The organism is Methyloversatilis sp. (assembly GCF_051861465.1).
GTDB lineage: Bacteria > Pseudomonadota > Gammaproteobacteria > Burkholderiales > Rhodocyclaceae > Methyloversatilis.
The window spans coordinates 10,647-65,991 of sequence record NZ_JBHYCQ010000003.1 but is presented as its reverse complement, the minus strand read 5'-3'; the positions used below and the strand labels follow the sequence as shown (position 1 = coordinate 65,991).

The 55,345-nt window shown below is 65.8% G+C and carries 57 protein-coding genes (1 of these 57 running past the window's edge); 33 read left to right on the top strand and 24 right to left on the bottom strand.

Annotation, left to right across the window (positions count from 1 at the left end):
* Window positions 1-787 carry the 3' portion of a tRNA uridine-5-carboxymethylaminomethyl(34) synthesis GTPase MnmE gene (gene mnmE / locus ACTIFF_RS04965; RefSeq protein ID WP_439535836.1) on the top strand. It extends 578 nt beyond the left edge of the window, so the window shows 787 of its 1,365 coding nt (coding positions 579-1,365); its start codon lies off the left edge, out of view; the stop codon is at window positions 785-787.
* Window positions 788-817: 30 nt separating this feature from the next.
* On the top strand, window positions 818-1,579 hold the full coding sequence (locus ACTIFF_RS04960) for a sulfite exporter TauE/SafE family protein (protein ID WP_439535835.1): 762 nt from the start codon (window positions 818-820) through the stop codon (window positions 1,577-1,579).
* Between the two features lie 46 nt (window positions 1,580-1,625).
* Here the strand turns inward: ACTIFF_RS04960 and ACTIFF_RS04955 are convergent, their stop codons facing one another.
* Window positions 1,626-1,952, bottom strand: a complete 327-nt coding sequence (locus ACTIFF_RS04955; RefSeq protein ID WP_439535834.1) for a hypothetical protein — start codon at window positions 1,950-1,952, stop codon at window positions 1,626-1,628.
* A gap of 164 nt (window positions 1,953-2,116) precedes the next feature.
* On the opposite strand from ACTIFF_RS04955, the gene mnmG reads away from it, so the two are divergent.
* From mnmG to ACTIFF_RS04890, 13 genes are all read left to right on the top strand, one after another.
* Complete coding sequence (mnmG, locus tag ACTIFF_RS04950; RefSeq protein ID WP_439535833.1) at window positions 2,117-4,006, top strand: tRNA uridine-5-carboxymethylaminomethyl(34) synthesis enzyme MnmG; 1,890 nt, start codon at window positions 2,117-2,119, stop codon at window positions 4,004-4,006.
* A 47-nt stretch (window positions 4,007-4,053) separates the two neighbouring features.
* A complete protein-coding gene (rsmG, locus tag ACTIFF_RS04945; protein ID WP_439535832.1) occupies window positions 4,054-4,692 on the top strand; it encodes a 16S rRNA (guanine(527)-N(7))-methyltransferase RsmG in 639 nt (212 codons plus the stop codon).
* A 7-nt stretch (window positions 4,693-4,699) separates the two neighbouring features.
* A complete protein-coding gene (locus tag ACTIFF_RS04940) occupies window positions 4,700-5,470 on the top strand; it encodes a ParA family protein (RefSeq protein WP_069038906.1) in 771 nt (256 codons plus the stop codon).
* A gap of 35 nt (window positions 5,471-5,505) precedes the next feature.
* Window positions 5,506-6,363 carry a ParB/RepB/Spo0J family partition protein gene (locus ACTIFF_RS04935; RefSeq protein WP_439535831.1) on the top strand — a complete coding sequence of 286 codons (858 nt, stop codon included), beginning with the start codon at window positions 5,506-5,508 and terminating at the stop codon, window positions 6,361-6,363.
* A 38-nt stretch (window positions 6,364-6,401) separates the two neighbouring features.
* The gene (locus tag ACTIFF_RS04930) at window positions 6,402-7,274 is read left to right on the top strand and encodes a DMT family transporter (RefSeq protein WP_439535830.1); all 873 of its coding nucleotides are present in this window, start codon (window positions 6,402-6,404) and stop codon (window positions 7,272-7,274) included.
* A 173-nt stretch (window positions 7,275-7,447) separates the two neighbouring features.
* A complete protein-coding gene (locus ACTIFF_RS04925; RefSeq protein ID WP_257079234.1) occupies window positions 7,448-7,777 on the top strand; it encodes a c-type cytochrome in 330 nt (109 codons plus the stop codon).
* Between the two features lie 163 nt (window positions 7,778-7,940).
* Window positions 7,941-8,873: an acyl-CoA desaturase gene (locus ACTIFF_RS04920; RefSeq protein ID WP_439535829.1), complete on the top strand. Its 933-nt coding sequence runs from the start codon at window positions 7,941-7,943 to the stop codon at window positions 8,871-8,873.
* A gap of 149 nt (window positions 8,874-9,022) precedes the next feature.
* Window positions 9,023-10,213 carry a nidogen-like domain-containing protein gene (locus ACTIFF_RS04915; protein ID WP_439535828.1) on the top strand — a complete coding sequence of 397 codons (1,191 nt, stop codon included), beginning with the start codon at window positions 9,023-9,025 and terminating at the stop codon, window positions 10,211-10,213.
* 172 nt (window positions 10,214-10,385) lie between these two features.
* Window positions 10,386-11,597 carry a branched-chain amino acid ABC transporter substrate-binding protein gene (locus ACTIFF_RS04910; protein ID WP_439535827.1) on the top strand — a complete coding sequence of 404 codons (1,212 nt, stop codon included), beginning with the start codon at window positions 10,386-10,388 and terminating at the stop codon, window positions 11,595-11,597.
* Between the two features lie 7 nt (window positions 11,598-11,604).
* Entirely contained in the window at window positions 11,605-12,528 is a 924-nt protein-coding gene (locus ACTIFF_RS04905; RefSeq protein WP_439535826.1) for a branched-chain amino acid ABC transporter permease, read from the top strand.
* A gap of 2 nt (window positions 12,529-12,530) precedes the next feature.
* Window positions 12,531-13,631: an ABC transporter permease subunit gene (locus ACTIFF_RS04900; RefSeq protein ID WP_439536086.1), complete on the top strand. Its 1,101-nt coding sequence runs from the start codon at window positions 12,531-12,533 to the stop codon at window positions 13,629-13,631.
* Window positions 13,628-14,437, top strand: a complete 810-nt coding sequence (locus tag ACTIFF_RS04895; protein WP_439535825.1) for an ABC transporter ATP-binding protein — start codon at window positions 13,628-13,630, stop codon at window positions 14,435-14,437. The genes ACTIFF_RS04900 and ACTIFF_RS04895 overlap by 4 nt, the downstream gene beginning before the upstream one ends.
* Entirely contained in the window at window positions 14,437-15,138 is a 702-nt protein-coding gene (locus ACTIFF_RS04890; RefSeq protein WP_439535824.1) for an ABC transporter ATP-binding protein, read from the top strand. Before ACTIFF_RS04895 ends, ACTIFF_RS04890 begins: the two co-directional genes overlap by 1 nt.
* 125 nt (window positions 15,139-15,263) lie before the next feature.
* Here ACTIFF_RS04890 and ACTIFF_RS04885 read toward each other — a convergent pair whose 3' ends face one another.
* Window positions 15,264-16,091 (bottom strand): DNRLRE domain-containing protein, encoded by an 828-nt coding sequence (locus tag ACTIFF_RS04885; protein WP_439535823.1) that lies wholly within the window; start codon window positions 16,089-16,091, stop codon window positions 15,264-15,266.
* 202 nt (window positions 16,092-16,293) lie between these two features.
* Between ACTIFF_RS04885 and ACTIFF_RS04880 the strand changes: the two genes are divergently transcribed.
* Window positions 16,294-17,136, top strand: coding sequence for a DNA ligase (locus tag ACTIFF_RS04880; protein ID WP_439535822.1), 843 nt, complete (start codon window positions 16,294-16,296; stop codon window positions 17,134-17,136).
* Between the two features lie 390 nt (window positions 17,137-17,526).
* On the opposite strand, the gene ACTIFF_RS04875 is transcribed toward ACTIFF_RS04880, so the two are convergent.
* The 4 genes from ACTIFF_RS04875 to ACTIFF_RS04860 all read right to left on the bottom strand — a co-directional run bounded on the left by ACTIFF_RS04875 (window position 17,527) and on the right by ACTIFF_RS04860 (window position 21,141).
* Window positions 17,527-18,525 (bottom strand): cytochrome-c peroxidase, encoded by a 999-nt coding sequence (locus tag ACTIFF_RS04875; protein ID WP_439535821.1) that lies wholly within the window; start codon window positions 18,523-18,525, stop codon window positions 17,527-17,529.
* 95 nt (window positions 18,526-18,620) lie between these two features.
* Window positions 18,621-19,439 carry an alpha/beta hydrolase gene (locus tag ACTIFF_RS04870; RefSeq protein ID WP_439535820.1) on the bottom strand — a complete coding sequence of 273 codons (819 nt, stop codon included), beginning with the start codon at window positions 19,437-19,439 and terminating at the stop codon, window positions 18,621-18,623.
* Window positions 19,436-20,419: an SLAC1 anion channel family protein gene (locus tag ACTIFF_RS04865; protein WP_439535819.1), complete on the bottom strand. Its 984-nt coding sequence runs from the start codon at window positions 20,417-20,419 to the stop codon at window positions 19,436-19,438. The genes ACTIFF_RS04870 and ACTIFF_RS04865 overlap by 4 nt, the downstream gene beginning before the upstream one ends.
* A gap of 77 nt (window positions 20,420-20,496) precedes the next feature.
* Window positions 20,497-21,141, bottom strand: coding sequence for a peroxiredoxin (locus tag ACTIFF_RS04860; RefSeq protein ID WP_439535818.1), 645 nt, complete (start codon window positions 21,139-21,141; stop codon window positions 20,497-20,499).
* Window positions 21,142-21,651: 510 nt separating this feature from the next.
* Here ACTIFF_RS04860 and ACTIFF_RS04855 point away from each other — a divergent pair.
* Entirely contained in the window at window positions 21,652-22,332 is a 681-nt protein-coding gene (locus tag ACTIFF_RS04855) for an MBL fold metallo-hydrolase (RefSeq protein ID WP_439535817.1), read from the top strand.
* 38 nt (window positions 22,333-22,370) lie between these two features.
* Window positions 22,371-22,787 (top strand): hypothetical protein, encoded by a 417-nt coding sequence (locus tag ACTIFF_RS04850; protein WP_439535816.1) that lies wholly within the window; start codon window positions 22,371-22,373, stop codon window positions 22,785-22,787.
* Between the two features lie 43 nt (window positions 22,788-22,830).
* Here the strand turns inward: ACTIFF_RS04850 and ACTIFF_RS04845 are convergent, their stop codons facing one another.
* From ACTIFF_RS04845 to ACTIFF_RS04810, 8 genes are all read right to left on the bottom strand, one after another.
* The gene (locus ACTIFF_RS04845; protein WP_439535815.1) at window positions 22,831-23,568 is read right to left on the bottom strand and encodes a type IV toxin-antitoxin system AbiEi family antitoxin domain-containing protein; all 738 of its coding nucleotides are present in this window, start codon (window positions 23,566-23,568) and stop codon (window positions 22,831-22,833) included.
* A gap of 258 nt (window positions 23,569-23,826) precedes the next feature.
* Window positions 23,827-25,074 carry a type II restriction endonuclease gene (locus ACTIFF_RS04840; RefSeq protein ID WP_439535814.1) on the bottom strand — a complete coding sequence of 416 codons (1,248 nt, stop codon included), beginning with the start codon at window positions 25,072-25,074 and terminating at the stop codon, window positions 23,827-23,829.
* A complete protein-coding gene (locus ACTIFF_RS04835; RefSeq protein WP_439535813.1) occupies window positions 25,074-25,544 on the bottom strand; it encodes a very short patch repair endonuclease in 471 nt (156 codons plus the stop codon). Before ACTIFF_RS04835 ends, ACTIFF_RS04840 begins: the two co-directional genes overlap by 1 nt.
* A 158-nt stretch (window positions 25,545-25,702) precedes the next feature.
* On the bottom strand, window positions 25,703-26,986 hold the full coding sequence (dcm, locus tag ACTIFF_RS04830) for a DNA (cytosine-5-)-methyltransferase (RefSeq protein WP_439535812.1): 1,284 nt from the start codon (window positions 26,984-26,986) through the stop codon (window positions 25,703-25,705).
* 440 nt (window positions 26,987-27,426) lie between these two features.
* The gene (locus ACTIFF_RS04825) at window positions 27,427-27,732 is read right to left on the bottom strand and encodes a BrnA antitoxin family protein (protein WP_439535811.1); all 306 of its coding nucleotides are present in this window, start codon (window positions 27,730-27,732) and stop codon (window positions 27,427-27,429) included.
* On the bottom strand, window positions 27,710-27,931 hold the full coding sequence (locus ACTIFF_RS04820; RefSeq protein WP_439535810.1) for a BrnT family toxin: 222 nt from the start codon (window positions 27,929-27,931) through the stop codon (window positions 27,710-27,712). The genes ACTIFF_RS04825 and ACTIFF_RS04820 overlap by 23 nt, the downstream gene beginning before the upstream one ends.
* 141 nt (window positions 27,932-28,072) lie before the next feature.
* Complete coding sequence (gene petA, locus ACTIFF_RS04815) at window positions 28,073-28,696, bottom strand: ubiquinol-cytochrome c reductase iron-sulfur subunit (protein ID WP_439535809.1); 624 nt, start codon at window positions 28,694-28,696, stop codon at window positions 28,073-28,075.
* A 308-nt stretch (window positions 28,697-29,004) separates the two neighbouring features.
* On the bottom strand, window positions 29,005-30,348 hold the full coding sequence (locus ACTIFF_RS04810) for a sigma-54 interaction domain-containing protein (RefSeq protein WP_439535808.1): 1,344 nt from the start codon (window positions 30,346-30,348) through the stop codon (window positions 29,005-29,007).
* A gap of 172 nt (window positions 30,349-30,520) precedes the next feature.
* On the opposite strand from ACTIFF_RS04810, the gene cydP reads away from it, so the two are divergent.
* From cydP to ACTIFF_RS04765, 9 genes are all read left to right on the top strand, one after another.
* Window positions 30,521-30,718, top strand: coding sequence for a cytochrome oxidase putative small subunit CydP (gene cydP / locus ACTIFF_RS04805; protein WP_439535807.1), 198 nt, complete (start codon window positions 30,521-30,523; stop codon window positions 30,716-30,718).
* Complete coding sequence (locus ACTIFF_RS04800; protein WP_439535806.1) at window positions 30,708-32,288, top strand: cytochrome ubiquinol oxidase subunit I; 1,581 nt, start codon at window positions 30,708-30,710, stop codon at window positions 32,286-32,288. Before cydP ends, ACTIFF_RS04800 begins: the two co-directional genes overlap by 11 nt.
* Before the next feature lie 13 nt (window positions 32,289-32,301).
* The gene (gene cydB, locus ACTIFF_RS04795) at window positions 32,302-33,441 is read left to right on the top strand and encodes a cytochrome d ubiquinol oxidase subunit II (RefSeq protein WP_439535805.1); all 1,140 of its coding nucleotides are present in this window, start codon (window positions 32,302-32,304) and stop codon (window positions 33,439-33,441) included.
* 25 nt (window positions 33,442-33,466) lie between these two features.
* On the top strand, window positions 33,467-33,628 hold the full coding sequence (cydX, locus tag ACTIFF_RS04790; RefSeq protein ID WP_373566749.1) for a cytochrome bd-I oxidase subunit CydX: 162 nt from the start codon (window positions 33,467-33,469) through the stop codon (window positions 33,626-33,628).
* A complete protein-coding gene (locus ACTIFF_RS04785; protein ID WP_439535804.1) occupies window positions 33,603-33,899 on the top strand; it encodes a cyd operon YbgE family protein in 297 nt (98 codons plus the stop codon). Before cydX ends, ACTIFF_RS04785 begins: the two co-directional genes overlap by 26 nt.
* A gap of 37 nt (window positions 33,900-33,936) precedes the next feature.
* Window positions 33,937-35,292: an FAD-dependent oxidoreductase gene (locus ACTIFF_RS04780; RefSeq protein ID WP_439535803.1), complete on the top strand. Its 1,356-nt coding sequence runs from the start codon at window positions 33,937-33,939 to the stop codon at window positions 35,290-35,292.
* 10 nt (window positions 35,293-35,302) lie between these two features.
* On the top strand, window positions 35,303-35,671 hold the full coding sequence (locus ACTIFF_RS04775) for a hypothetical protein (protein WP_439535802.1): 369 nt from the start codon (window positions 35,303-35,305) through the stop codon (window positions 35,669-35,671).
* 157 nt (window positions 35,672-35,828) lie between these two features.
* Window positions 35,829-36,377: a rhodanese-like domain-containing protein gene (locus ACTIFF_RS04770; RefSeq protein WP_439535801.1), complete on the top strand. Its 549-nt coding sequence runs from the start codon at window positions 35,829-35,831 to the stop codon at window positions 36,375-36,377.
* Window positions 36,378-36,421: 44 nt separating this feature from the next.
* Entirely contained in the window at window positions 36,422-37,543 is a 1,122-nt protein-coding gene (locus ACTIFF_RS04765) for a glutaredoxin family protein (RefSeq protein ID WP_439535800.1), read from the top strand.
* A 261-nt stretch (window positions 37,544-37,804) separates the two neighbouring features.
* Here ACTIFF_RS04765 and lipA read toward each other — a convergent pair whose 3' ends face one another.
* The 4 genes from lipA to ACTIFF_RS04745 are packed head-to-tail and all read right to left on the bottom strand — an operon-like array spanning window position 37,805 to window position 40,817.
* On the bottom strand, window positions 37,805-38,767 hold the full coding sequence (lipA, locus tag ACTIFF_RS04760; RefSeq protein WP_439535799.1) for a lipoyl synthase: 963 nt from the start codon (window positions 38,765-38,767) through the stop codon (window positions 37,805-37,807).
* Complete coding sequence (gene lipB / locus ACTIFF_RS04755; protein WP_439535798.1) at window positions 38,764-39,405, bottom strand: lipoyl(octanoyl) transferase LipB; 642 nt, start codon at window positions 39,403-39,405, stop codon at window positions 38,764-38,766. The genes lipA and lipB overlap by 4 nt, the downstream gene beginning before the upstream one ends.
* A complete protein-coding gene (locus tag ACTIFF_RS04750) occupies window positions 39,402-39,662 on the bottom strand; it encodes a YbeD family protein (protein WP_257079264.1) in 261 nt (86 codons plus the stop codon). The genes lipB and ACTIFF_RS04750 overlap by 4 nt, the downstream gene beginning before the upstream one ends.
* A gap of 9 nt (window positions 39,663-39,671) precedes the next feature.
* Complete coding sequence (locus tag ACTIFF_RS04745) at window positions 39,672-40,817, bottom strand: D-alanyl-D-alanine carboxypeptidase family protein (protein WP_439535797.1); 1,146 nt, start codon at window positions 40,815-40,817, stop codon at window positions 39,672-39,674.
* 158 nt (window positions 40,818-40,975) lie between these two features.
* Here ACTIFF_RS04745 and ACTIFF_RS04740 point away from each other — a divergent pair, with 158 nt between their 5' ends.
* The 5 genes from ACTIFF_RS04740 (at window position 40,976) to ACTIFF_RS04720 (ending at window position 47,369) form a co-directional block, all read left to right on the top strand.
* Entirely contained in the window at window positions 40,976-41,311 is a 336-nt protein-coding gene (locus ACTIFF_RS04740; protein WP_439535796.1) for a hypothetical protein, read from the top strand.
* A 119-nt stretch (window positions 41,312-41,430) separates the two neighbouring features.
* Window positions 41,431-42,654 (top strand): TolC family protein, encoded by a 1,224-nt coding sequence (locus ACTIFF_RS04735; RefSeq protein ID WP_439535795.1) that lies wholly within the window; start codon window positions 41,431-41,433, stop codon window positions 42,652-42,654.
* Window positions 42,655-42,709: 55 nt separating this feature from the next.
* Window positions 42,710-43,864: an efflux RND transporter periplasmic adaptor subunit gene (locus ACTIFF_RS04730; protein WP_439535794.1), complete on the top strand. Its 1,155-nt coding sequence runs from the start codon at window positions 42,710-42,712 to the stop codon at window positions 43,862-43,864.
* A gap of 48 nt (window positions 43,865-43,912) precedes the next feature.
* Window positions 43,913-47,014: an efflux RND transporter permease subunit gene (locus ACTIFF_RS04725; protein ID WP_439535793.1), complete on the top strand. Its 3,102-nt coding sequence runs from the start codon at window positions 43,913-43,915 to the stop codon at window positions 47,012-47,014.
* A 16-nt stretch (window positions 47,015-47,030) separates the two neighbouring features.
* Window positions 47,031-47,369: a P-II family nitrogen regulator gene (locus tag ACTIFF_RS04720; RefSeq protein ID WP_439535792.1), complete on the top strand. Its 339-nt coding sequence runs from the start codon at window positions 47,031-47,033 to the stop codon at window positions 47,367-47,369.
* A 58-nt stretch (window positions 47,370-47,427) separates the two neighbouring features.
* Here the strand turns inward: ACTIFF_RS04720 and ACTIFF_RS04715 are convergent, their stop codons facing one another.
* Window positions 47,428-47,745: a hypothetical protein gene (locus ACTIFF_RS04715; protein ID WP_439535791.1), complete on the bottom strand. Its 318-nt coding sequence runs from the start codon at window positions 47,743-47,745 to the stop codon at window positions 47,428-47,430.
* A 163-nt stretch (window positions 47,746-47,908) separates the two neighbouring features.
* Here ACTIFF_RS04715 and ACTIFF_RS04710 point away from each other — a divergent pair, with 163 nt between their 5' ends.
* Entirely contained in the window at window positions 47,909-49,237 is a 1,329-nt protein-coding gene (locus ACTIFF_RS04710) for a hemolysin family protein (protein WP_439535790.1), read from the top strand.
* A 21-nt stretch (window positions 49,238-49,258) separates the two neighbouring features.
* On the opposite strand, the gene ACTIFF_RS04705 is transcribed toward ACTIFF_RS04710, so the two are convergent.
* The 5 genes from ACTIFF_RS04705 to mrdA form a co-directional block, all read right to left on the bottom strand.
* Window positions 49,259-50,272: a DUF6515 family protein gene (locus ACTIFF_RS04705; RefSeq protein ID WP_439535789.1), complete on the bottom strand. Its 1,014-nt coding sequence runs from the start codon at window positions 50,270-50,272 to the stop codon at window positions 49,259-49,261.
* A 32-nt stretch (window positions 50,273-50,304) separates the two neighbouring features.
* On the bottom strand, window positions 50,305-50,889 hold the full coding sequence (locus tag ACTIFF_RS04700) for a YMGG-like glycine zipper-containing protein (protein ID WP_439535788.1): 585 nt from the start codon (window positions 50,887-50,889) through the stop codon (window positions 50,305-50,307).
* A 182-nt stretch (window positions 50,890-51,071) separates the two neighbouring features.
* Window positions 51,072-52,064: a septal ring lytic transglycosylase RlpA family protein gene (locus ACTIFF_RS04695; RefSeq protein WP_439535787.1), complete on the bottom strand. Its 993-nt coding sequence runs from the start codon at window positions 52,062-52,064 to the stop codon at window positions 51,072-51,074.
* A 4-nt stretch (window positions 52,065-52,068) separates the two neighbouring features.
* Window positions 52,069-53,235, bottom strand: coding sequence for a rod shape-determining protein RodA (gene rodA / locus ACTIFF_RS04690; RefSeq protein ID WP_439535786.1), 1,167 nt, complete (start codon window positions 53,233-53,235; stop codon window positions 52,069-52,071).
* Window positions 53,216-55,105 carry a penicillin-binding protein 2 gene (gene mrdA, locus ACTIFF_RS04685; protein WP_439535785.1) on the bottom strand — a complete coding sequence of 630 codons (1,890 nt, stop codon included), beginning with the start codon at window positions 55,103-55,105 and terminating at the stop codon, window positions 53,216-53,218. Before mrdA ends, rodA begins: the two co-directional genes overlap by 20 nt.
* Window positions 55,106-55,345: the final 240 nt, after the last annotated feature.

Genomic DNA, 55,345 nt, shown 5'->3' with positions numbered 1-55,345 from the left:
GCGCAAACTCGACGAGGTGATGCGGGCGGTCGGCGCGTTGCGCGAAAGAGCGCGCTGCGGTTCAGTGCTGCGTGATGGGCTGACGGTCGTGCTGGCTGGCGCGCCGAATGTCGGCAAGTCCAGCCTGCTCAACGCGCTGTCCGGTGAGGATCGTGCCATCGTGACCGATATCGCCGGCACCACGCGCGACACCCTGCGCGAGCTGATTTCCATCGACGGCGTACCGCTACACATCATCGACACGGCGGGGCTGCGTGACACGACGGATCCGGTCGAACAGGCCGGCATTGCCCGCACGCGGCGCGAACTCGATCGCGCGCATGCCGTGGTTCACCTGATCGACGCGACGACCGGGTTCGATGCTGTGGCGCGGCGCATTGACGAGGGCTTGCCGGTCGGACTGAAGCGCATACGCGTATTCAACAAGATCGATCTCACCGGTGGCTCGCCCCACTCCGAGCGCGCGGGCGATGTTGTGTCGGTGTGGCTGTCCGCCCGCGAAGGGTCGGGGCTTGACCTGCTTCGCGCAACTTTGCTCGATTCCATTGGTTGGCACGGCGGCGCGGAAGATGCGCTGTCTGCCCGTGCCCGGCACCTGCATGCGCTTGATGCGGCGATAGGCCGACTCGACGCGGCGCGTGCCTGCATCGCGGGTACGGTGTTGCAGCTTGATCTGTTCGCTGAAGAATTGCGGCTCGCCCATCGCGCCCTGGGTGACATCACCGGTGAATTCACACCGGATGATCTTCTGGGTGAAATTTTTTCCCGCTTCTGCATCGGAAAGTGATGTTCCACGTGAAACATCCGGGCGTGTGTTGTGATCGCTGATTTCACCCTGCTGTTCATTGGCGCATTCTTCGCAGGTCTTGTCGACGCCATGGTCGGTGGCGGTGGGCTGGTGCAGATACCGCTGCTGTTCAACGTGTTTCCGGGCGTCGCGCCCGCGACACTGTTCGGTACGAACAAGGCCGTAAGCATCGTCGGGACCGCCTTTGCGGCGCGCCGCTACCTTGGCAAGGTCGACATGGACTGGCGTGTGCTTTGGCGTGCTGCGCTGGCGGCATTCGTTGCGTCCTTTGCGGGTGCTGCGGCCGTCGGTCTGTTTCCGCCGCAGCTGCTGCGACCTTTGGTCATCGTGCTGCTGGTCGCAGTACTCGTCTACACGCTGAAGAAAAAGGATTTTGGCGCGTCGTCGCACAGCGTCGGCCGTAAGCCGCGGCCGGTGCTCGCGCTGTTGCTGGGCGCAGCGATTGGTTTCTACGACGGCTTCTTCGGGCCGGGCACTGGCAGCTTCCTGATCTTTCTGTTCATCCGCTGCTATGCGTGGGATTTCCTGCGCGCGTCGGCGGCCGCCAAGGTGGTCAACGTCAGTACCAATCTCGCCGCGCTGTGCTGGTTCGTGCCCGTGGGCGCCATCATGGTCAAGGTGGCATCGCTGATGGCGCTGGCCAATCTGGCGGGCGCCTGGGTCGGTGCTCACCTTGCGATGAAAAACGGCGCACTGTTCGTGCGCCGCGTGTTCATCGTTGTAGTGGGTGTGCTGATCGCGCGTCTGACTTGGGATGTCCTGTCAGCCTGAACGTTGTTTCACGTGAAACAACGCAATCAGGGATCAGCGCGAACCATCAATGCCCGAAGCGGATCGGCGGCAGCACGATGGTCACACCGCCACCCCCACGATGGCCGTGGTGGCCGTAGCCGCCATAACCGTAATAGCGCGGCGGCGCGACATAGTAGGCAGGCCCGCCATAGTAGTGGTGGCTGATGCGCGGGCCGTGATGTCGGTGGCCGTAGCTGCGGTGATGGCGTCCGAAATCATGGTGCCCACGATAGTCTTTCTGGTAGCCATGATGGCGGTCGCCGCGGTGCCCACGCCAGTCGTCGCGGTCAGCCATGGCGACTCCGCTGAAGGTCAATGTAAGCGCAGCAAGTACCGAACTGAGGGTTTTCATGGTTCTTACTCTTGGTGAACACGACACAAGCGTAGTCAGAGCGGACGCTTTGCGCCGTAAGCAACTGTAAGAACTTGCAAGGCTGCAAGGTCGTGCGACCTTGGTAATCGATGCCTTCGGTCGTATCATTCAGCCCCTTCGCCTTATTTTGCATTGCAGCGAAAATGGATTTCCCGACCCGTTACGACGTCATCGTCATCGGCGGCGGCCATGCCGGTACCGAAGCCGCGCTGGCGGCTGCGCGCACAGGCGCCCGTACGCTGCTGCTGACGCACAACATCGAAACGCTGGGCCAGATGTCGTGCAATCCGTCGATCGGCGGCATCGGCAAGGGTCATCTGGTGAAAGAAGTCGATGCGCTCGGCGGTGCGATGGCATTGGCCACAGACGAGTCTGGCATACAGTTCCGCACGCTCAACGCAAGCAAGGGCCCGGCGGTGCGCGCTACGCGCGCCCAGGCCGACCGCGTTCTGTACAAGGCGGCCATCCGCAGCCGGCTTGAAAATCAGCCGAACCTCGATCTGTTCCAGCAGGCCGCCGCCGACCTGATCATGGACGGCGACCGCGTCGCCGGCGTCGTGACCGAAGTGGGTATCCGCTTTCGTGCGCGGTCGGTCGTGCTGACGGCCGGCACCTTCCTGAATGGCCGGGTACACGTCGGTCTGGAAAATCACTCCGCCGGTCGCGCGGGCGATCCACCCGCGATACGGCTGGCCGAAAAGCTGAAGGACCTTGCGTTGCCGCAGGGCCGTCTGAAAACCGGCACGCCGCCGCGCATCGACGGGCGCAGCATTGACTATTCGGTCATGGAAGCGCAGCCGGGCGATGACCCGGTGCCGGTGTTCAGCTTCATCGGCAGCCGCGCCATGCACCCGCGCCAGGTGCCCTGCTGGATCACGCACACCACGACGCGCACGCACGACATCATCCGTGGCGGTCTTGATCGTTCGCCGATGTACACCGGCGTGATCGAAGGCGTCGGTCCGCGCTACTGCCCGAGCATCGAGGACAAGATCCACCGTTTCGCCGACCGCGACAGCCACAACATCTTTCTGGAACCGGAAGGCCTGACGACGCACGAGGTCTATCCGAACGGCATTTCAACTTCGCTGCCGTTCGATGTGCAGGTCGATCTGGTGCGCAGCATTCCGGGTCTGGAGAACGCCCATATCCTGCGTCCCGGCTACGCGATCGAATACGACTACTACGATCCCCGCGGTCTGAAGTCGTCGCTGGAAACCCGCGCCATCGAAGGCCTGTTCTTCGCCGGTCAGATCAATGGCACGACCGGCTATGAAGAAGCCGCGGCGCAGGGCCTGCTGGCAGGCCTCAATGCGGCGCGTCAGGTGCGTGGCCTCGACGCTTGGTGCCCGGCACGCAGCGAAGCCTATCTGGGCGTGCTGGTCGACGACCTGATCACGCGCGGCGTGTCCGAGCCCTACCGCATGTTCACTTCGCGCGCCGAGTACCGGCTCAGTCTGCGCGAGGACAACGCCGACCTGCGGCTGACCGACATCGCGCGCGACATGGGGTTGATCGACGACGCGCGCTGGGATGTCTACAACCGCAAGCGCGACGCGATCGCCGGCGAGACGCAGCGGCTGCGCGCGACCTGGGTACGCCCGGACACCGTGCCGGCAAGCGACGCCATCCGCGTGCTCGGCAAGCCGATCGAGCACGAGTATTCGCTGTTCGAACTGCTGCGCCGACCGGACGTGAGCTATGCCGCGCTGATGACGCTTCCGGGCACGCCCCAGCCGATCACCGATGTCGATGCGATCGAACAGCTCGATATCCTCGCCAAGTACCAGGGCTACATCGATCGCCAGCAGGACGAAGTCGAGCGCCTGCGCGCCACCGAAGACATGCGCCTGCCTGACGATATGGATTACGCCGCCGTGACCGGCCTGTCGCGCGAGGTGCGCCAGAAGTTGGTCCAGCACCGCCCGGAAACGCTGGGCCAGGCTTCGCGCATCCAGGGCATCACGCCGGCGGCGATATCGCTGCTGCTGGTGCATCTGAAGAAGCGTCAGGCCGTGCGCAGCGCAGCCTGAGCCGTTGAGTCGCCCCCCGAATTGAAGTTGCCCCAAGCGATCTGCCCATGACCCTGCAAACCGAACTGGCCGCCGGCCTCAACGTCCTCGACCTGTCGATTCCCGCTTCCGCGCACACGCGACTGCTGCGTTTCATTGCGCTGATGGCCAAGTGGAACGCGGTGTACAACCTCACCGCGATCCGCGAAGAGTCGCGCATGCTGACGCATCATCTGCTCGATGCGCTGTCGATTGCCCGCTTCATTCCGGACGGATCAACGCTGATCGACATCGGTTCCGGCGGTGGCGTGCCGGGCATTCCGCTGGCCATCGCGCGGCCCGACCTCGACGTGCTGTCGATCGAGCCGAATTCCAAGAAGGCGTCGTTTCAGCAGCAGGTACGCATCGACCTCGGCCTGGAGAATTTCGACGTGCAGGTTGCCCGCGCCGAAGCGGTCGAACTGCCGCACAGCCGTGATTTCATCGTGTCGCGCGCGTTCGGCGATCTGGCCGACTTCATCAAGGTGGCCGGGCATCTGCTGAAGCCCGATGGCCAGATGCTGGCGATGAAGGGCGTTTACCCGGACGAGGAAGTGCGGGCCATTCCTGCCGGCTGGGTCTTGCGTCGGGCCGAGGAATTGCAGGTACCGGGCGTCGAGGGCGCGCGCCATCTGCTGTGGCTTGCCCGCGCGCCCGCTGCAGGCTGACCGGCCGATGCCGCGCATCTTCGCCATCGCCAACCAGAAGGGCGGGGTCGGCAAGACGACGACCAGCGTCAATCTGGCCGCCGCGCTGGGTCAGGCCGGCCAGCGCACGCTGCTGGTCGACCTCGATCCGCAGGGCAACGCCACGATGGGCGCCGGCGTCGACAAGCGCACGCTCAAGTCCAGCGTCTACCCGGTGCTGCTGGGTCTTGCCTCGCTCGCCGACGCGCGCGTCACCAGCCCGCATGCCGGTCTGGACGTGCTGCCCGCCAACCGGGATCTGGCGGGCGCCGAAGTCGAACTGGTCGAGATCGAGAATCGGGAAAACCGATTGAAGAAGGCGATTTCGGAGTGCGCAGACGATTACGACTTCGTGCTGATCGACTGCCCGCCCAGCCTGAGCCTGCTGACGCTGAACGGCCTGTGCGCGGCACATGGCGTCATCATTCCGATGCAGTGCGAGTACTACGCGCTCGAAGGCCTGTCTGATCTGGTGAACACCATCAAGAAGGTGCACGCCAACCTGAACCGCGACCTGAAGGTGATCGGCCTGCTGCGCGTCATGTTCGACCCGCGCAGCACGCTGTCGCAGCAGGTGTCGGCGCAGCTCGAATCGCACTTCGGTGACAAGGTGTTCAGAACCGTCGTGCCGCGCAACGTCCGTCTGGCGGAAGCCCCCAGCTACGGCGTACCGGGCGTGCTGTTCGACAAGAGCGCCAAGGGTGCGCAGGCCTACACGGCCTTTGCGCAGGAAATGATCGAGCGGGTGAAAACCCTCTAGCTGCGTCCATCCGCAATAAAAGAAGAAGGCAAACAATGACCCCACCCAAACAGAAAGGTCTCGGCCGCGGGCTGGACGCGCTGCTGGCCGGAAATTCGGGCGAGGCCGGCAACGCCGGCGAGCTGCGCACGCTGGCGGTCGGTGCGCTGCAGCCCGGCAAGTACCAGCCGCGCACGCGCATGGACCCTGGCTCGCTCGAAGAGCTGGCCGAGTCGATCCGCTCGCAGGGCATCATGCAGCCCATCCTGGTGCGCGAGGTGGCGCGCGAACGCTTCGAAATCATCGCCGGCGAGCGCCGCTGGCGTGCCGCGCAACTGGCCGGGCTGACCGAAGTGCCGGCGCTGGTGCGCGAAATCGCCGACGAAGCGGCGCTGGCGATGAGCCTGATCGAGAACATCCAGCGCGAGAACCTGAATCCGCTCGAAGAGGCGGCCGGCGTGCAGCGGCTGATCGACGAATTCGGCATGACGCACGAACAGGCGGCCAATGCGATCGGCCGCTCGCGGTCGGCCACCACCAATCTGCTGCGACTGCTGCAGCTGGCCGAGCCGGTACAGGAACAGCTGATCACCGGTGATCTGGACATGGGTCATGCGCGCGCGCTGCTGACGCTGCCGCGCGCCGACCAGATCGCACTGGCCAATCGTGTCGTGGCGCAGGGCCTGACCGTGCGCGACACCGAAAAGCTGGTGGCGCAGGGCGGCGTGGCCGAACAGGGCGGCAAGCGCGCGGCCAGCGCGCCGCGCGATCTGGCGCAGCTGGAAGAGGAACTGTCCGATCTGCTGGGCGCCGCGGTCAGTGTGCAGGCCAACGCGCGTGGCGCTGGCAAGGTCGCCATCCGTTTCAATGACCTCGACCAGCTCGACGGCCTGATCGCGCGCCTGCGCGGCTGAGCGCCCAGCCCGGCGTTCTGCCGTCGTCCCGACGCCGCATGCGTTCAGCCATCGAATTCCTGCTGCTGGGTCTGGTCTGGGGGGCATCGTTCGCGTTGTACCGCGTGGCGATTCCGGAATTCGGCCTCGCCGCGACCGTCAGCCTGCGCCTGCTGCTGGCGGCGACCGCACTGTGCCTCGTGTTCGGTTCGCCTCTGCGCCGCGTCGCGGCCCTCGACCGGCGACGCACGCTCGGCTGGCTCGCGCTGATCGGCGCCGGTACCACGGCGCTGCCCTTCACGCTGTTCGCGGAAACCGTCATGCGCTCAAGCGCCGGATTTGCGGCGGTGCTCAATGCCAGTTCGCCGCTCTTTTCCGCCCTGCTCGCGGTGTGCGTCTGGCACGAGGCGCTGTCCCGCAGCAAGGCGGTGGGCCTGCTGCTGGGCTTTGCCGGCGTCGCACTGCTGGCCAGCCTGCGCGAGCTCGGCCCGTTGCGCATCGGAATCGACGCCGTGCTGCTCGGCCTCGCGGGTGCCGCCTGCTACGGGCTGGGTGTGCAGTTGGCGCGGCGCAAGCTCGGCGATCTGAACGCATCGGCGGTGGCCACCGGCTTTGCGGTCACCGGCGCGTTGCTGCTGCTGCCCTGGGCGCTGGCGTCGCTGCCAGGTGCGCTGCCGTCCTGGCCGGCGATCGCCGCGGTGCTGATACTGGGTCTGGTGTCGACGGCGCTCGGCAACTTCATGTATTTCCGGCTGCTTGGCCGCATCGGCGCGACACCGGCGCTGAGCGTCACGTTCGTGATTCCGCCGTTCGCCATGCTGTGGGGCCACCTGCTGTTCGAAGAGGTGCCGACACCCGCGATGCTGGCCAGCACGGCCGTCATTCTGGTCGGTACCGCATTGACGCTCGGCTGGCGGCGAACGCCCGGGTGATATTCCCGGTCAACGGACTGCACCGGACTGCCGTTATCCGCAAGGGTCGGCGCGTTTCGCATGGCTTGTTCACCGTCTGCGGCTGGACTAGACTTGCGACCCGCGCCGCCGAGTTGATGCCGGAGAGCCCGGCCCCGCGATAATCATTGGTTAAACAACTGTCGAGGAACGTCATGAGAACGATCATTTCTGCCGCCGTCTGTGCCATCGCGCTCGTGAGCGCACCGGCTTTCGCCAGCAAGGACCTGGCGACCGCCAAGGGCTGTCTGGGCTGTCACGCCATCGAAAAGGCCGGCGTCCTCGGCCCGGGCTATCAGGCTGTGGCGAAGAAGTACGAAGGCCAGAAGGACGCCGAAGGCAAGCTGGCGGCCTTCATCCGCGCCGGCACGCCGGCCGGTTCCAAGCTGATGTGGGGCGGTGCGGTGCCGATGCCGGCCAATCCGGGCGTCAGCGAAGCCGACGCCAAGAAGCTGGCCGCCTGGATCCTCGCAGGCGCCAAATAAGGCGGCAGCGCAGGTTGCGCAGCAGAAGGCCGGCTGGCAACAGCCGGCTTTTTCTTTTGTTGCGCCGGAATAGCGGCCCTTACACCCCCCATCATCGGGCCAACGGGCGACGTTGAGCTTGCTAAGCTCGGGACCGACATGTGTCTGTCAGGAGAAGTCGAGCATGAGTGCAACGGCCCCGCCGCGCGTCCGTTACGGCAAGCAGGTCACCGAATCGATCAACCAGACCCGGGTGCGCTACGTCATTCTGTTCGGCTGCGCGGTCGCCACCCCCTTCCTGTTTCCGCCGACCTGGCCGCTCGTGCTGCTGGCCGTCGCCAGCTACGCGCTGCGCATGTTCGGCGTCGAAGCCATCTACCACCGCTACTTTTCGCATCGCGCCTTCAAGTGCTCGCGCCCGGTGCAGTTCGTGCTCGCGGTGATTGCTTCGCAGTGCGGCCAGCACGGGCCGCTGTGGTGGGCATCGGTGCATCGCGTCCATCACCAGAATGTCGAACAGCCGGACGATCCGATCTCCCCGCGCCAGCACGGGCTGATGCAGTCACACGTCGGCTGGGTCTGGTGCGAGCGCTACAAGGACACCGATCTCGACGTGGTGCCCGACTTCGCCCGCTTTCCGGAAATCCTGTGGGTGAACAAGCACTACACCCTGCTCATGCTGTCCGGCGCGTTCTTCATCTGGCTGTTGGCGACGGCGGGCGCCTTCGGTTCGACCGTGACCGGCGGTGCGGCGCTGATGTGGGGCTTCTTCCTGCCGACCGCGCTGGGCGTGCAGACGGTGTCGCTGGTCAACTCGATCGGTCATTTCGGCCATCTCCCCGGTGGCTATCGCCGCTTCGACACCGACGACGATTCAGTCAACCGCCCGCTGCTGGCGCTGCTGACGATGGGTGGCGGCTGGCACAACAATCACCACCGCTACGGCGCCAGCGCACGCGCCGGCTTCGCCTGGTACGAGATCGACCTGACCTACTACCTCCTCAAGCTGCTGGCCGCGCTGGGCATCATCCGCGACCTGCGCGACCAGCTTCCGGATGACGTGCGGGAAGAAGGCGGACTGGCGCCGGCCGCCGCAAAGGTCGGTGACCTGCACTGAGGTGACGGCGTGTCGCACTTTTTTACAGAGTGGACGGCAGTGCTGCAACGCATCACCGGAGTGCCTTGTTCCGGTAACGCATTTTTATGACAGCACTGTGATGGAACGATAGTTGCTGAGCTCCCATATTGCGTTCAAGGAGCTCCACCATGGTTTTTCGCCGTCTTGCCCTGCCCCTGCTGCTTGCCTCGCTTGCCGGTTCGGCACAGGCCATTCCGCTGCTCAATTTCGGCGTCGGCCCATCCGGCTTCGGTACCGCGTTCCTGCCGGACAATGACGATCAATCGACCGGCCGGCTGTCGCTGCCGTTCGAGATCAACTTCTTCGGCCAGACCTTCAACAACTTCTTCGTCAACAACAACGGCAACATCACCTTCAATTCGGCACTCGGCAGCTTCACACCGCAGCCTTTCCCGGTGTCGGCGCAGCCGATGATTGCGCCGTTCTGGGCCGACGTGGATACCCGGGGTACGGGCGACGTGTGGATCTTGTCGCCCAATGACGACACGCTCGCCATCACCTGGGCGTCCGTCGGCTATTTCTCCCAGGCGACGGACAAGACGAACAGCTTCCAGCTCGTCCTGCGCAACCGCGCCGATACCGGCGCCGGCAACTTCGACGTCGATTTCCGCTACGAACGCCTCGAGTGGACGACCGGTGACGCCAGCGACGGTGAGTTCGGCCTCGGCGGTACACCGGCGCAAGCCGGCTACGATGCGGGCGACGGCACGAATTTCCTCGTGCTGCCGGGCTCGCGTACCGCCGCCGTGCTCGATCTGCAGAACCAGAGCAATGTGTCGCCCTCGACCCCGGGTTTGTGGACCTTCGCGATCCGTGACGGTGTCCTGCCAGGCTCGTCGCCGTCCAATCCGCTGCTCCCGATCGCGACCGACAGCGGCTGGCAGTTTGACTTCAACGTTTCGCTCGGTCAGATGTACTTCATCGACCCCGACATCGCCATCGGCTACGACTACTTCCTCGAAAGCGGACCGTTGTTCGCCAGCGTGCTGCTGCCGGAGCTGGGTGACAACGCCTATGAAGTCTGGCTGTGGAACGGCACCGAATGGGTGTTTGCCGATAACGTGCTGGCCGGCGAGGAATACACGCTGAGCGAAGGCGTCGATCGTTTCCGCGTGCTCGGCATCGAAGAGAGCGTGGCCCTCGATCCGCTGAACCCGACCGCCTTCGTGACCGGTCTGACCTTCGACGGCAGCGGTGCGGTCCAGGTGTTGCAGAACCCCATCGTGCTGTCGCTGCCGGTACCCGAGCCGGAAACGTATGCGATGTTCCTCGCCGGTCTGGGCCTCATCGTGGCGGCGCGCCGCCGCGTGCCCAGCTGACGCAGGCGCGTTCCAGGAGTGCTGAAAGCCGGCGTGCGAGCTGACGCAAGCGCACGCCGGTGATTTTGTCCGACGCCCATCCGGCGCCGCAGCGCACAAACAAAATTGACGCTGCCCGCAGCCGCCCGCAAAATCCGGCGCTGACCTTCTTTCAGCCTTGCGGAGACTTTCCATGACCCAGCCCTTCCCGTCGCGTCCCCTGCCTGCGCTCCTCGTTCTGTCGGCCTGCCTGCTCGCGGCGTGCGGCGAGCAGTCCGATACCGCGCCGTCGGCGGCATCCGCGGGCGGCGTACCGGCGATGGACGCGCCGCTGATCGTGCGGCTGGGTCATGTGGCCCCGCTGACCGGGCCGCAGGCCCATCTGGGCAAGGACAACGAGAACGGCGCCCGGCTGGCCATCGATGACCTGAATGCCGAAGGCTTCCAGATCGGCGACAAGCCGGCGCGTTTCGAACTGCTCGGAGAAGACGACCAGGCCGACCCGCGGCAGGGCACGACGGTGGCGCAGAAGCTCGCCGATTCGCGCGTCAACGCGGTCATCGGTCACCTGAACAGCGGCACCACCATTCCGGCGTCGCGCATCTATCACGACGCGGGCATCGTCCAGGTGTCACCGTCGGCGACCAATCCGCAGTACACCCGCCAGGGTTATGCCGGCGCCTTCCGCGTGTTCGCCGACGACGTGCAGCAGGGTGGCGCACTCGGCGCGTTCGCGATGAAGAACCTGAACGCGCGGCGCATCGCCATCATCGATGACCGCACCGCCTACGGCCAGGGTCTGGCCGACGAATTCGAGAAGGCCGCCAAGGCGGCCGGCGCTGAAATCGTCACCCGCGAGTACACGACCGACAAGGCGACCGACTTCGCCTCCATCCTGACCAAGGTGAAATCGACCTCGGCCGATCTGCTGTTCTACGGCGGCATGGACACCCAGGCCGGCCCGATGGCGCGCCAGCTGAAGACGCTCAACCTGGGCATCCCCATGCTGTTCGGAGACGGCGGCTGCACGGTGGAATTCCACAAGCTGGCCGGCGAGGGCGCGGAAGGTCACTACTGCTCGCTGCCCGGCGTGCCGCTGGAAAGCATGGCGGGCGGCACCGCCTTCCGCGACCGCTACAAGGCGAAGTTCAACACCGACATCCAGCTCTACGCGCCGTATGCGTACGACGCGGTGCGCGTGGTGGCCGAGGCGATGAGGAAGGCCGGCTCGACCGACCGCATGAAATTCCTGCCTGAACTCGAACAGATCAACTACCCCGGCCTGACCGCGCAGATCGCCTTCGACGAAAAGGGCGACATCAAGAACGGTGCGGTGACGCTGTACCAGGCGAAGGCCGGCGCCTGGTCTCCGCTGGAGACGATGGGCGGCGACGCGACGCCGTAAGCGCCGCGTGGACATTTTCATCCAGCAGATCATCAATGGTCTGGTGCTCGGCAGCATCTACGCGCTGGTGGCACTGGGTTACACGATGGTCTACGGCATCCTCGGGCTGATCAATTTCGCGCACGGCGAGGTGGTGATGATCGGTGCGCTGACGGCGTTGACCGCCATCGGCCTGCTCGTGCCGTCGGGGCTGCCCGGCCCGGTGGTGGTGCTCGGCGGCCTGCTGATTGCGATTCCGGTCTGCATGGCGGTCGGCTTTTCGATCGAGCGCATCGCCTACCGGCCGCTGCGCAACGCGCCCCGGCTGGCGCCGCTGATCACCGCCATCGGCGTGTCCATCGTGCTGCAGCAACTGGCCATGATGGGCTGGGGCCGCAACTATCACACCTTCCCGGCCATCCTGCCGACCACGCCGCACCAGGTGTTCGGCGCCGCGATCACCGACCTGCAGATCCTGATCGTCGTCACCGCCGCCGTGCTGATGGCCGCGCTGCTGTGGCTGATCACGCGTACCCGGCTCGGCCGCGCGATGCGCGCGACGTCCGAGAACCCGGCGGTGGCGCGGCTGATGGGGGTCGACGTCGACCGCGTCATCGCCTACACCTTCGTGCTCGGCTCGGCGCTTGCGGCAGTGGCCGGCGTCATGGTCGCGGCCAACTATTCGATCGCTCACTACGCCATGGGCTTCATGCTCGGCCTGAAGGCGTTCACCGCCGCCGTGCTGGGCGGCATCGGCAATGTCGGCGGTGCGATGCTGGGCGGTCTGCTGCTGGGCGTCATCGAAAGTCTGGGCGCCGGCTACATCGGCGACCTGACCGGCGGCTTCCTCGGCAGCCACTATCAGGACGTGTTCGCCTTTTTCGTGCTCATCCTGGTGCTGGTGTTCCGCCCGTCCGGCCTGATGGGCGAGAAGGTGGCGGAGCGGGCATGACGTTGCCCGGCGACCCGAAGCTGCGCGCCCGGCTGGGCATCGTGCTGATCGGCATCGCGCTGGCGGTGCTGCCCTTCGTCGTCGGCGCGAACTTCGGCAATTCGTGGGTGCGCATCATCGACTTCGCGCTGCTCTACATCATGCTGGCGCTCGGCCTGAACATCGTGGTCGGCTTCGCCGGCCTGCTCGACCTGGGCTACATCGCCTTCTACGCGGTCGGCGCCTATCTGTATGCGCTGCTGTCGAGCCCGCATCTGGCCACCGCATTTCCGGCGGTATTTGCCAGCGCGCCGGCCTGGTCGGTGTGGCTGGTGCTGCCGCTGGGTGCGCTGGTTGCCGGCCTGTTCGGTGTGCTGCTGGGCACGCCGACCCTGAAGCTGCGCGGCGACTACCTCGCCATCGTCACGCTCGGCTTCGGCGAAATCATCCGCATTTTCCTGAACAACCTGAATGCACCGCTGAACCTGACCAACGGACCGCAGGGCATCAACAACATCCAGTCGGCGCAGATCGCCGGCCAGTCGCTCGGCCGCAGCTTCGAACTGTTCGGTCTGCAGATCCCGTCGGTCACCGCGCACTACTACTTCTTCCTGGCGCTGACGCTGGCGGTCATCTTCATCTGCGTGCGCCTGCAGGATTCGCGGCTCGGCCGCGCCTGGGTCGCCATCCGCGAAGACGAACTGGCGGCGCGTGCGTGCGGCATCAACACGCGCAACGTGAAGCTGCTGGCGTTCGGGCTGGGCGCGACGTTCGGCGGCGTGGCCGGCGGCCTGTTCGCCGGCTTCCAGGGCTTCGTCAGTCCGGAGTCGTTCGGCCTGCTCGAATCCATCATGGTGCTGTGCATGGTGGTGCTGGGCGGCATGGGCCACATTGCCGGCGTCATCCTCGGTGCGCTGCTGCTGGCGTTGCTGCCCGAACTGCTGCGCTGGGGCGCCGCACCGGTGCAGCAATGGCTGTTCGGCAAGGTGCTGGTTGATCCGGAATCGCTGCGCCTGCTGCTGTTCGGCGTGGCGCTGGTGCTCGTGATGCGATGGCGACCGGCCGGCCTGTGGCCGTCGGCGCTGCGCAAGCGCGAACTGGCCGCGCACGCGGAGGCGACATGAGCGACCCCATGGGCACGATCGCGCAGGACGCCGTGCTGCTGTCGGCCAGCGGCGTGTCGAAGCGCTTCGGCGGCGTGCAGGCGCTGCGCGAGGTGTCGCTGACGATACGGCGCGGCGAGGTGTATGGCCTGATCGGACCGAATGGCGCCGGCAAGACCAGCTTCTTCAACGTGCTGACCGGCCTGTACAGCCCGGACGAAGGCCGCGTCACCTTCGACGGGCACGACCTGCCGCCGGGCGTGCCGCACCGCATCGCCGGCGCCGGTATTGCGCGCACCTTCCAGAACATCCGGCTGTTCGGCGCCATGAGCGCGCTCGAGAATGTCATGGTCGGCCGGCACATCCGGCTGCGCACCGGCGTCATCGGCGCCATCCTGCGCACGCCGTCCGCGCGCGCCGAAGAAGCGGCCACCGAGGCGCGTGCGCATGCATTGCTGCGCTATGTCGGCATCGATCAACTGGCCAACCAGCAGGCGACCCATCTGAGTTACGGCGACCAGCGCCGGCTCGAAATCGCCCGCGCGCTGGCGTCCGAACCGAAGCTGCTGGCGCTCGACGAACCGGCGGCCGGCATGAATGCCACCGAAACCGCCGGTCTGCGCACATTGATCGAGAAGCTGCGCGGCGACGGGCTCACGGTGCTGCTGATCGAGCACGACGTGAAGCTGGTGATGGGCCTGTGCGACCGTGTGGCCGTGCTCGACTACGGCGAGAAGATCGCCGAAGACGTACCCGACGTGGTGCGCCGCCATCCGCGCGTGATCACCGCCTATCTGGGCCAGCAGGCCGACCCGGAGGCCGCCTGATGCTGGAAGTACGCGGTCTGACCGTGCACTACGGCGGCATCCGGGCGGTCAAGGGCATCGATCTGGACATCGCGGCCGGCGAGAAGGTGGCGCTGATCGGCGCCAACGGCGCCGGCAAGACCAGCACGCTGAAGGCGCTGGCGCGCATGCTGCCGGCCGGCGGCGAAGCGCGTTTCGACGGCGGCGACATTTCGCATGCCCCGCCGCACACGCTGGTCGGTCGCGGTCTGGCTTTGGTGCCGGAAGGCCGAGGCGTGTTCGCCCGCCTGTCGGTGCGCGAAAACCTCGACATGGGGGCCTATGCGCGCGACGACCGCGCCGCCATCGCGGCCGACCTCGATCGCGTCTTCACGCTGCTGCCCCGGCTGAAGGAACGCGCCGGTCAGACCGCGGGTACCTTGTCCGGCGGCGAACAGCAGATGGTCGCCATCGGCCGCGCATTGATGAGCCGGCCGCGCCTGCTGCTGCTCGATGAGCCGTCGATGGGCCTGTCGCCGGTCATGGTCGATACGGTGTTCGACGTCATCCGCGACATTGCGCGCGACGGCGTCACCCTGCTGCTGGTCGAACAGAACGCGCGCCTTGCGCTGTCGCTGTGCGACCGCGGTTACGTCATGGACAGCGGGCGCATCACGCTGGCCGCCGCGTCGGCCGAGCTGCTCGACAACCCCGCCGTGCGCGCCGCCTACCTGGGCGAGTGAGAAGACAGCCGCCGTCGCCCGGCGCAGCGATGAGTGCAATCGGCTGATCGACAGGACATGACGGTGATCGACAGCCTGCGCGGCGGTCGCTGACCGACTCGCAGGCTGCCTTGCTGCAACGACGTTCAGGCCCTGGTGCGGCGGCGACGCGCCACCATCAGCAGCAGGCCCAGACCGGCGCCCATCATCACTACCGACGACGGCTCCGGCACCGCACTGATCTGCAGGAAGGGGCGCATCGAGGCATCGGCCGACGCCGACGACGCATAGAGCGCACCGACGTAGCGGCTGTTGCCGTCAACATCGAATTCCACCACGTCGCGCTGTGCCAGCAGCACACCGTAGTTCGACGACGGATTGTCGAGCCAGCTGCGCACCAGCGCCGTGGCATCGAAGCTGACCCAGGTATTCACGCTGTTCTGCACCGTGCTCGAGCTGGCCGCCATGGCGGTCATCGGCGCCGTTTCCCAGGTCACGCTGCTTTCGTTCCACGCTTCGAGGACCTGGAACATTTCGGTGGTGGCCGGATGTTCGGCACTCGGGCTTTCGAACGGCGACAGCGACGGCACGCCATACAGGTTGATCGTCGCGCTGCCGACGCCGGCCGACGTCAGGTTCAGCAGCCCGAGATCAAAGCGGATCAAGGTTTTGGTGTCGTGCGCCCGCTCGACGCCGCCTTCGCCGAAACGCGGGTCGGTGTCCGCGGTGCCGAGGAAGTTGCCGAATGGCACGGCGGCCGGCGGGTTCAGCGCCGACAGCGTGGTCGTGTCGAGATTGGTGCGGCGCGGGGCCGGAATACCGAATACACCGTCGATGCCGAATTCGTAGATGAACACGTCTTCGCTGGACGCTTCGTCCGGCTGCAGCGTGACATTGACGGCGGCGTTCGCGGCGTGGCCGAACGACAGGGCGGCTGCCAGGACAGCCGGTGCAAACAGGGTTGAAGCTTTCATCTGAACCTCCGGAGTGTTGTGGGGTGACTGCGTCATGCGGGAACCGGACCGGTGTCTGCGACACGGTCAGGCTCGCGACGTCTACGCAGCCACTGCGCCGTCAGATGCAATGTCACCCTCGATCATCGAACGTCCTGCTGCATTGATGCCATCGACATGTTCGGGCTAAGCTTGGCGTCCCGCTTCCCGAGGAATCGCCAGCATGGTCCGCCTGTCCGCATGGCTGCGCTTCGTGCTGTGCGCACTGTTGTCGATGCAGGGCGCGCTGGCTGAACCGCCGGCGCTGATGCACGCGCAGCGCCATCACGACGGCATCGATCCGGCCGCCTACTGGGTCAGCGAAAAGCTGGACGGGGTGCGCGCCGTGTGGGACGGGCGGATGCTGCGCTTTCGCAGCGGGCGCCCGATTGCGGCGCCGGCGTGGTTTACCGCGTCCTTGCCTGCGCACCCGCTCGATGGCGAACTGTGGATCGCCCGCGGCCGCTTCGATGTGCTGTCGGGCATTGTTCGACGCGATGTGCCGGACGACGCCGACTGGCAGCCGGTGCGCTACCTGCTGTTCGACCTGCCGGGCGCACCGGGCGACTTCAGCCAGCGTCTCGAGCGCCTGACCCGCATCGTCGCCGACGCGGGTCTGCCCTGGCTTCAGGTCGTGCCGCAGTGGCGCGTCGCCGACCGGGCCGAACTGGCGTTGCGCTTCAACGAGGTGGTCGCCGGTGGCGGCGAAGGGCTGATGCTGCACCGGGCCGACGCGTTGTGGACCGCCGGGCGCAGCGATGCGCTGCTCAAGCTCACGCCCTTTCTCGATGCCGAAGCGACCGTGACCGGCCACGTGCCGGGCAAGGGCCGGCACCGCGGCCGGCTCGGCGCGCTCGAGGTGATGGACGCCGAAGGCCGGCGCTTTCGCATCGGCAGCGGCTTCAGCGACGCGGCACGCGCCGCGCCGCCGGCCATCGGTGCGCAGGTGACCTACCGTTATCGCGAACTGACCACCCGCGGCCTGCCGCGCTTCCCGGTTTTTGTTCGGGTGCGCGACCTGCCGTAGCGTCTCCCGTGGGAGCCGCCCCTGTGGGAGCGGCGATCCACGGTTGGCCCTGCATGGCCAACCGGCTCCGCGGGCGGCGAGCAGTGCTCGCCGAAACCCCCGCTCCGCCCTCGCCGCGATATGCACTTCGCACTGTGATGGTCGTTGCACTGATCGCGACGGGGCCGTCGCTCCCACGGTCCCTGCGCTTTAGAGCTCGCTGTGGTCTCTTGGCGCGCTGCCCTTTTGGGGGTGGCGGCCTCGCCGCGATGCGCACTTCGCACTGCGATGGTCACGGCACTGATCGCGACGGGGCCGTCGCTCCCACAGTCGCTGCGCTTGCGGGCTCGCTGTGTGCGCGGGTGGCGCGTCCTACAGGCTCCCCCGCTCCCCGGGGGCCTGTCTCCGGGCTCAGTTCTTCGCGAACGGGGTCGGGCGGGGCGTGCTGTCGGCTGACGGCGGCAGGATGGGCAGCGTGAAGCTGGGCTGGTCACCGGTCAGTGTCTTCAGGAAGGCGACGATGCGCGCGTTCTCGTCCGGCGAGAACTTTCGGCCCAGTTGCAGCCGGCCCATGATGGTGACCGATTCGGCCAGCGTATTGGCCGCACCGTCGTGGAAGTAGGGGTAGGTCAATTCCACGTTGCGCAGCGTCGGCACCTTGAAGTTGAAACGGTCGATGTCCTGGCCCGTCACCGCCGAGCGGCCTTCGGCCGAACTGGATGACTTGTACGGCTCGACCAGACCCATCTTCTGGAACGTCGCGCCGCCGACCGCCTCGCCGTTGTGGCAGGCAATGCAGCCGCTGTCCTTGAACAGCTCGTAGCCGGCCAGTTCCTGCGCGGTGAGTGCGTCGTTCTTGCCGAGCAGCCACTGGTCGAAACGCGAGTTAGGCGTCACCAGCGTCTTCTCGAATTCTGCGATCGCCAGCGTCACCTGATCGATGTCGATCTTCTCCTTGCCGAACACCTGGCGGAACTCGCGCACATAGCCCGGAATGGTGCCCAGCACACTGATGGCCAGCGTGTGCGAGAACGCCATTTCACCCGGATTGGCGATCGGGCCACCCGCCTGTTCCTTCAGGTCGGCTGCACGGCCGTCCCAGAACTGCGCGACATTCAGGCTCGAATTGAGCACCGTCGGTGCATTGATCGGCCCTTGTTGCCACCTGTCGCCGATCGAGGTCGGAATGTTGTCGGTGCCGCCCATCGACAGGTTGTGACAGGAGTTGCACGAGATGAAGCCGGACTTGGACAGTCGCGGATCGAAATAGAGCTTCTTGCCCAGTTCGACCATGCCCAGATTGATGTTCTGCGGTGGACGGATGGGCTTGATGGGCTCCTCCCTGAAGGCCTGACTGACCGCCACACCCGACACCGCGGCGATCGCCGCGGCCAGAAGAATGCGTTTCATGCTGGATGCTCCCTCTCAGTTGACTGATCACAGTGTGGTCAATCTGGACTCAGTCCAGACTGACCAAAGTCAACGATGCTTTTTGGTCAGCGCAGTCACGCCGATGTGGCGAGAAAGGCCATCAGCGCTGCGCGCGCGTGTGGCAGTGCGGCACTCAGGTCATGCTCGGCATCGAGGGAAATCAGCGGTGTGCCGGGCCGCGCGGCCACCAGCCGGTGAGCTTCGCTGATCGGAACGGTGCTGTCGCGCAGACCGTGCGCCAGCAGCACCGGGCAGCGGACTTTCGGCAGCGTGGCCAGCGGCGCAATGTCGTCGAAGCGGGCACCGATCACGTGCTGCACGTGGCGTGTGATCAGCGCACCGAAGGGGCGCCACGGAATGCCCATCGTCCGCAGGTAGCGCCGCATCATGTCCTGCGGGTGCGCGAAAGCCGACAGGCTGATCACCGCCTGCGCACGCGGATGGCGGCTGGTTTCCAGCAGCACTGCGGCGGCGCCGACCGAATGGCCGATCAGCGACAGCCGCGCCGGATCGACGTCATCACGCGCGCACAACCAGTCCAGCCCGCTGGCCACGTCGTCGGCGAAGCGCGGCAGCGACATGAAGTCGATGTCATCGCTGTCGCCGTGGCCGCGCGCATCGAGCAGCAGCACGGCATGGCCGGCCTCGTGCAACGGGCCGGCCAGCGGCAGCATCATCGACGCATTGGCGCCCCAGCCGTGCATCACCAGTGCGGCCGGTACGCGCGGTCCGGTGTCGGCCGGCACGAACCAGCCGTGCAGGCGCCTGCCATCGCAGGCCGTCAGCCATACGGTGACCGCCGGCAGTCCGCAGTCCGCCGGTGTGGTCGCATGCGGCTCGCGGGCGGCCGCAAAGCGTCGCAGCAGCCAGCGGCGCCAGGGCGAGGCGCTCACTCGGGAATGCAGATGCGGCCTTGCAGCGCCGCCTGCACGGTTTTCGTCACCAGTGCGACCAGCACCAGCGTGAGCACCGCAAGCAGCGCAAGTGCCAGCACGCTGTAGAAGCCCTGACCGGTGCGCACGCCCATTTCGAAGGTGGCGATGGTCATCGCTGCCAGCGGAAACGAATACGCCCAGGCAGAAATGAAGAATGGCAGACGGAAGAAGCGCAGCGCATTGCTGGCCAGCAGCAGCGTCAGGAACAGCGCACAGAAATAAAGGATGCGTGCGAACGCGTCGACCTCGCCGCTCAGCGCGACATATGACAGGAAGCCGACCGACGGGGGCGCGATCAGGATGAACAGTGTCGGCGCAAGACGTGCCGGCAAAGGTTCGTGAAAGAACAGGCGGTACAGCACCAGCGTCATCAGCACGATCCAGAACACCAGACCGATGCTGAAGAAGAACCAGCTCACATCGGCCGGCGCAAAGCGCACGCCCACGATGGGCACCAGGATGTTGCCGACCACCGGGATGAACCAGGCCGGGTTGGCGTGCTGTATCGCGTAGTGCGTGTGGTGCAGCCAGCTGCTCATGACGTACAGCGTGAAGCCGAGCTGCAGCGCGGCACCGATGCGCCACATCCAGCTGGCCGCTGCAGGCGCGTCGGGCGCCCACGCAATCGCCAGCAGGATGAGTCCGATCGAGATGGCCGGAAAGAAATTCAGCCGCACCGGGTGCCGTCGCTCCGCCGCCACCTCCGCCGGATGACGCACCAGCTTGGCGGCGTACATCGCGAGCAGGAAGAGGTAGAGCGCCGACGCCACCCAGCGCAGCAGCTGCGTGATCTCGACGGGTGCGCCGAGCGCGTGGTGCGCCTTCATCCACGCGATCGCAAGTCCGGCAGTCCCCATCACGATGGCGAACAGCGACACCGGAAAGTGGGCCAGGCGACCGGCGTGCGCCGCGGTTTCGTTGAAGGTGGCATCACTCATGGTTTTTGTTTCCCTTGCGTTGATCGTCGGTTCCGACCGGCCACGCCCAATGGCCGGTCGGATACCGGTTTTTTTGCCTACAGTGTCCTGGTCGAGAAGTACCAGTCCACCGTGTCGTAGCCTTCGGATGCGCGCTTTTCGGCGGCTTCGGCGGTTTTCGGCGGCGGCACGATGACCGGCTGGCCCGGACACCAGTTTTCCGGCGTGGCGACGCCATTGGCATCCGAGGTCTGCAGTGCCGTCAGCAGTCGCACGAATTCGTCGATGCTGCGGCCGTTGCTCATCGGGTAATACACCATCGCGCGCAGTACGCCGTTCGGGTCGATGAAGAAGGTGGCGCGCACGGCCTGCGTGTCGGCGGCACCCGGATGCACCATGCCGTAGGCGCGGGCGACGTCCATCTTCAGGTCTTCGATGATCGGAAACGGAATGTCGACGCCGAACTTCTCCTTGATGTTGCGCACCCAGGCGAGGTGGGAGAACAGGCTGTCGATCGACAGGCCCAGCAGTTCGCAGCCCATCCCGGCGAATTTCGGTGCCGCCTTGGCGAAGGCGATGAATTCGGTCGTGCACACCGGCGTGAAGTCGGCCGGGTGCGAAAACAGGATGAGCCACTTGCCGCGGTAGTCCTCCAGCTTGCGGTCACCGTGCGTGGTACGGGCGCTGAAGGCCGGAGCCGGTTCGTTCAGGCGCGGGAAGGTCGATTGCTGGGTGTTGTCCATTTCAGTTCTCCAAGTCTCGAATGCATGTGCCGGTGCGGTGTCGTCTGCCCGGCGGATCAGGTCGGCCACGCAATGCACGGCCGGCATGTCGTGTTATCAAGTTGTGTGCCACCTGTCCGGCTTCGATGAATATTTAGAGAAACCAAATAATTTCAATAACTTGAAGACATTCCCCTGCGCGTGACAAGGGCATTTCAGGCTGCCAGGGCAGCGTGCGGCAGCTGACCTGACTGCCAAACATGGCGCTCGTGCCCGTCATGTCGGGCACGTCTGCCGTGCCACCGCGACTGGCGCATCGAAGCAGGATCGGAACACGTCGACGGCGCGTGCTGCCAACGCCGTCAGTGCGCTGGCAGCCTGGCTGCCAAAGGCAGCCGGATCCGCCGGGTGCTGCCGCATGCGCGGCCCTGCATCCCACTGATTCAATGGGCGTTCTGCTCTGGTGAGCGCGGCTGGCACGACCCTTGATAGGACAGTGCACGACATCCTTCGCGCACTGCCGAGCCCACCGTGTATTTCCACCCGATCGAAGACCCTGACGCCGGCCACATCGGTTATCTGCTGGCTGATGCCGGCTCGCTGGACGCCGTCATCATCGATCCGCCGCCGCGCAGCACCGAACTGCTGCTCGCGCTGCTGGCCGAGCGCCGATTCCGCTTGAGTCATGTGCTGCGCACCCATGTCCATGCCAGCCAACCGCTGAACTGCAGCGCGCTGAGCGAGCTGACCGGTGCCACGCTGGTCATCGCCGATGGCGTCGGCATCAATGCCGCCTGCCCGGCGAAGGTCGAGCGCGCGGTGCACGGCAGCACGCTGGTGTTCGGTCAGGAGGTGCTGCGCGTGCTGGCCACGCCCGGCCACACCGCGCACTGCGTGAGCTATCTGTGGCGTGATCGCCTGTTCTGCGGCGATGCCTTCGATCTGGGGAGTTGCGCCGATGGCGGCGATGACGCCGATGCCGGCCTGCTGTACGACAGCCTGACCTGCCGCCTCTTCATGCTGCCGGAACAGACCCTCGTCTTTCCGGCCCATCCGCTGCGCGGGCGCCGCGTGGCCACGCTGGGCGAACTGCGCCTGCGCAGCGCACCGCTGCTCGCCGGCAGTCGCGACGCCTTCATCACCGACATGACATCCAGACGCGCCGCACTGCTGCGGCACGCGCGTCCTTCGCCGACAGCGAAGCGGCGCTGAAGCGCCACACCTTCCACTCACCACCCGGAGACTCACCCATGAAGAAAGTACTCGTCACCCTCGCACTCGCCACCCTGTCGTCGGTCGCACTGGCCGACAAGCAGGCCGTCACCGTCATCCTCAGTGCCGAAAGCGGCATGACCCAGGGCATGGCCATGGTGCTGGCCAACCAGATGCAGGAACAGGGCGGTCAGGTCGACATCCTGCTGTGCGACAAGGCGGGCGACCTCGCACTGAAGGGCGCCGGCGGCACGCCGCTCAAGCCCAAGGACGTGACGCCCGCGCAATTGCTGGATGCCGCCATGAAGAAGGGCGCGACCGCGTCGGTGTGCGCGATCTATCTGCCGAACACCGGCCACAAGCCGGACATGCTGAAGGACGGCATCGCGCCGGCCAAGCCGGATGCCATGGGTCGTGCGCTGATGGAGCCGAACCGCAAGGTCGTGGCGTTCTGAGCGGCGCGGCGGGCGGTCTGCGACAGGCGGATGTATGCGGTGCTCATGCCTTGAGCACCAGCAGGCCGTCGGCTGATCGGGACACCCAGGGCCGGTCGCCGCCCGTCGGCAGCGTGGCAGGATCGAGCGCGGCCGCCCAGAGCATCGAGGCCTCCCGGCCAAGCTGCAGGCACAGGCGTACGGTCTTGACGCTCGTGCAGCGCTGCAGCAGTTCGCGCAGTACGTCGGCGCGAAGGCTGTAGCTGCTCTCCACGAGTTCGCGCGCCTCCTGCAGAGCTTGGCGCACACCCACGTCGCTCAGCAGTTCCAGCAGCGCGCGTTCAGGCGTCGATACCTGCGGTGCCCCGCTGCGCTTCTCGAACGGGCCAGCGTGCAGCAGAGCGTCGGGCTGTTCGTCGAACAGGCGCTTGCGGTGGTACTCGGCCGGGAAGCGCTCGGTGCACCACTCCGGCAGGCGCCCGGCTGCCCAGCCATATAGTTGCAGCACCGGTTGCTGCGCCACGTACTGACGCACGTCGTACCAGTCCAGCGCCGACTTCCCGCCCACGTGCAGACCGGCGAAGCGGCGCTGCAGCAGCACCAGGCTCGGATGCAGGGCCAGCGCGTCGTTCGGGCGGCAGAACATCCCGCGCGTCAAACGCGTGAGCCAGCCTGCGCGCACGTAGTGCACGGCCAAGTCTGCCGAAATGCCCAGACCCGCCAGGTCGGCTGAGGTCAGGGGCGCTCCGGGCGGCAGGCCGGTATAGAGCGAGTTTAGTTTGCTTGTTCCAGTCGTAGCCATACTGCGATTCAAACACTTTATTCAAATGCCCCGTCAATTTGATATTTTGAGTTGAATCGTAGTCCAGCTGCGGTAGCGATGAACTTTCCAGGCTGGTTGGGCAAGACGTGCTCACGCGTGTTTGCCAATTGTTGGCTTCTGGCTACGAGGCCGCTAAAGCATCCGTGAGCGAGCATGGGGGTGACCGTCCGGCAAGCTTCGCTTCCCGTCAGAGCGCCGATGTTGCGTCTTCGAACCGCGCAAGTTCGCGTATTGCCCTCAGAAAGACTTTGCCCGGATATCAGCCACGAAGTCCCGCAAGCTTTGTATGAACTCGCGCTGCTGGGCGTTATAAGTGGGATGAATTGATTCCGGTACGACCAACTGCAGGTTTGCCGCAGCCATTTCGGCTGTTTGTGCTGTGCTGATTGCCGGTTCAAGTGTTATGAGGTGCTTGTGTTCGATGCGCTCGGCCTCAGCCAGAACCTGTCGCCAGCGATCTTTGCAAGTCGTTTTGGCCCCCAGCATGGTCAGGCGCTCCGCTTGAAATTCTGGATCGTGATATGCGCCGAAGTCCGGAAACATGAAATCAGGTCTGGAATTGTTTTCGGTCACCTTGCCCTTTCCACGAGCTCGCTCGAACTTCAATCCGTTGAACATGAATAGGTGCTCGAGATGCCCCTCGAACGCATGTCCAACACGCGATTTGCGCCGGTTCTGGACGCTCAACGAATATCCGATGAACGCATCAACGTCGTCGCCGTCCTCGCCGAATCCCTGACGCAACCTCTGTTGCACGATGTGGCGCTCATAGATACGAAACAGGAACTCCTCATGATCCATCCACGCCATCAGTGCAGTGTCGGGATCCGCAACAGGATCGAGCTCGCCGCTCAGAGTCTTCCGTGCCAGAGCCGAGAACTCGGTGGTGGCCGGAAAAAACTCGCCGCCAAAGTTCTCGACAAGAAGTTCCAGCCATTGACCGCGTTCATCCTGTTCCCGGGTGACAAGGCCGATATCTTCCAGCAAGAGCCTTACCGGAAGGATCAGTGCAGAAACAGATATCTCACCGCTCCGGAATGAGTCTCCAACAGCACCCAGCCCGAATACAGCTCGCAACTGCGCCTCGACCGTAGATTCCGGAGGACAGAAAACCAATAGCAGCGTCCCGTCTGTGCGTTTTGCAATCAGAAAGAAGTCCCCTTCTGCCAGCTGCGACGTGACGGCATTGGTGGGGTAGTACAGGCGATACTCGAGGGGGCGTTCGGGATCGCGACGCGTTGCGCCGTACCATGTCACGGCGTCTTTGCACATGACAGGCGATTCGTCTGCATCCGACAAGTAGACAAGACTTGCTTCGAAGCGGTTGATCTCGCCCCTTAGCGGCTCCCCGAGGAACTGCTTGAAACCAACTTTTACCAGCCCACCGATCTCGTGCTGGTTCGATCGCTCGGGGCGCGCGTCAACCGCGCTGAGGTGCTTGGCAGCCACGCCTTCGAAGTAATTGGCAATCGAGTCCGAAAACATCAACCCTCCAGCATTCCAGTCTCATTCAGTTCTGCGCTGATTGCCCCACTTCGCAGCCATTCGGATATGAGTGCGATGACGTCCAGTGAAGGCTTCACCTTACCGCCAGCTCTGATCGCGCATTCCCAGACAACCAAGGTCCGCCAGCCTTTTGCTTGCAGACTGGCAAGGTTCCGCGCGTCACGAGCGCGGTTCTCTTCGATCTTCTTCAACCAGAAATCCGTGCGCGTGGTTGGAACCTTGAAATAGCGGCAGTCGTGACCATGCCAGAAGCATCCCATTATCGATATCAACGCCCCGTACTTCGGTAGAACGATATCAGGACTTCCCGGAAGACCCTTGACGTGGAGGCGGTAGCGGAAGCCCTGTGCATGCAGGCCTTTCCGTACAAAAGTCTCGGGGTAGGTATCCTTCGACCGGATACCCGACATCATCCGGCTACGCGTTGCCTTGTCGACAACATCAGCCATGAAGAGTCGCATGAAATGTCAGTTGCATTCGAATAAGCAGAAGGCGACTTACATTCGCGTTGCCCCCAACAAAGGCGGGTTCGATTGCTTGAATCACGAAACACCCCAACGCGAGGAGGCGAACCCTGGAAAGTACGCCTCTGCCTGCATAGGTGACGTCAGGCGTTCTTGAAGCGCAAAGGGAGTTCAGGCTCCTGCCCGTCGGAAGTCAGCGCGGGCTTCATCAGGCTTGCGACATGACGAATCACATCAACAACTACTGAATTTCCGAACTGCTTGTAGGCACGAGTATCCGACACTGGAATCCTGTAGGTATCAGGAAACCCCATCAGCCTTGCGCATTCTCTTGGTGTAAGGCGTCGAGGATTCCGGCCCTCACCCTGCCAGACAAGAATTTCCGAACCATCCTTGTAGTAACGCGCCGACAATGTGCGCGACACACTGTCCGGAAACACCAGTCCGAAGCCGAAGCCATTGCCTTTAGCCTTGTGCTTGTCTGCGTAACGCTGCAGATACGACCACAGCTTGTCCGTGAGCGTGTATTTGTCGGGGACCTTGCAACCCGTGTGATCGAAAAAACGATCACCGTCCGCCTCGATCTCAGGTTCGCTGCCGTCCGTGCGGTGCAGGATGTCACGCATGACCTTGCTGCCCTTGGGCGTCAGTGGGAGCGCATCGAAATCGAAGGCTGAGTTCTCGCGGAATCCGACAATGATGATCCTCTCCCTGTGTTGCGGTGTGAAGTGTGCACCATCGATCACGCGGGTATGGATGAAGTAGCCAAGTTCCTGAAGCGATCTGCGGATGACGTCAAAAGTGCGGCCCTTGTCATGTGACACGAGGTTCTTGACGTTCTCCAGCAGAAAAGCGCGCGGCCTCTTCTCATCGATGATCCGGCATACGTCGAAGAATAATGTTCCTTGCGTTTCGTCGTGGAAGCCGTGCGCCCGCCCGAGTGCGTTCTTTTTGCTTACACCGGCAATCGAAAAAGGCTGGCACGGAAAGCCTGCCAACAATACGTCGTGGTGCGGTATGTCGCCCGCAGCGATCTTGGTTATGTCACCTGCGATGAGATGTCCGTCAGGAAAGTTCTCCGCGTAGGTCTTCTGCGCGTAGGTGTCCCACTCACTTGTAAAGACACAACGTCCGCCGATTCCCTCAAAGGCTGCCCGGATTCCGCCCACTCCCGCAAAGAGATCAATGAAGGTGAACTCGGCGTCATCGGTTTTCGGCATGCCGAACGGAAGGATCAACTGACGCAGGGCATGCGTCAGATAAGGCTTGGGCATCGATTGCCGGGCCTCCCAACGCTGGACGGTTTTGACATTGACGTCCAGATACGAGGCTATGTCAGCTTGTGAATGATGCTGCCGCGCGATTGCGAGGTACCGGTACGCAGCGTCGATGTCGATCTCGAGTCCTGTTCTTAGCTCTGTTGCCATGCTTGCCACCACATTTCATCGCTGGGAATGGTTGCGGACATTACGCCCTGCGAAGCATCCTAGCAATACGCTTGTCTAAGCCCATGAAGTGTATGTATTTACAGCCTTTGCACGGGTGGTGCGGTAGCTCACAGAAGGTGATGAGGCCACACCAGCCCATTGCGCTGGCTCCTCTGTGCTTACATCTGACAGCGATACATCGCCGCTCGGGATAGCCTGTTCTCATCGGGTCGGGAATACCCTGCTCCCGCCCTCCACCCTTGGGGCACTGATCGGTGCGGCGTGCACGCTCGCGTCGGTGCATAGGCGGGCTGCTGCGCTTCGTGTCGCACGAGCGCGGCAAGCAGAATGATGGCTTCGCCGATCACGCCGCGACACGGAGAGCGGCTCGAAGGCCTCTGGGACGACGATCCTCGAAGCGTGCCCTGACCCGCGCCCGATCAGTCTTTTCGGTCGCCGGGGTGCGTTTTCAGCCAATCGCGGAGCGCACTGTTGATACGCGTCTGCCAGCCCACTCCGCCATCCTTGAATGCCTCAAGAATGTCCGCATCCAGGCGAATGTTGACGTGCGCCTTCGGCTGGAGCGTTACGGGTCGTCCTCGCTTGGGCTTCAGCATTTCTTCAGCCACGTCTTCGCCCATCAACTCGGCCAGCACGCTTTTCGCGGGCCGCGCTTTCGCGAACCATTCCTCGGTGGCCTCGGGTGCATCGGCGTCCAGGCGTTCAGGGTCGGGTTTGCGCTTCATAACGAGTCCTTTCGCGTTTGTTGGCCCGGCGCAGGCTGATCACGTGCAGTGCGCCTTCGCGTGGTGTGAACACCAGCATGCACAAGTGCTCATCGATGAAGCCCAGCGCCTGAAAACGCCGCTCCGGGTGCGCTTGCCGAGTGTCCTCGACGATGAGGGCGAGGCTCCAGTCGAACTGTTGGGCAAGCGCGAATGGCATGCCGCGCTCTTGACATTACGCTCACTTTTGGCGGGGTCGTAGGTCAGGCGTACCGATTTGTTGTATCCACAAAAATCGGATTGTCCACTGGGCCTTTGCCCGCCTCGCGACCACTGCCGCGATCGACTTCGGTTCCCGGCTTCAGGCCGCGGTCGCGCCGTCGTCGCCGATCAGCAGCCGCGTATCCGACAGCCACTGGTAGGGCGGCACTTCGAGGTTGGTCGGCGCCGGCTGGTTGCGGAACACGCGTCCTGCGAGGTCGAAGGTCGAGCCGTGGCAGGGGCACAGGAAGCCGCCCGGCCAGTCGTCGCCCAGCCCCGAACTGCTGCCGGTGTCGATCTTTTCGGTCGGCGAGCAGCCGAGGTGGGTGCAGATGCCGATCACCACCAGATAGTCGGCGCGGCGCGCGCGCTCGCGGTTGGCGGCATAGCCGGGCTGCTGGGCTTCGGCCGATGTGGCGTCGGCCAGCCGTGCTTCGTGCCGCTCTAGCGCGGCCAGCATGTCGGGCGTGCGGTGCAGCACCCAAACCGGTTTGCCGCGCCATTCGACGGTCATCATGCTGCCCGGCGCCAGCTTGCTCACGTCGGCTTCGACCGGCGCGCCGGCGGCGCGCGCCCGATCGGACGGCGCGAAGCTGGACAGGAAGGGAACGGCGGTCGCCGCCACGGCAATGGCGCCGACGCCGGTGGTGGCGATCAGCAGGCGGCGGCGGTCGGCGCACATCGCGTGCGGGAGGAGGGTGGGCAGTTCGGTCGTGTGGGTCATGGCACGGGCTCCGGTGAAGCATGCGGAAAAGGACGAAGCCGGCGACCCGGGTCACGGCGGGCATCGGGGCCGCACGCACGGGCTGCGCGAGTCTGGAAGCGCGCGGCCCGCACGGTCGAACGGGGCGCTGCCTGCCCCCGGTTGCCGGTTTCTGTCACGGGACATTCGCAATCCGCGTACCACCCGGTACGCGCACCGCTGCGCGCCGTTTGCGGGCGAAGCACCGGTGGGCATCCACTGCCGCACTGCCAGCGCAGGCAGGGCTGCCTGCCAGCGATGGCGCAGTCGCGCCGCCCGCAGCGCCGGTTTCAGTCCTGCGCAATGCCCAGCGCGCGCAGCCGGCGGTACAGCGTGCGTTCGCTGATGCCGAGCTTGCGGGCGAGGTCGTGGCGGCTGCCGGTGTGGTTGCGCACCACGCGCGCGAGCATCTGACGCTGCGCCTCGTCCAGATCGACCGCGCCCTCGCCCTCCACCGGCAGACCGCCTGTCGCGTCACGGCGGGCAGGGCCGGCGCAGCCGATGCAGATTTCCTCATCGAGATGCTGCGTGCCGATCTCTTCGCCGTCGCACAGCAAGCTGGCGCGTTCCAGCACATTGCGCAGCTCGCGCACATTGCCGGGAAAGGCATAGGCCTGCAGCGCGCGCATGGCCGCCGGCGCCACGGTGAGCCGGCGGCCGGGTGCAACGCGTGCCAGCAACGACTCGACCAGCAGCGGCAGGTCTTCGCGCCGTTCGCGCAGCGGCGGCACGACGATGGGGAAGGCGTTCAGTCGGTAGTACAGGTCCTGCCGGAAGCGGCCTTCGGCAATCATCTGCTTCAGCGGCCGGTGCGTGGCCGACACCAGGCGGACGTCGGCGCGCATCAGTTCGGTGGAGCCGACGCGGCGATAGGTGCCGGTCTCCAGCAGGCGCAGCAGCTTCACCTGCATGGTCAGCGGAATGTCGCCCAGCTCGTCGAGGAACAGCGTGCCGCCGCTGGCCGCCTCGACCAGACCCGCCTTGCGTGCGATGGCGCCGGTGAAGGCGCCCTTCTCGTGGCCGAACAGCTCGCTTTCGAACAGCGTGTCCTGCAGGCCGGAACAATCCACCGCGACGAAGGGGCGGTCGGCGCGCCGGCTGGCGTCGTGCACCGCCTGCGCCACCAGTTCCTTGCCGCTGCCGGATTCGCCCTGCAGCAGCACGCTGGCGTCCGACGGCGCGACCCGCGCCACCAGTTCGAGCATGCGCTGGAAGGCGGGCGCGCGGCCGATCAGGCCGCTGCGTTCGGACACGCCGCGCGCCACCTTCAGCGGCTCCATCTTTTCGATGAACCACGCGATGTCGCCGCTGACGTTGCGCACCGGTGTCAGTTCGATGTTCACGTACTCCTCGCCGCGCGGCGTCTGGTGCAGATGCAGCACGCGTTCGCGCTGCTCCGATTCCAGGCTGCGCGCCAGCGGGCAGGCCTCGCCGGCGCGGTCGCACGGCACGCTGTAGTGGTGCGACACGTCGTAACAGGTGCGCCCGACCACGCTGCGCCCGCCGCCGTACTGCGCGCGGTAGGCCTTGTTGGCGGCGATCACGCGGTAGTCGCGGTCGAACAGGATGTGCGGTTCGGGTGCCAGTTCGATGAAGGACACCAGTTCGGGCAGCGGACGCAGTTCGTCTGACATGGCACTGACAGTTCTGACGTGATCGGGCTGTCAGTCTGTGTCGCTGTCAGCCACAAGGTCAAGCACTGCATGCTGACCAAGATCACAAGCCACTGATCGGCAACATATTTTTCAACACCAGTCCGGGTGGCACGACACTTGATAGGTCATGGCTGTTCAAGCGGAGTGCGCCATGAATCTGGCAGACCGGAAGTTGATGCGTGACATCGTCGTCGTCGTCGTCCTCAAGCTGGTGGTGCTCACCGGCCTGTGGTGGGCCTTCGTCCGCGATGCGCGCGTGACGGTGGATGCCGCAGCGGTCGCCGTCCAGGTGTCAGCGCCGTCCCGCATTGAATTCCCTTCGACCACTGGAGACCGTCATGGTCAGTGAACAACTCGTCGATCTGTCCCGGCTGCAATTCGCGGCCACCGCGATGTACCACTTCCTGTTCGTGCCGCTGACGCTGGGCATGGTCTGGCTGCTGGTCATCATGGAAAGCGCGTATGTCATGACCGGCAATGTGATCTACAAGGACATGACGCGCTTCTGGGGCAAGCTGTTCGGCATCAACTTCGCGCTCGGCGTGACCACCGGCATCACGCTGGAATTCCAGTTCGGCACCAACTGGGCCTACTACTCGCACTACGTCGGCGACATTTTCGGCGCGCCGCTGGCGATCGAGGGGCTGATGGCCTTCTTCCTCGAATCGACCATGATCGGCCTGTTCTTCTTCGGCTGGGATCGCCTCTCGCGCCGCCAGCATCTGCTGGTGACGCTGCTGATGGCCATCGGCACCAATCTGTCGGCGCTGTGGATCCTGATCGCCAATGGCTGGATGCAGAACCCGGTCGGCGCCGAATTCAGTTTCGTCACGATGCGCATGGAATTGACCGACTTCTGGGCTGTGGTGTTCAACCCGGATGCCCAGGCCAAGTTCGTGCATACCGTGTCGGCCGGTTACGTGACCGGTGCCATGTTCGTGCTGTCGATCTCGTCCTGGTATCTGCTGCGCGGTCGCGACACCGAATTCGCCAAGCGCAGCTTCCGCATCGCCGCCGCCTTCGGCTTCGCCTCGGTGTGTTCGGTCATCGTGCTCGGCGACGAATCGGGCTACACGGTGGGCGAGGCGCAACAGACCAAGCTGGCGGCGATGGAAGCGATGTGGGAGACCGAACCCGCGCCGGCCGGCTTCAACGTGATCGCGATTCCGAACGAGGCGGAAATGCGCAATGACTACGCGCTGCACATTCCCTACGTGATGGGCCTCATCGGTACGCGCTCGCTGGACAAGGAGCTGCCGGGACTGAAGGACATCCTGGTCCGCAACCGCGAACGCGTGGTGACCGGCATCGAGGCGGTGAAACTGCTCGACACCCTGCGGGCCCATCCGGAGAACGCCGATGCACGCCTCGCCTTCGACAAGGTGAAGGCCGATCTCGGCTTCGGCCTGCTGCTGAAGAAGTACGTCGCGTCGATGGACGAGGTGACACCGGAACTGATCGACCGAGCCGCCCGCGACACGCTGCCGCGCGTCACCCCCCTGTTCTGGACCTTCCGCATCATGGTCGCACTGGGCTTCGCCATGCTGGCGCTGTTCGGCCTCGCGCTGTGGTCCTCGATCAAGGGTGATTTCGCACAGCGGCCCTGGCTGCTGAAGTGGTCGCTGTGGTTTCTGCCGATGCCGTGGATCGCGTCGGAAATGGGCTGGTTCGTCGCCGAATACGGGCGTCAGCCCTGGACCATCTACGGCGTGCTGCCGACCCACCTGTCGGTATCGACGCTCAGTGTCGAAAGCCTGTACGGCTCGCTGGCCGGCTTCGTCACCTTCTACACCGTGCTGCTCATCGTCGAGATGTACCTGATGGTGAAGTTCGCCCGTCAGGGCCCGGGCAGTCTGGGTACTGGCCGCTACGACCACGAAGCGGCACACGCCACTCCCGCCCCGCCCGCACACGCCTGAACGGAGAACGATCATGTTCGACTACGAAACCCTGAAGATCATCTGGTGGCTGCTGGTCGGCGTGCTGCTGATCGGCTTCGCCATCATGGACGGCCACGACATGGGCGTGGGCACGCTGCTGCCCTTCGCCGGGCGCAGCGACGAAGAACGTCGCGTCATCATCAACACCGTCGGCCCGCACTGGGATGGCAACCAGGTGTGGTTCATCACCGGCGGCGGTGCGATCTTCGCCGCCTGGCCGCTGGTGTACGCCACCGCGTTCAGCGGCTTCTACTGGGCCATGCTGGCCGTGCTGTGGGCGCTGTTCTTCCGCCCGGTCGGCTTCGACTACCGCAGCAAGATCCACAACGCGACCTGGCGCAGCACCTGGGACTGGGGGCTGTTCATCGGCGGTGCGGTGCCGCCACTCATCTTCGGCGTGGCCTTCGGCAACCTTCTGCAGGGCGTGCCCTTCTACTTCGAAAACACGCTGGTGTCGCACTACACAGGCAGCTTCTGGCAGTTGCTCAACCCGTTTGCGCTGCTGTGCGGCGTGGTGAGCACGGCGATGATCACGATGCACGGCGCCATCTATCTGGCGCATCGCACCGAAGGCGACATCCAGCGCCGGGCGCGCACCGCCGCGCTGCTGTTCGGCCTCGTCATGCTGCTGGGTTTCACCGCTGCAGGCATCTGGATTGCAGCGGGCGATTTCGGCTACGCCATCACGTCGGTCGTCGACACGGCGGCTCAGCCCGATCCGTTGGCCAAGACTGTGGTGCGCCAGCCGGGCGCCTGGCTGGCCAACTACGCCGCCGCACCCGCGACCCTCGTCGTGCCTGCGCTGGCCTATGCCGGCGCGATACTGGCCCTGCTGGCCGTGATGCGCGGCCGAACGCTGATCGCCTTCGTCGCCTCGTCGGTCGCCATCACCGGCGTCATCGGCACGGCGGGCGTGTCGATGTTTCCCTTCGTCATGCCGTCCTCCACCGTGCCCGGCGCCAGCCTGACCGTGTGGGATGCGGTGTCCAGCCAGCGCACGCTGGGAATCATGTTCTGGGCCACGCTTCTCTTCATGCCCCTCATCGTCGCCTACACCAGCTGGGCCTACAAGGTGATGGCCGGCAAGGTGACCACGGCGTGGCTGCGCGAGAACGAACATTCGGCCTACTGAGTCCCTGCAATCAAAGGAGATGCACATGTGGTATTTCGCCTGGGTACTGGGCATCGGCTTCGCGGTGCTGCTGGCCATCCTGAACACGCTGTGGGGCGAGAACGAGGCGGCGCGCGAGCAGTCGCGCCTGGATGCCATCCGCGCACGCGGGGAGAACGACCATGGCCGCGACGCACACGCCGGCTGAGCCGGCAGCCGCCGGGTCGATACGACCGCTGCCGCTGCTGGCGGCCATCGCCATCATGCTGGGCATCACCGTCTGGCCGCATGCGCTGGCTGCGCCGGCCGGCGGCGCCGACCACTGGGCGGCGATGGCGCTGTTCTGGGCGATGAGCGCCGGCTTCGTGTCCGGCGTCGGCTTCCGCCCGCGATTCATTCTGTGGCGAGCAGGCTTTTCGGGTCTGGCCTGCTTCACCGGCATCGCGCTTGCCGTGCTGCGCCTGCAGACCCTTTCCTAGAAAGCCATACACGGCAGCATGCCGGGAGGAGACCTTCATGACACAAGGCAAGCAGGACGTCGCATTACCTACAGCGCCGCCGGACATCGGCCGGCGGCGCTTCATGCTGCGCGCCTCGGCACTGCCGCTGGGCGCTGCGGCACTTGGCGCTGCAACACCGCGCCCCGCGCGGGCGGGGGTGAAGACCTCGGCGCACATCGTCATCGCCGGCAGCGGGCTGGGCGGCGTGGCCATCGCCAATCGCCTTTCGCGCGAACTCGACGGCGCGAAGATCACGATTGTCGACCGCAAGGAAATCCACAACTACCAGCCGGGCTACACGCTGGTGGCGACCGGCATCTGGCCGGTGGACAAGGTGAGCGACCGCAACGCCGACCTGCTGCCCGGCCGCGTCGAATGGGTGAAGGACATGGCGGCCGGGTTCGACCCCGACGCCAACACGCTGATCACCGAAGGCGGCCAGCGCATCCGCTACGACTACCTGGTGGTGGCGACCGGCCTGCATCTGGATTACGCGCAGATCGAAGGCATGGACGTATCGGCCATCGGCGCCAACGGCCTGACCAGTGTCTATCCCGGACCGCGGGCGGCGCAGGCGACCTGGCTGGCGATGGATGCGTTTCGCCGGCAGGGCGGCGAGGCGCTGATGACGCTTCCGGCAACGCCGCTCAAGTGCGCCGGCGCGCCGCTGAAGATGACCTTCATGCTGGCGGACCGCCTGCGCGAAGCGGGCATGCACGCGTCGTCGAAAGTGAGCTTCCACTCTGCGCTCGACAACATCTTCAGCGTGAAGCCGGTCAATGACGACGTGCTCCGCCGCTGGGCCGACCTGGACGTGCCGGTCACCTTCAACAGCAAGCTGGTCGCGATCGACATCGGCACACGGCGCGCCACCTTCCTGACACCCGAGGGCGAGCGGAACGAACTGGGCTACGACTTCATCCACGTGGTGCCGCCGATGCGCGCACCGGACGCGGTGAAGAACAGCCCGCTCGCCTGGCAGGACGGTCCGTTCGCCGGCGGCGGCTGGCTGGAGGTCGACAAGGACACGCTGCGCCACCGCCGCTACCCGAACGTGTTCGGTCTGGGCGACATCAATGGCACGCCGCGCGGCAAGACGGCGGCGACGATCAAGAAGAGCGCGCCGCTGGTCGCACGCAACCTGCTCGACGTGATTGCCGGCGGCGAGCCGTCGCAGCGCTTCGACGGCTACACCTCCTGCCCGCTGCTGCTGCGCGAAGGCTCGGCGCTGCTGGTCGAGTTCGATTACGAAGGCCGACTGGTGCCTTCACTGCCCATGATCGAACCGCTGCAGGACAGCTACTTCGCCTGGTTGATGAAATACCGCCTGCTCAAGCCTGCCTACATGGCGGTGGCCAAGGGCAGGGTGTGAGGAGAACGACATGTACGAAATATGGCTGGGCCTGAATATCGTGTTCGAACTGGCGCTGACCGCATTGCCGTGGCTAGGGGGTGCCGCCGCGGTATGGATCGCGCTCATGTCGGCGGCGCTGTTGCGCCGCCACGCCCATTGGCGGGAAGCGCTTCCGGCATCGCTGGTGATCGGAGCAACCTTTGCCGCACTGGCCGTCTGGCTGGTGCCGTTCGTGACCCGGTCTTCGATCAGCGAAATGGGCTACTGGGTCGACTGGGCCAATCTGATCGGCCTGTCGGTGGCAGTCGGCGTTCTGGTGTTCGCATTCGTCTGGCCGCTGCTGACCGCGGTGTCCGGCCCGCGCCATGACACACACACGCCAGACGCACACGCATGAAGGCGGCTGCAGGTCCGCTCGGCTCGGTATGCAAGCGTCTCCGGGCCCGGCGCAGAACACCCCGCGCGTTCCGTCGGTGATCGCAGTCACTGGCAGGCACGCGCGAATGGCGCACGATGAAGCCATGCATCCGCACTGACCCTGGAGAAGACACATCATGAAAAGACTGTTCCTCGCTGCCGCGCTGTCGCTGGCAACGCTCACCGCATCCGCCGTCGACATGGCGATCTCGGCGGCCGACGCGCACGCCGCCGTGCAGAAGGCCGACAGCAAGGTGCTGCTGGTCGATGTGCGCGATCCGGTCGAAATCATGTTCGTCGGCTTCACCGACGCGGCGCACGTGAACATTCCCTACCTGATCGTCGATCGCACGAAGTGGAATGCCGAAAAGAACGTGTTCAAGACCTTCCAGAATCCCGACTTCGCGGCACAGATCAAGGCCGAACTGGACAAGCGCGGACTGGGCGCCGATGCCGAAGTCATCACCATGTGTCGTTCCGGCAGCGAACGCGGCGAACCGAGCGCGACCTTTCTGCGCGCCAATGGATTTCCGAATGCGCGCTACGTCGAACATGGCTTCCAGGGGGCGCCGATCAAGGACGGCCCGCAGAAGGGTTTCCGCCTGCAGAACGGCTGGCAGAACTCCGGCCTGCCGTGGAGCATGAAGATGAATCCGGACAAGATGTACCGCAGCGACCGGCCGTAACAAGGGCGCGATAATCGGGCGCTCCTCAAGGCGGCTGTTGCCCGATGACCTTCGCCCGCATCCGAACTGTCCTGCTGCATCTGCTGTGGTGCGTGCTGCTGGCCGTGTCCGCGACGGCCGTCCAGGCCGGCGACGCGGATGACACGCTGCATGTCTATGTGCAGCGCGGTTGTCCGCACTGCGCCGAGGCAAAGCGCTTTCTCGACGATGTGCAGTCCTCGGCGCGGCCGGGGCTGCGCATCGTCTATCACGACGTGATTGCCGATCAGGCGGCGCGCGATGAACTGATCGCGCTGTCGCAGCAGGCCGGCATCTGGCCGCCCGGCGTGCCCACCTTCGTGCTGGGCGGGCGGGTGATCAGCGGCTTCGAGGGCGGGCCGGCGCTGCTCGCCTTCATCGCCGACACCGGCCGGGGCCCGCCGTCCGCCACACTGCACCTGCCGCTGATCGGCGAACTGGATGTGGCGCGGCTGGGCCTGCCGGCATTCACGCTCGCGCTCGGCCTTCTGGACGGCTTCAACCCGTGCGCGATGTGGGTGCTGCTGTTCCTGCTGTCGCTGCTGGTGCGGCTGCAGGATCGCCGGCGGATGGCGCTGATCGCAGGCGTCTTCGTGCTGGTCAGCGGTGCGGTGTACTTCGCCTTCATGGCGGCCTGGCTCAACCTGTTTCTGGCGGTCGGCCTGACGCCGCTGGTGCGCGGCGCACTGGCGTCGCTGGCGCTGCTCATCGGTGCGATCAATGTGAAGGATTTCTTCGCCTTCGGCCGCGGGCTGTCGCTGTCCATCCCCGAGTCGGCCAAGCCCGGCCTTTATGCGCGCATGCGTCGCGTCGTGCAGGCACCGTCATTGCCGGTGTCGCTGCTGTCGGTGGCCGCGCTCGCCGTGCTGGTGAACCTGATCGAGCTGCTGTGCACGGCCGGCCTGCCGGCGCTCTATACCTCGGTGCTGGCGCAGCATGCGCTGAGCCCATCGGCGCACTACGGCTATCTGGCGTTGTACATCGTCGGCTACATCGCCGACGACGCGCTCATGGTCGGTACCGCTGTTGCCGCCTTGGGCAGCGGCAAGCTCACCGAGCGCGGAGGCCGCCTGCTCAAGCTGGTGAGCGGCCTGGTAATGCTGGCGCTCGGCGCAGTGATGCTGCTGCGCCCGGACTGGCTCGTCTGATCAGCAACTTCTGCGGGAGCGGCGATCCACGGTTGGCCCTGCATGGCCAACCGGCTCCGCGGGCGGCGAGCAGTGCTCGCCGAAACCTCGCTCCGCCCTTGTGGGAGCGGCGGCCTCGCCGCGATGCGCACTTCGCACTGTGATGGTCACGGCACCGATCGCGACGGGGCCGTCGCTCCCACAGTCCCTGCGCTTGAGGGCTCGGTGTGGTTTCCGGGCGCGCTGCCCTTTTGGGGGCGCGGCCATCGGTTACAGGAGCGGTCAGCGGCCGATATTTACGCCGGCGGCGTGCGCCTGCTGGTCGGCGTGGTAGCTGGAGCGCACCATCGGGCCGCAGGCGGCGTGGGTGAAGCCCATGGCGTTCGCTTCGCGTTCGAACATCGCGAAGCCGTCCGGATGCACATAGCGCAGCACCGGCAGGTGGCCGCCGGACGGTTGCAGGTACTGGCCCAGGGTGAGCATCTGCACGTCGTGCGCGCGCAGGTCGCGCATCACCTGCAGGATTTCGTCGTCGGTTTCGCCCAGTCCGAGCATCAGGCCGCTCTTGGTCGGCACCTCCGGGTGCAGCGCGCGGAATTCCTTCAGCAGGCGCAGCGAATGCGCATAGTCAGAGCCCGGCCGCACCTGTGCGTACAGCCGCGGCACCGATTCGAGGTTGTGGTTCATCACGTCCGGCGGCGCGGCGTTCAGGATGCCGAGCGCGACATCGAGCCGGCCGCGGAAGTCGGGCACCAGCACTTCGATGGTCGTGCGCGGCGAATGGGTGCGCACTGCGCGGATGCAATCGACGAAGTGCTGTGCGCCGCCGTCGCGCAGGTCGTCGCGGTCCACGCTGGTGATCACCACGTAATTCAGCTTCAGCGCGGCGATGGTTTTCGCCAGCTTCTCCGGCTCGTCGACATCCAGCGGGTCGGGCCGGCCGTGGCCGACGTCGCAGAACGGGCAGCGGCGCGTGCACTTGTCGCCCATGATCATGAAGGTGGCCGTGCCCTTGCCGAAGCACTCGCCGATGTTCGGACAGCTCGCCTCTTCGCACACCGTGTGCAGGTCGTGTTCGCGCAGGATCTGCTTGATCTCGCCGAAGCGGCTGTCCGGGCGCGCGGCGCGCACGCGGATCCAGTCCGGCTTGCGCAGCGTTTCCGCCGGCACCACCTTGATCGGGATGCGGGCGGTCTTCAGCGAACCCTTCTGCTTGTGGGTCGGGTCGTAGGTGGTGTCGGTCATGGCGGTGTCGTGCCTGTCGGGTAGAGGGCGCGCTGTAGCGCGTCGGTCAGTTGCCGGCAGATCGCCTCCGGTGGGAGATCGATGCCGAGGTCGCGCGTCTGTGTCACGCGCAATCCACTGTAGCCGCACGGGTTGATCGCGGCAAACGGTGAAAGATCCATATCGACGTTGAGCGACACGCCGTGATAGGTGTGGCCATGCTTCACGCGCAGGCCGAGCGCGGCGATCTTGGCGTCGTCACCGGCCGGGCCGACATAGACGCCGGGTGCGCCGGCGCGCCGCCGGGCCTCGATGCCGTGCCCGGCGAGCAGGTCCATGACCGCCTGCTCGATGCGGTTCACCAGTTCGCGCACGCCGAGGCCGGCGCGTTTCAGGTCGAGCAGCGTGTAGATCACGACCTGGCCGGGGCCGTGGTAGGTGATCTGGCCGCCGCGATCGGATTCGACCACCGGCACGCCGATGTCGTGCAGCAGGTGTTCGCGCTTGCCGGCCAGACCGAGCGTGAACACCGGCGGGTGTTCGACCTGCCAGAACTGGTCCGGCAGGTGTTCCGCTGCGGCGCGTGCGTTGTACGCCTTCATCGCATCGAACACCTCGCGGTAGCCGGCCCGTCCGAGCGGCACGACCTGTGCCGTCACAGCACCACTTTCACCATCGGGTGGCTGCTCAGTTCGCGGTACAGCGCATCGAGCTGTTCGCGCGAGGTGGCGTTGATGGTCGCGGTCAGGCTGATGTAGCGCCCGCCCGACGACGGCCGCATCTCAAGGCTGGCCGGCACGAAGTCCGGTGCATGGCGCAGCACCACATCGACCATTTCCTGCGCGAAGTCGTCATGGCGCTCGCCCATGATCTTCAGCGGAAAGTCGGTCGGAAATTCGAGCAGGCTGTCAGTCATGTCAGCGTGTCACCAGCCGAACCACAGTCGTATCGTGTCCCAGATGCGGCGGAAGAAACCGCCTTCCTCGACCGCCGTCTGCGCCACCAGCGCCACTTCGCCGACCGGCTGGCCATCGACCAGCAGCTTCATCGTGCCCAGTTGCTGGCCGACGGCGACCGGCGCGATCACCGGCGTGGTCAGCACGATGTCGCGCGTGGCCTTGGCGGCCTGGCCGCGCGGCAGCGTCAGCACCACGTCGCTGGCCGGGCCGACCGTGACCTGCGCCGCGGCACCCTTGTATACAGCGGGCTGGCCGAGCGCCTCGCCGGCGGCGGCGAGTTTCGCGTTCTCGTAGGCGTTGAAGCCGTAGTTCAGCAGTGCGCGCGATGATTCGATGCGGCCGTTCTCGTTCGGCGCGCCGAGCAGCACCGACACCACGCGACGCCCGTCACGCTTCGCCGACGACACCAGGCACCAGCCGGCGGCATCGGTGAAACCGGTCTTCAGCCCATCCACGCTCGGGTCCATCGTCAGCAGGCGGTTGCGGTTGCCCTGCTTGATGTTGTTGTAGGTGTAGTCGAGCGTCGAATACAGCCCGTAGTACTCCGGAAAGTCGCGGATCAGCGCGCGCGCCAGCAGCGACAGGTCGCGTGCAGTCGTGAAATGTCCGGCTTCCGTCAGGCCGTTGGCGTTGCGATACTGCGTACCGGTCATGCCGAGGCGCTGCGCCTCGCGCGTCATCATCTGCGCGAACGCTTCTTCCGAACCGGCGATGACTTCGGCCAGTGCAACACAGGCGTCATTGCCGGACTGGATGATCATGCCCTTGAGCAGTTCTTCCACGGTGACCGGGCGATCCGGTGCGATGAACATTTTCGAGCCGCCGGTCTTCCAGGCCTTCACGCTCACCGGTACGGTCTGGTCGGGTTTGAGCTGGCCGGTCTTGAGGGCCTTGAAAGTCAGATAGGCCGTCATCAGCTTGGTCAGCGAAGCCGGCTCGACCTGTTCGTCCGGCCGCGATTCGGCCATGACGGTGCCGGAATCATGGTCGACCAGGAGCCAGGCCCTGGCGTCCGGCTGCGGTGGCGGAATCAGGTCTGCAAGGGCGGGAGACGGTATCAGCACGCTCAGGACGGGAAGGACAAATGCGGTGCAGCGCAACAACTTCAGCATGTAGGTTTACCGGTGTGGGAGAACAGCTGGCATAGTTTAGCAAAGCTGGCCGGGTGGCCGGCATGGATGCTGCTTGATGCTGTATCGTGGTGCACTGCAAAATCCGCGGCGCGCCAAGGGAAGGAACTTTTGACCGACGCCACGACTCGGAGGCCTCTATGGTTCTCGCACGTACACTGCTGTTCATCGGCTTGATGTTGATCGCGCTGTCGTCTCTCTGGACGAACGCGGATACCGCCGTTGACGACAGTTTCGATGCACCGTTCGGGTGCGAAACATGCACCGGCGTCGAAGCGTCGCTCGATGTGCCGCTCGACCCGCACAGCGCACTCAGCCATTTTCTCAGCATTGCGGGTGACCCGACCGATCCGGTCGCGGCCCACGTCATCCCCGGAAGATCCTTTTCTGCGCGGCCGGCGCTCGACGGCGAAGTGTTCGCCTTGCAGCAGCCCGAACCCGCGCAGGTTCTGCTGCGGCCGCCCCGGCTGGCCTGAACCGGCACCCTTCCGGGGTGTCACGCCCGGGCGCTGCCCGGTGCTCCCGACCGTTTCATGGCTGCGTGGCCGGACGTGCACGCAGCCGGTCCTGTCCATCGAAATCACTACGCAGACCCATGAAAACAAAAGCAATTGCCTTGCTGGCCGTCATTGGCCTTTGCGTGCAGGTGGCTCACGCCGCCGAGCCTTACACGCTGGAACAATTGAAAGCGCTGGCACTGGAAGCGAATCCATCGCTGGGCGCCGCACGGGCTGATGTCGAGGTCAGTCGCGCCGACACGATCACCGCGCGCGCCTACCCCAATCCGGAGCTGGAGGTGATGGGCGGCGACCGGAACTCGCGCGGCCCCAATCTCGCGCCCGGTTCGCTGGGCACGATAGGTCTGTCGCAGCGCTTCGATTACCCCTCGCAGCGCGACGCCCGGCTGCGCGTGGCCGAGGCTGGCGTGGTGTCTGCGCAGTCCGGCGTGCAGTCGTTCGAGATCGACCTGCTGGCGCAGTTGAAGCAGAACTACTATCTGGTCATCCGCTACCAGGCCGAGCTGCGCGCCGCGCGGGAAGATCTGGAACTGGCGCGCTCGATCCGCAACCGGGTCGAAGTGCGCGTCAATACCGGCGAGGCGCCGCGGTATGAACTGATCCGCGCCGACACCGAACTGCTCACCGCACAGAAAAATGCCGACGCCGCCGTGCTGCGCATCGTGCAGGCCAAGGCCCGGCTGCGCGCGCTGGTCGCCGGTCAGCTGCCGGAAGAATTCGAACTGCAGGGTGACCTGGAGCGTGATTTCGAGTTGCCGCCGCTGGGCCAGCTGCGCGACGACATGCTGGCGCGCAATCCGGAAATCTTCCGCCTGAAGGCCGAGATCGATCGTTTCACCGAACAGCGCGAGCTTGAGAAGCTGCGTCGCATGCCGGACGTGTCGCTCAAGCTGGCGCGCGACCGCGACCCGGAATACGACGCCAATCGCATCGGCGTCGCGGTGACCATTCCGATCTTCGATCGCCGCCAGGGCCAGATCGCCCAGGCCGGCGCGCAGGTCGAGCGCACCCGCCTGCAGCTGGACAACCGGCTGTTCCAGCTGCAGCAGCAGCTCGATGCCGCCTACCGCCAGTTCGAACTGTCGCGCAATCAGGTCAGCGCGCTTGAAACCGGCATCGTGCGCGAAGCTGAAGCCGCATTGAAGGTGGCCGAAGCCGCCTACCGGTTCGGCGAGCGCGGCATTCTCGACTTCCTCGACGCACAGCGCGTGTTCCGCGCGGTGCGCAACGAACTGATCAGCGCGCGCTATGACCTGAGCGCCGCCGTGGTCGAGATCGAGCGGCTCAGCGCCGTCCGCTGACGCGCCGCCTGCCCGCCCCGCTACCCATTCCAATCATCAAGATCCTGGACCGAACATGACTTCAATCACCCGTCCGCTGCTCTACGCCAGCCTGCTTGGCGCCTCACTGATTTTCGCCGGCTGCGGCGAAGCCGACAAGGCCGAACCGGCCAAGGCGGCTGCACCGGCCGACCCCAATCTGGTGTCGGCCGGCGAAAACCTGACCCGCATCATCCAGCTGGGTGAAGTGACCAGCGTCGAACTGTCCGACATGCTGCGCGTGGCCGGTCAGGTCGATTTCGACGAACAGCGCATCACCCGCATCGGCGCCACCGTCACCGGCCGCATCAGCGAACTGCAGGCCATGCTGGGCCAGCAGGTGAAGGTCGGCCAGACGCTGGCGGTGCTCAACAGCACCGAACTGGGCGCCGCCCAGCTTTCCTACATGAAGGCACGCGCACAGGCGCAGCTGAACCAGCGCAGCGTCGAGCGCGCCCGTCAGCTGCTCGATGCCGACGTGATCGGCAGCGCCGAGCTGCAGCGGCGCGAGAGCGAACTGGCCATTTCGCAGTCCGAACAGCGTGCCGCGGCCGACCAGCTGCGCGTGCTCGGCGTCAGCCAGCGGGCGCTCGACAAGCTGACCGAAACCGGCGCCATCAATTCGGTATCGCCGGTCGTCGCGACCATGGCGGGCACCGTGGTCGAGCGCAAGGTCACCCAGGGTCAGGTGGTGCAGCCCAGCGAAGTGCTGTTTTCCATCGCCGACCTGTCGCGCGTGTGGGTCGAAGCCGAAGTGCCGGAGCAGCAGGCCGGCCAGGTGCGGGCGGGTCAGAACATCCAGGTCGAAATTCCGTCGCTCGGCCAACAGCTCACCGCCAAGCTGATCTACATCGCCGACACCGTCGATCCGGTGACCCGCACCGTGACCGTGCGCAGCGAACTCGACAATGCCGACCGTTCGCTCAAGCCCGCGATGCTGGCCACCGTGCTGATCGAAACCCGTCCGACCAAGCGACTCGCCGTGCCGGGCAAGGCGGTCGTCCGCGAAAGCGACAGCGACCAGGTGTTTGTCGAAGTGGCGCCCGGCCAGTACCGCATGACGCCGGTCAAGCTCGGCCAGGCGATCGGCGAGGTGCGGCCGGTGCTGTCCGGACTGACCGAAGGGCAGCGCATCGTGGTCGACGGTGCCTTCCATCTGAACAACGAGCGCAAGCGCAAGGAAACGGATTGATGCCGTCTTCGCAACCTTGTCCCCACTCGCTACCGGATTGGATGAAACATGATTGAAGGACTTGTACGCGGGGCGCTCAAACAGCGCCTCGTGATAGTAGTGGTTGCGCTGTGTCTGCTGGCCTTCGGTCTGGACGCCGCGCGCAAGCTGTCGGTGGATGCCTTCCCCGACGTGACCAACGTGCAGGTGCAGATCGCCACCGACGCGCCCGGGCGCTCGCCGGAGGAAGTCGAGCGCTTCATCACCGTGCCGGTCGAAATCGGCATGACCGGCCTGCCCGGTCTGGTCGAAATGCGCTCGCTGAACAAGCCGGGCCTGTCGCTGATCACACTGGTGTTCACCGACAAGACCGATCTGTACTTCGCGCGCCAGCTGGTGATGGAACGCCTGCTCGAAGTGCGCGACCGCATGCCGGCGGGCGTCGTGCCGGTACTCGGCCCGGTGTCCACCGGTCTGGGTGAGGTCTATCAATACACGCTGGTGAAACCGGACGACGGCGACCGGGAACTGACGCAGGCCGAGCTGACCGAGCGACGCACCATTCAGGACTGGGTGGTGCGGCCGCTGCTGCGCTCGACCACCGGTGTCGCGGAAATCAATTCGCAGGGCGGCTTCCAGAAACAGTACAAGGTGCTGGTCAATCCGGACCGGCTGCGCCACTACGGCCTGACGGTGAAGGATGTGTACGAGGCGCTCGGCCGCAACAATGCCAACGCCGGTGGCGGCATCCTGCCGCAGAACGCCGAGCAGTACCTGATCCGCGGCGTCGGCCTGGTGCAGAACCTGGAAGACATCCGCCTCATCGTCGTGAAGGAGGTCGGCGGCACACCTGTATATATCCGTGACGTGGCCGAGGTCGCCTTCGGTCACGCGGTGCGCGTGGGCGCGGTGGTCAAGAACGGCACGACCGAGGCGGTCGGCGGTGTCGTCATGATGATGGCCGGCGGCAACGCCAAGGCCGTGGTGTCGGACATCAAGAAGAAGGTGTCCGAGATCAACGACAAGAACATGCTGCCCGGCGGCCTGAAGATCGAGCCTTACTACGATCGATCCGAACTGGTCGATGCCGCGCTCGCCACCGTCATCAAGGTGCTGATCGAAGGCGTCATCTTCGTCATCATCGTGCTCTACCTGTTCCTCGGCGACCTGCGCTCCTCCATCATCGTCATTGCCACGCTGGTGATCACGCCGCTGGTCACCTTCATCGTGATGAATCAGGTCGGGCTGTCGGCCAACCTGATGTCGCTCGGGGGGCTCGCGATCGCGATCGGACTGATGGTGGACGGCTCGGTCGTGGTGGTCGAAAACGCCTTCGAGCGGCTCGGCCACGCCAAGGAAGAAGGCGAAAGCCGCATCCGCGTCATCCTGTCCGCGGTGATGGAGGTGGCCACGCCGGTCATCTTCGGCATCGGCATCATCATTCTGGTGTTCCTGCCGCTGATGACGCTGCAGGGCATGGAAGGCAAGATGTTCGCGCCGCTCGCCTATACGATTGCCATCGCGCTGTTCGTGTCGCTGGTGCTGTCGCTGACGCTGACGCCGGTGCTGTCGAGCTATCTGCTCAAGGGCGGTGCCGACCACGACACCTGGCTGATCCGGATGCTGAAGAAGCCCTACCTCCCGATGCTCACGTGGGCGGTGGCCAACAGCAAGAAAACGGTGTCGCTGGCGGTGCTGGCGTTCGTCGGCGCCATCGCGATGCTGCCCTTCCTCGGCACCGCCTTCATTCCGGAAATGAAGGAAGGATCGGTCGTGCCAGCGATGGACCGGGTGCCCAACATTTCGCTCGAAGAGTCGCTGAAGATGGAGCGCGAGGCGATGCGCCTGGTGATGGAAGTGCCGGGCGTGAAGTCGGCGGTGTCCGGCGTCGGTCGCGGCGAGTCGCCGGCCGACCCGCAGTCGCAGAACGAGTCGACGCCGATCGTGTCACTGAAGCCGCGCGACGAATGGCCGGAGGGCTGGACGCAGGAAACGATCCAGGAGGCCATGCGCGAAAAGCTGGCCGCGCTACCCGGCGTCAACATCATCATGGCGCAGCCGATTTCCGACCGCGTCGATGAAATGGTGACCGGTGTGCGCGCCGACGTCGCAGTGAAGATTTTCGGCTACGACCTCGACACGCTGCGCGACAAGGGCGCCGAAATCGCGCGCGTGGCGCGCACCGTGCCCGGCGCGTCGGAAATCAAGATCGAGCGGGTGACCGGCCAGCAGTACCTCACGATCGAGATCGACCGGCGCACGATCGCCCGCCACGGCCTCAATGTGGCGGACATCAACGACCTGATCGAAGCGGCCATCGGCGGTCGCCACGTCACCGACGTGTTCGAGGGCGAGCGCCGCTTTGCCGCAGTGGTGCGTCTGCCCGAGCGCTTCCGCGACAACATCGAAGCGATCAGCAACATGCTGATCACCACGCCGGACGGCGCGCAGCTGCCGCTGTCCAGCCTGGCCAGCATCGACGTGCGCGATGGCCCGGCGCAGATTTCGCGCGAAACCGGCAAGCGGCGCATCGTGATCGGCATCAATGTGGCCAACCGCGACCTCGGCGGTTTCGTGGCCGAGCTGCAACAGAAGGTCGGCGCCGAGGTCGAACTGCCCGAGGGTTACTACTTCGAGTGGGGCGGCCAGTTCCAGAACATGGAGCGCGCGCTGGGTCACCTGTCGATCATCGTGCCGATCACGGTGGCGGCGATCTTCTTCCTGCTGTTCCTGCTGTTCGGGTCGGTCAGGTTCGCCACCTTGATCATCACGGTGCTGCCGTTCGCATCGATCGGTGGCGTGATCGGGCTGTTCATCAGCGGCGAATACCTGTCGGTGCCCGCGTCGGTCGGCTTCATCGCGCTGTGGGGTATCGCGGTGCTCAACGGCGTGGTACTGGTGTCCTACATCCGCAACCTGCGCAACGAAGGCATGGAGTTGATGCAGGCGGTCGTGCATGGCGCAAAGATGCGCTTCCGGCCGGTGATGATGACCGCAACCGTGGCGATGCTGGGCCTGGTGCCCTTCCTGTTCGCTACCGGACCGGGTTCGGAAGTGCAGCGGCCGCTCGCCATCGTGGTGATCGGCGGTCTGATCACCTGCACGCTGCTGACCCTCGTCGTGGTGCCCGCCCTCTATACCTGGTTTGACGACAAGCCCTACGAGGCTTGATTCAAGGAGCATTCAGATGAAGGAAATCAGAGCTGTCATCCGCCCGAACAAGCTGGCCCGGCTGCGAACGGTGCTGCGCGAAATGCCGGGCTTCCAGGGCATGACGATCAGCAAGGTCGAAGGCTGCGGTTCGCCCACGGAACATGTGCCGCGCGGCATCAAGGACGAACTGACCGACTACTCGGCCAAGGTGCGCATCGAAATCGTCGCGCAGGAAGAACTGGTCGATGAAATCGTGCGCCGCATCGTCAGCGTCGCCTGTACCGGCCAGACCGGTGACGGGCTGGTGTGGGTGGTGTCGGTCGATCGCGCGGTGTTCATCAACAAGACGACGGTGGGCTCACCGCTGGGCTGAGTGGCGCCGACAACGGTCCCGTTCGGCAGGCTGTCGTGACGACCGGCCGATCGGGTACTCAGATCAACGTGAAGGTCGTCAGCCACCCCAGAGCCAGCAGCTGGACCGGCAGCGTGTAGCGGGTGTGCGGACGTGCCGCGGTGCGGATCACCGATGCCGCAATGAACAGATTGTAGGGAATCAGCAGGATGAGGCATGCAACGGCCATTGCTTCGGGCAGCTTGTTTGCCAGCGCGATCAGGCCGGTCAGCGTCAAGGCGCCATTGAGCAGCGTGCCGATCGTCAGCATGTCCCACCACACCAGACGCGCGATGGGAACCCTTCGGTACCAGCGGTCAGAGAAATAGCCGGACATCAATGCAAGCCTGGGCGCCATTCAAACCTCGAAGCGTGATGCGGTCGGGTCCGTCAGGCATGACCGTCGTGCAGTTTCCCGAAGACCAATCAAGCCTGATTCATCATAAAACAAAGCTCGCCGGCTCATACTGGACGTCCGATTCACCCCGGGGCGAGGCGACTCAACGCGGGTGGCCTGATTCATGGACATAGCACTGCTCTTTGCACTGATTCTGTTGAACGGCGTTTTCGCCATGTCCGAAATCGCCATCGTCTCTTCGCGCAAGGCACGCCTGATCGGCCTCGCCGACGACGGCAACCGCGGCGCCCAGGCGGCGGTCCGCCTGCACGAAGATCCATCGAATTTCTTTTCCACCATCCAGGTCGGCATCACCTCGATTGGCATTCTGAGCGGGGCCATGGGCGAAACCGCGCTGGCCGATCCGCTGGCCGCGTGGCTGGCCGGCTTCCCGTTGATCGAGCCCTATGCGCGCACCATCGCGCTGTCCATCGTCGTGGTCGGCATCACCTACTTTTCGGTCGTGGTCGGCGAACTGGTGCCGAAGCGGCTGGCGCTGCTGGCGCCGGAAACCATCGCCTCGCTGATTTCACGTCCGATGGTGCTGCTGGCGCTGATCGCCCGACCGCTGGTGGTCGTGCTGTCGGTGTCGAGCAACACCCTGCTGCGTCTGGCCGGAGCGCGGCGCACCGAAGAGCCGCCGATCACCGACGAGGAAATCAATGTGCTGATGGGTCAGGGCGCCGAAGCGGGCGTGTTCCACCAGAGCGAGCAGCAGATCGTGTCCAACGTGCTGCGGCTGGACGAACAGCGCGTCGGCGCCATCATGACGCCGCGCAAGGATATTTTCGCGGTCGATCTCGACGACCCGGAAGACGAGATTCGCGCGCGCATCGCCGACAGCCCTTACAGCCGTGTGCTGGTGTGCCGCGATGGCGTCGAGCACGTGCTTGGCGTGCTGCAGACCGGCAGCCTGCTGAAGCGCTCGCTTGCCGGCATCACGATAGACCGCGCCAGCATCGAAGCCCTGCTGACGCCGCCGCTGTACGTGCCCGACACGGTCAGCACCGCGCAGCTGCTGGAAAACTTCCGGCGCACCCGCAAGCACCTTGCGCTGCTGGTCGACGAGTACGGCGACCTGCAGGGGCTGGTGACGGTGAATGACGTGCTGGCCGCCATCGTCGGCGATATTTCGGTCGAGGACGTCGATGAGGCGCAGGAGATCGTGCAGCGCGAGGACGGTTCGTGGCTGGTCGATGGCAGCACGTCGATCAGCAAGCTCAAGTCGGTCGTCGGCCTGGAAGAGGAACTGCCGGGCGAGGAAAGCGGCGGCTTTCATACCGTGGGCGGTTTCGTGCTGCACGTGCTGGGCCGCATCCCGGTGCCCGCTGATCATTTCGAACTGCCGGGTCTGCGGATCGAGGTGATGGACATGGATCGCAACCGCATCGACAAGGTGCTGGTGCAGCAGATTCGTGCCGAACCGTCGGACGCGCCGCCCGAGGCAGGCTAGAACGCCCGACTTGTCCGGCCGTCAGCGCACCGTGTAGTTGCGCGCCTCCAGACAGGCCGTCATCGCGCGCAGATAGGCCGCGCGCGCCGGGGCGGCCTCATCGGGCGGCACGCCACCGGACTCCCGGGTCGGGTCGTAGCCGGTCTGCGACGACGCCCAGTCGTGACACTCGAAGCGGTCGGTCGCCTGCTGTTCCGCGCTCTGGCCAGCCGCCGGATAGACGAACAGCTCGTCCGATCCGGCGGGCTCGCTGTCGGCGTACCGGCCTTCCGGCGGCTCGACCACCACATAGCCCTCGTCGCGCCGCGCGTAATACACGTCGTCGTAGCGGTAGTAAGGGCGTCCGCCGTAGTCGATCACCGAGTAACCCCAGGGCAGCACCGTGATGAAGGCGCCGATCGGCGGGCCGACCACCGAGAAATAGGCACCGCTCGGCCGGTACCACGCGCCGCTCGAACGGTAGTACGGCCGGCCGTGGTAATGATGAACATGCACGTCGCGCGGCAAGCGCTGCACGACCGTGCCACGGGACGGGCGGTAGGCGTGGTGGCCGTAACGGCCGCCCTGGTGCGAGGCCTGCGGCACCGGCCGTTCGAAGCGGTTCTGGTAGGCGGCGCGCGGCACCGCTTGATCGCCCCGCCGGTCGCCGCGCGGCCCGGCGTCGAAACGACGTTCGCCGCGGTCGCCGCCTCGCCCGTCGTTGCGTACCTCGTTGCGTGCATCGCCGCGCATGTCGCCGCGACCCGGGTCGCGTTGTTCGGCGCGCGCCTGCGGCCGTTCCTGGCTGCGCTGCGCGTTGCGTTGTCCGTCGCGCTGACCGTCACGCGATGCCCGCGTGCCGCGATCTTCGCGCGGGCCCTGCCGCTCGCCGCGCGATTCCTGACCTTGCCGTGCGCCACCGCGATCGCCCCGGTCACCGCCGCCTCGGCCCTCCTGCGAAAACGCGGCGCTGCTGACCAGCAGCAGCGCAACGAGCGCCGCGCCGGTGCGGCCGAGCCGGCTGTGACCGGTGTGCTGCGTGTCACCGTGTTTCATGATGCGTCGTCCCTGTGGTGAATGCGGTGTGATCAGCGCACGGCATAGCCGCGGCCTTCGAGGCAGGCGACCAGCGCGCGCCGGTAGCGATTCGCCTGTTCGCTGCCGGCGGCGTCGCGCTGTGCGGCACGCTGCGCATAGGCGTCCTCGACCTGGGCGGCACGCGCTTCGCGCGAGGCGTCCGATGCCGCACCGGCGGCTGCGCCGACCACGGCCCCGATGGCTGCGCCCTGCCCCGTGTGATACGGACTGCCGACCGCGGCGCCGATGACGGCACCGGTCACCGTGCCGGCAGCCAGCCCGTAGCCGGACGGCGGATCGGCTTCGACGCGCGGTACCGGTGTCGGCACAGTGCGGCGGGTTGCCGGATCGAAGCCGGATTCGCCGACCGCCCAGGCGTTGCATTCGTAGCGGTCGCGTCGCTGTGTGGTCGCGTTCTGGCCGCGCGACGGATAGACCGACAGATCGGTCACCGCCTTCACCGGCGGTGGCCGCGGCGACCCGGTGTAGGGCGCCGGCCGGGGCGGCGAAGCGCAGGCGGCGAGCAGGCCGGCGCACAGGGCGGCCGTCAGGCCGGATCGCCAGACAGGCTGAAGGCAATTGCGGGGGGAGGACATGGCGGACGCTGCCTGCGAAATGCGGTCACCGGAGCGGGACCGCGACGCATGCAGTGTTGCAGGCGGATGTAGCAAACTCTGTAATGGCTCGTATGCAGGTGTTACGGCGCCTCGCGAGACGTGCTCGCGGCGCGATCAGTGCACGATCGGCGGGACCGTCACCGGAACAACAGGCGAGGCAATCAGCGCGTGATGAGCAGCGCGTCCAGGCCGAGCTGGTCGCGCAGCGCGCGGGCGGCGCCCTGCGCTGCGTCGCGGCTGGCGAAGGGGCCGGCGCGCACGCGGTGGCGGTCGCCGTCGCTCGATACGCTGATCCGGTCGGCCAGTTCGCCGAGCGCTGCGGCGATCCGGCGCGACAGCGCCTGCGCGTTGTCGAGCGTGCTGAAGGCGCCCAACTGCAGCCAGTGGCCGTCGGTCGACATGTCGGCCGCGCCGTCGGCGGCCAGCGCGGCGATCACGTCGTCGGCGGGCGCCGCGGGGGCGGCAGGCCCCGGAGCGGGGCGCGCGATTTCCGGCTGTCCGGCGGCGCGCCGGGCCAGCAGGTCGCCGGCGCTGCCCGGTGCGAACACCGCCTCGACCTCGACGTCGGCGCTGCCGTCATTCACATAGCCGAGCTTGGCGGCGGCGGTCCACGACAGGTCGATGACGCGGCCGGGCTTGAACGGGCCCCGGTCATTCACCCGCACCACGACCGAGCGGCCGCTGGCCAGATGGGTCACCCGCGCGTAGCTCGGAATGGGCAGCGTGGCATGGGCGGCGGTCATGCCGTACATGTCGTACGGCTCGCCGCTCGACGTCTTCTGGCCGTGGAATTTGCGGCCGTACCAGCTGCCGCGCCCGCGCTGGCGGAACGGCCGGTGCTCGGTCAGCGGCACGAAATTCAGGCCGAGCGCGCTGTACGGCCGGTTGGCGAAGCGGTGCAGCGGCTCGTCGCGCGGCACGGCATCGGGAATCGTGGCCAGAGACTGCGCATCGGGTGCGTTGTCGCCCGGGCCGTCGTCGAGGTAGAAACCACCCGGGCGTGGCTTGGCGGCAGGTGCCGGGGAGGGCGCGGCGACCGGCGCGGGCGCCGGGCCGGCAGCAGGCGCCGCGGGCGGCTCGCTGACCGGCACGCCGGCGCAGCCGGCCAGCAGCGCACACAGCGCCACGGGCCACAGGTGGCGGGCGGCGCTCATCGGCTCAGCGGTCGCGTCGGCGCGACCGCCGGTGCGCCTCGATCGACATCAGCAGGCCGAGCCCGATGCACAGCGTGACCAGCGCGGTGCCGCCATAGCTCACAAAGGGCAGCGGCACGCCGACCACCGGCAGCACGCCGGTCACCATGCCCATGTTCACAAAGGCATAGGTGAAGCACGACAGTGAAATCGCGCCGGCCAGCAGGCGGGAGAACAGCAGCGGCGCGCTGGCCGCGATCATCAGGCCGCGGCCGATCAGCAATATATAGATGGCGAGCAGCACGAGGCAGCCGAGCAGACCGAACTCCTCGGCCATCACCGCGAAGATGAAGTCGGTGTGCCGCTCGGGTACGAATTCGAGGTGGGTCTGCGTGCCTTCCTTCCAGCCCTTGCCGAACACGCCGCCGGAGCCGATCGCGATGCTGGACTGGATGATGTGGAAGCCGCTGCCGCGCGGGTCGGCCGTCGGGTCGAGCAATGTACACACGCGCTGGCGCTGATAGTCCTTGAAGCCCGGCCACTTGACGCCTTCGGCGCACAGCGCGTCGCCTTCGACCGCCACCGCGGTGACCGCCACCACGCCGACCACCAGCACCGGAATGATGAGCTTCCACGACAGCCCGGCGAAGAAGATGACGAACACGCCGGCGGCCAGCACCAGGATGGCGGTGCCCAGATCCGGCTGATGGAAGATCAGGCCGACCGGAATGATCAGGATGACCAGCGCGACCAGGAAGTCGCGCACCCGCAGCTGCGATTCGTGGCGGTGGAAATACCAGGCGAGCATCAGCGGCACCGAAATCTTCAGCATTTCGGACGGCTGAATGCGCGTGAAGCCGATGTTGAGCCAGCGTTGCGCGCCCTTCGACGTTTCGCCGAACAGCTCGACACCGATCAGCAGCACGACGCCCAGCAGGTAGAAGGGCAGCGCCAGCTGCATCAGGCGCAGCGGCGGAATCTGCGCCACCAGCAGCATGACCGTCAGGCCCACCGCCAGATTGACCAGATGCGCTTCGAAGCGGAAGCCGAAATCGGCGGTGGCGCTCGCCATGACCAGGGTGGCCAGCGCCAGCAGCGTGCCGGCGATGATCACCAGCGGCAGATCGAGCTTGCCCAGCACGCTGCCCAGCGTGCCGCGCAGCCACAGCCACCTATTCGCTGTCAGTTGCATCGGTGTCCTCGGGTGCCGGGCCGGCCGGCAGGTCGCCCAGCAGATAGTAGTCAAACACCTGGCGCGCGATCGGCGCCGCCGATTGCGAACCGAAACCGGCGTTTTCGACCAGCACGGCCAGCGCTATTTTCGGGTTGTCGGCCGGTGCGTAGGCGATGAACAGTGCGTGGTCGCGCAGCTTTTCGGCCAGCTTGCTGGTTTTCAGGTCGCCACCACGCAGCGAGAAGGCCTGCGCCGTGCCGGTCTTGCCGGCCGCGACGTAGGGCGCCCCGGCAAAGGCACGGCTGCCGGTGCCGAAGCGGTTCACATCTTCCATGGCGCGCTTGATCACGTCGATGTCGGCCTGCTCGAGATCGACCCGGCGTATCGGTTCCGGTTCGATCAGCTGGATGGCGCCGGTGCGCGAATTCTCGATCTGGCGCACCACATGCGGCCGGTACACCACGCCGTCGGCGGCCAGGATGGCGGTGGCGTGCGCCAGCTGGATCATCGTGTAGGCGTTGTAGCCCTGGCCGATGCCGACCGATATCGTCTCGCCGGCATACCACTTCTGCTGGTCGGGCCGCTTGAAGCGCTTCTTTTTCCATTCCTGCGACGGCAGCACGCCGGTCGATTCGCCGTCGATGTCGATGCCGGTGCGGCTGCCCAGCCCGAGCTGTGCCATGAAATTCGAAATGCCGTCGATGCCCCAGTCGGCGGCGAGCCGGTAGTAATAGGTGTTGCACGACACCACGATGGACTTGTGCATGTCGACCGAGCCGTGGCCGCCTACCTTGTCGTCGCGGAAGCGGTGGCCGCCGAAGTCGAAGTGGCCCGGATCGGCGATGGCGAACTGCGGCGTGCGCTTGCCGGCGGTCAGCGCGCCCAGCGCCATGAAGGGCTTGAAGGTGGAGCCGGGCGGATAGGCGGAATAGATGGCGCGGTTGAGCAGCGGGTGATCGGGCGAGGTGTTCAGCGCGTCCCAGCTGGTGGTGTCGATGCCGTCGACGAACAGATTCGGGTCGAAGGTCGGCTTGCTGACCAGCGCCAGCACGCCGCCGGTCGACGGCTCGATCGCCACCAGCGCACCGCGCCGGTCGCCGAACGCGGTTTCGACGACGCGCTGCAGGCCCGCATCGAGCGTCAGCCGCAGATTGTTGCCCTGCTGCGGCGGCGTGCGCGACAGCACGCGCACCGCGCGCCCGGCGGCGGTCACCTCGACCTGCTCGACGCCGGTCAGTCCGTGCAGCTCGCTTTCGTAGCGCTGTTCCAGCCCGCTCTTGCCGATGTGGTCGGTGCCGCGGTAGTTCGCGGCGTCGTCCGATTCCTCGATGCGTTCCGCGTCGCGCCGGTTGATGCGCCCCATGTAGCCGAGCACGTGCGACGCCAGTTCGATGTTCGGGTACTGGCGGAACAGCCGGGCGCGCACTTCGACCCCCGGGAAGCGGTAGCGCTGCGCGATGAAGCGCGCCACCTCCTCGTCGCTCAGCCGGGTGCGGATGGGCAGCGAATCGAAGTTGCGCGATTCGTCCATCAGCTTGCGGAAGCGTTTGCGGTCGCGCGCCTCGATATGGACGATGGCCGCCAGCTCGTCGATCGTGCGCTCGAGGTTGTCGACGCGCGATGGCTGAATTTCCAGCGTGTACGCCGAATAATTGCGCGCCAGCACCTCGCCCTTGCGGTCGACGATGAGGCCGCGGTTCGGCGTGACCGGCAGCAGCGCGATGCGGTTGTCTTCGGCGCGCGTTCGGTAGTAGTCGTGCATGACCACCTGCAGCCAGACGAAGCGCGCCAGCAGCAGCGAAAAGCACACCAGCACCAGCGCGCCGGCGAACAGCACGCGGCGGCGGAAGCGGATCAGCTGGATTTCAGGGCTGTGCAGATCGTTCATCGTCGCCCTGCGAACGCGGTGAGCGTGGGGGTCGAGCGCCGCCCGCCGGGCCGCCCCCAAGGGCGAGCGCCGCCCCCTTGGTGGGGGTGAGACAGGGGTTTCGCAGCGCATGGCGCTGCGCCTGTCGAACGGGCCGGCTGTGCAAAGCCGGCCTCCGTCCCAAGGGGTTTCGCAGCGCATGGCGCTGCGCCTGTCGAACGGGCCGGCTGTGCAAAGCCGGCCTCCGTCCCAAGGGGTTTC

Coding starts and splice junctions, on each gene's coding strand:
- ACTIFF_RS04955 (WP_439535834.1), bottom strand. CDS start 1,952: ATGAAAACCCTCAGTTCGGTACTTGCTGCGCTTACATTGACCTTCAGC.
- mnmG (WP_439535833.1), top strand. CDS start 2,117: ATGGATTTCCCGACCCGTTACGACGTCATCGTCATCGGCGGCGGCCAT.
- rsmG (WP_439535832.1), top strand. CDS start 4,054: ATGACCCTGCAAACCGAACTGGCCGCCGGCCTCAACGTCCTCGACCTG.
- ACTIFF_RS04940 (WP_069038906.1), top strand. CDS start 4,700: ATGCCGCGCATCTTCGCCATCGCCAACCAGAAGGGCGGGGTCGGCAAG.
- ACTIFF_RS04935 (WP_439535831.1), top strand. CDS start 5,506: ATGACCCCACCCAAACAGAAAGGTCTCGGCCGCGGGCTGGACGCGCTG.
- ACTIFF_RS04930 (WP_439535830.1), top strand. CDS start 6,402: ATGCGTTCAGCCATCGAATTCCTGCTGCTGGGTCTGGTCTGGGGGGCA.
- ACTIFF_RS04925 (WP_257079234.1), top strand. CDS start 7,448: ATGAGAACGATCATTTCTGCCGCCGTCTGTGCCATCGCGCTCGTGAGC.
- ACTIFF_RS04920 (WP_439535829.1), top strand. CDS start 7,941: ATGAGTGCAACGGCCCCGCCGCGCGTCCGTTACGGCAAGCAGGTCACC.
- ACTIFF_RS04915 (WP_439535828.1), top strand. CDS start 9,023: ATGGTTTTTCGCCGTCTTGCCCTGCCCCTGCTGCTTGCCTCGCTTGCC.
- ACTIFF_RS04910 (WP_439535827.1), top strand. CDS start 10,386: ATGACCCAGCCCTTCCCGTCGCGTCCCCTGCCTGCGCTCCTCGTTCTG.
- ACTIFF_RS04895 (WP_439535825.1), top strand. CDS start 13,628: ATGAGCGACCCCATGGGCACGATCGCGCAGGACGCCGTGCTGCTGTCG.
- ACTIFF_RS04890 (WP_439535824.1), top strand. CDS start 14,437: ATGCTGGAAGTACGCGGTCTGACCGTGCACTACGGCGGCATCCGGGCG.
- ACTIFF_RS04885 (WP_439535823.1), bottom strand. CDS start 16,091: ATGAAAGCTTCAACCCTGTTTGCACCGGCTGTCCTGGCAGCCGCCCTG.
- ACTIFF_RS04880 (WP_439535822.1), top strand. CDS start 16,294: ATGGTCCGCCTGTCCGCATGGCTGCGCTTCGTGCTGTGCGCACTGTTG.
- ACTIFF_RS04875 (WP_439535821.1), bottom strand. CDS start 18,525: ATGAAACGCATTCTTCTGGCCGCGGCGATCGCCGCGGTGTCGGGTGTG.
- ACTIFF_RS04865 (WP_439535819.1), bottom strand. CDS start 20,419: ATGAGTGATGCCACCTTCAACGAAACCGCGGCGCACGCCGGTCGCCTG.
- ACTIFF_RS04860 (WP_439535818.1), bottom strand. CDS start 21,141: ATGGACAACACCCAGCAATCGACCTTCCCGCGCCTGAACGAACCGGCT.
- ACTIFF_RS04850 (WP_439535816.1), top strand. CDS start 22,371: ATGAAGAAAGTACTCGTCACCCTCGCACTCGCCACCCTGTCGTCGGTC.
- ACTIFF_RS04845 (WP_439535815.1), bottom strand. CDS start 23,568: ATGGCTACGACTGGAACAAGCAAACTAAACTCGCTCTATACCGGCCTG.
- ACTIFF_RS04840 (WP_439535814.1), bottom strand. CDS start 25,074: ATGTTTTCGGACTCGATTGCCAATTACTTCGAAGGCGTGGCTGCCAAG.
- ACTIFF_RS04835 (WP_439535813.1), bottom strand. CDS start 25,544: ATGGCTGATGTTGTCGACAAGGCAACGCGTAGCCGGATGATGTCGGGT.
- dcm (WP_439535812.1), bottom strand. CDS start 26,986: ATGGCAACAGAGCTAAGAACAGGACTCGAGATCGACATCGACGCTGCG.
- ACTIFF_RS04825 (WP_439535811.1), bottom strand. CDS start 27,732: ATGAAGCGCAAACCCGACCCTGAACGCCTGGACGCCGATGCACCCGAG.
- ACTIFF_RS04820 (WP_439535810.1), bottom strand. CDS start 27,931: ATGCCATTCGCGCTTGCCCAACAGTTCGACTGGAGCCTCGCCCTCATC.
- petA (WP_439535809.1), bottom strand. CDS start 28,696: ATGACCCACACGACCGAACTGCCCACCCTCCTCCCGCACGCGATGTGC.
- ACTIFF_RS04810 (WP_439535808.1), bottom strand. CDS start 30,348: ATGTCAGACGAACTGCGTCCGCTGCCCGAACTGGTGTCCTTCATCGAA.
- cydP (WP_439535807.1), top strand. CDS start 30,521: ATGAATCTGGCAGACCGGAAGTTGATGCGTGACATCGTCGTCGTCGTC.
- ACTIFF_RS04800 (WP_439535806.1), top strand. CDS start 30,708: ATGGTCAGTGAACAACTCGTCGATCTGTCCCGGCTGCAATTCGCGGCC.
- cydB (WP_439535805.1), top strand. CDS start 32,302: ATGTTCGACTACGAAACCCTGAAGATCATCTGGTGGCTGCTGGTCGGC.
- cydX (WP_373566749.1), top strand. CDS start 33,467: ATGTGGTATTTCGCCTGGGTACTGGGCATCGGCTTCGCGGTGCTGCTG.
- ACTIFF_RS04785 (WP_439535804.1), top strand. CDS start 33,603: ATGGCCGCGACGCACACGCCGGCTGAGCCGGCAGCCGCCGGGTCGATA.
- ACTIFF_RS04780 (WP_439535803.1), top strand. CDS start 33,937: ATGACACAAGGCAAGCAGGACGTCGCATTACCTACAGCGCCGCCGGAC.
- ACTIFF_RS04775 (WP_439535802.1), top strand. CDS start 35,303: ATGTACGAAATATGGCTGGGCCTGAATATCGTGTTCGAACTGGCGCTG.
- ACTIFF_RS04770 (WP_439535801.1), top strand. CDS start 35,829: ATGAAAAGACTGTTCCTCGCTGCCGCGCTGTCGCTGGCAACGCTCACC.
- ACTIFF_RS04765 (WP_439535800.1), top strand. CDS start 36,422: ATGACCTTCGCCCGCATCCGAACTGTCCTGCTGCATCTGCTGTGGTGC.
- lipA (WP_439535799.1), bottom strand. CDS start 38,767: ATGACCGACACCACCTACGACCCGACCCACAAGCAGAAGGGTTCGCTG.
- ACTIFF_RS04750 (WP_257079264.1), bottom strand. CDS start 39,662: ATGACTGACAGCCTGCTCGAATTTCCGACCGACTTTCCGCTGAAGATC.
- ACTIFF_RS04745 (WP_439535797.1), bottom strand. CDS start 40,817: ATGCTGAAGTTGTTGCGCTGCACCGCATTTGTCCTTCCCGTCCTGAGC.
- ACTIFF_RS04740 (WP_439535796.1), top strand. CDS start 40,976: ATGGTTCTCGCACGTACACTGCTGTTCATCGGCTTGATGTTGATCGCG.
- ACTIFF_RS04735 (WP_439535795.1), top strand. CDS start 41,431: ATGAAAACAAAAGCAATTGCCTTGCTGGCCGTCATTGGCCTTTGCGTG.
- ACTIFF_RS04730 (WP_439535794.1), top strand. CDS start 42,710: ATGACTTCAATCACCCGTCCGCTGCTCTACGCCAGCCTGCTTGGCGCC.
- ACTIFF_RS04725 (WP_439535793.1), top strand. CDS start 43,913: ATGATTGAAGGACTTGTACGCGGGGCGCTCAAACAGCGCCTCGTGATA.
- ACTIFF_RS04720 (WP_439535792.1), top strand. CDS start 47,031: ATGAAGGAAATCAGAGCTGTCATCCGCCCGAACAAGCTGGCCCGGCTG.
- ACTIFF_RS04715 (WP_439535791.1), bottom strand. CDS start 47,745: ATGGCGCCCAGGCTTGCATTGATGTCCGGCTATTTCTCTGACCGCTGG.
- ACTIFF_RS04710 (WP_439535790.1), top strand. CDS start 47,909: ATGGACATAGCACTGCTCTTTGCACTGATTCTGTTGAACGGCGTTTTC.
- ACTIFF_RS04705 (WP_439535789.1), bottom strand. CDS start 50,272: ATGAAACACGGTGACACGCAGCACACCGGTCACAGCCGGCTCGGCCGC.
- ACTIFF_RS04700 (WP_439535788.1), bottom strand. CDS start 50,889: ATGTCCTCCCCCCGCAATTGCCTTCAGCCTGTCTGGCGATCCGGCCTG.
- ACTIFF_RS04695 (WP_439535787.1), bottom strand. CDS start 52,064: ATGAGCGCCGCCCGCCACCTGTGGCCCGTGGCGCTGTGTGCGCTGCTG.
- rodA (WP_439535786.1), bottom strand. CDS start 53,235: ATGCAACTGACAGCGAATAGGTGGCTGTGGCTGCGCGGCACGCTGGGC.
- mrdA (WP_439535785.1), bottom strand. CDS start 55,105: ATGAACGATCTGCACAGCCCTGAAATCCAGCTGATCCGCTTCCGCCGC.